This window comes from Pseudoclavibacter sp. AY1H1 (genome assembly GCF_002931055.1).
Classification (GTDB): domain Bacteria; phylum Actinomycetota; class Actinomycetes; order Actinomycetales; family Microbacteriaceae; genus Pseudoclavibacter.
Genome location: NZ_PSXX01000006.1, coordinates 113692 through 167562, shown reverse-complemented (window position 1 = coordinate 167562; position 53871 = coordinate 113692). Strand labels below are relative to the sequence as shown.

Below are 53871 nucleotides of genomic sequence, written 5' to 3'. Positions count from 1 at the left end.
CTCGTCGCAGGACCTCAGCCCCGCGGGACCGCCCGATGCGTCTTCTCGATGGCCGCGACAGAACCCTCGTAGTCGACCTGCGCGACCCCGGTGAAGACGCAGTCGACGACCATGAGCTGCGCGATACGACTGCCGAGCGCCGCGGAACGCAACGGGGTCTCCCGGGCAGCGGTGCGCAGGACGATGTCGGCGAGACCGGCAAGCGATGACCGCTCATGGTTCGTGATCGCGATCGTCGTCGCTCCCGCTGACTTCGCGATGCGGAGGAACTCGACCACCCCAGCGGTCTCGCCGGAATGCGAGATGGCGATCGCGACAGACCGATCGTCGAGCACAGCCGCGGCCGTCCATGCCGCATGGGCCTCCGGCCACTCGAGGGCGATTCGCCCGATTCGAGAGAGCTTGCGCTGCAGGTCGACACCGACCACGGAACTCGCCCCGATCCCGTGGATGTCGACACGGGCGGCGCCCGCGATGGCCGCGACGGCAGCCGCCAGGGAGTCGATATCGAGGACCTCGGCGGTGTCCGCGATCGAGAGCGTCTCGTTCATCGCGATCTTGGCGACGACGTCGGCGAGCGAATCGCTCGGTGAGATGTCTGCCGCCGGTGCGACCCCTCCGCTCGAGGCGAGGCGCTCTCGCAGGTTCTGCTCGGTGAGGTCGTGACGCAGATCGCGGAAGCGCGCGTATCCGGCACGTCGCGTGAACCGCACGACCGTGGTCGTCGAGGTGTCGGCGAGCTCCGCGATCTCCGCCATCGACTTCGACGCGAAACCCTCGGGGTCGGCGAGGAGCGCCTCGGCGATGCGACGCTCCGACGGCCGAAGCGAGGGCAGCAGCGCCCGAAGCTCGACCAGTACAGTGCGAGAGTTCGACTCAGTGCCTTGAGTGCTCACGATCCACCTGCTTTCCGAGGACAGCGTAGCGAGGCAGCACCACGCCGCGCCGCGGAAGTTTATTTACTTACCCAACGCATCTCGTGTACTTTCATAACTCAGGATCGCACGGTGGCGAGCCGAGGATCGGAGACGAGCATGCCAGACACAGAGATCTCGACACTCGCGGCGCTCTCGACCGAGGGGCGCAATCCGCGCAGCATGGAGCTCGACACACTCGAAACCGAGCAGATCCTGCGCCTCATGAACGACGAGGATGCGACCGTCGCCGGCGCCGTCCGCGCCGCGCTCCCCGTCATCGCGCGAGCCGCCGATCGCATCGCGGAGGCGCGGCGTGCCGGCGGGCGACTCATCTACCTCGGCGCTGGCACCAGCGGCCGCATCGGCCTCCTCGACGCGGTCGAGTGCCCTCCGACCTTCGGCACCTCCCCCGAGGATGTCCTCGGCGTCATGGCCGGTGGGTCGCAAGCGTTCGTGCGCGCCGTCGAGGGCGCCGAGGACGACCCCGAACTGGCTGAGCGGGAACTGGACGCGGTCGCCCTGCGGGCAGAGGATGTCGTCGTGGGACTCGCGGCGAGCGGACGCACGCCGTACGTCATCGGCGGACTCAAGGCCGCCAGGCGCCGCGGCGCCGCGACCATCTCCATCGCCTGCAACGCGGGCGCGCCCATCAGCGCGGAAGCCGATATCGCGATCGAGGTCGTGACCGGGCCGGAGGTCCTCACGGGGTCGACCAGGCTCAAGGCCGGCACCGCTCAGAAGCTCGTGTGCAACATGCTCTCGACGGCCAGCATGGTCCACGGTGGCAAGGCCTACGGCAACCTCATGGTCGACGTCCGCCCATCCAACGCCAAGCTGGTCGACCGGGCTCAGCGCATCGTCGCCGAGGCGACGGGGGCGTCACGCGCCGACTCCGACGCCGCACTCGCATCGGCGAGCGATCATGCGAAGACCGCCGTGGTCATGCTGCTCGCCGACTGCGACGCGCAGCGGGCCGCCGCCCTGCTCACCGAGGCCGAGGGAAGCGTGCGCAAGGCGGTCGAGCTCGCCGCAGGCTGAGCCCGGCGACCGAGAGCTGAGCTGAGCTGAGCTGAGACACACCGCCCACAGGTCGACGGCCCTGCTCGTCACCCGGCGTCGAGCCCCACCAGCTCCGCGCTGCGCTTCCACAGGCCCTCGATGAGGTCCTCGTCGAAGATCTGCGGATTCACGTTGGTCGCGTGGTGCCGTTCGTCGTAGTACTCCCCCGCCTGCCAGGTCACACCGGGCTGCCCGGCGATGAACCACTCGAGCGTCTCGCCGCCCTTGGCCGCGCTGATCGTGAAGAGCTTCGCGAGCGGCGTGCGGTAGAGCAGGCGCATGAGGCTCGTCGAGTCGGAGGAGAAGTTCGTGCCGACGACCCCGGGGTGGAAGGCGACGCTCGCGACGGGCCGTCCCGCCAGGCCTCGGTGCAGCCCCTTGGTGAAGAGGATGTTCGCGAGCTTCGCGTCGCCGTAGGCCTTGTTCGCGCTGAAGCGGGCGTCATTGTTGAGGTCGTCGAGATCGATGCGACCCATGAGCCGCGCCGCGATGCTCGCCGTGTTCACGACGGCCCCCACGCTGACCTGGTCGAGCAGGAGGTTCGTGAGCAGGAACGGTGCGAGGTGGTTGACCTGCAGGGTCAGCTCGTGACCGTCGACGGTGCGCGATCGGTCGCCGAAGATGCCGCCGGCGTTGTTCGCGAGCACGTCGATCGGGCCGACCTGCTCGACGAGTCCTGCCGCGAGCTCCCGCACTTCGTCGAGGCGGGAGAAGTCGGCGACGAAGCGCTCCGCCCCGATCTCCTCGGCGACGGCAGCCGTCTTCTCCGCGTTGCGCCCGACGACGACCACGCGCCACCCCTTGGCCGCGAGCGCCCGCGCCGCCGCGGCTCCGATCCCGTCCGAGCCACCCGTGATGACGACGGTGCGCGCCTCAGCCACGAGCGTTCGCCTCCAAGACGCTCTCGAGTCGCGTGATGATCGCCTCGAGTCCGAAGTCGAAGGCCAGCTCGAGGCGACGCGACGGCTCGAGCGACGTCGTCACGCCGTGGAGGACGGGGTGCGCGACAGGGTCGGCCGGCCACGGAATGGGCGGGGATGCCGCATCCACGACTCGCCCGAAGGTGAGCCCTTCGAGCACGGCGATCGCGACGAGCGCCTGCTCGTCGGTGAACCCCACCGCGCGGAACGTGATCGCGATGGCCTCGTAGACGTTGAGCGTCTCCTCGTCGCTCACGGGTTCCTGCACCATGATCGGCAGGGCGAGCGGATGCTTCGCGAGGGCCGAGGTGTAGTCCTTCGACCATCGTCGGACCTGGTCCTGCCAGCTCAGGGCGGCGAGCGCCGCGAGGTCCTCGTCGGTGGCATCCTCGAGCCCGATCGCGAGCGAGAGCTCGGTGCTGATGAGACTGCGGATGCCGTTGACGATGCCCGCCCGCCCCTGCACGTGGTGGTACATCGACGAAGCGCTCACGCCGAGCTCCTTCGCGAGGACCGGAATGGAGAAGTCACCCTTTCGGTCGATCTGGTCGAGCGCAGCCAGACAGATCTTCTCGGGCGACAGGATCGGTACCCGCGGACGAGCCATGGTCACACTCCCAGTTCTCGATCCACGGCAGAGCGTGGAGATGGATCGGTCTAGAAGACTATGACGCTTCTCGCGCGCTCGCCTCTCCGCATGGCATCGAACGCGTCGTTGACGTCGCTCAGCTGGATGCGTTCGCTGATGAGCTTGTCGACGGGCAGGCGCCCGGCGAGGTAGAGCGCGGCGAGCTTCGGGAAGTCGCGGCCGGGCACCGTGGAGCCGTAGTTCGTGCCGATGAGGCGCTTGCCGGTCTCGGCGAGCATCAGGGCGTCGATCGAGACCGGGGCGTCGACCGGCGGGAGTCCGACGATGACGGCGGTGCCGCCCGGCGCGATGAGGCTGGGCAGGGACTCGATGGTCTGCACGCGTCCGATGGCCTCGAACGCGTATTCGGCGCCGCCACCCGTGATCTCAGCCACCTGGGCGGCGAGATCGGGCCCAGGCACGATCGTGTGGGTCGCCCCGAGCTCGCGGGCCGCGGCGAGCTTGTCCTCGTTGAGGTCGATGGCGATGATGGGGTTCGCTCCCACGAGGTGCAGGCCCATGATGATGCTCTGCCCGACGCCACCGGCGCCGATGACGACCGCTGACTCGCCCGCGTCGACGGAGGCGTCGTTGACGACCGTGCCGATGCCGGTGGCGATCGAGCAGCCGATGAGGCTCGCGACGTCGAACGGCACCTCACGGGGAACCTTGATGGCGGCCGACTCCGGCACCACCGCGTACTCGCTCATCGTGCCGGCCGTGAGGTACGGGTACACGGGTTCGCCGTCGAGCGACAGGGGCGTCGTGCCGTCGGGGAGGAGGCACTCCTCGCTGCGGCTGCCCGTGCACACGTAGGCGCGACCGCTGAGGCAGGCGGTGCACCGGCGGCAGGGGTAGAACCAGCTGAGGATGACGTGGTCGCCCGGTTCGACGTCGACGACGCCTTCGCCGATGGCGATGACCTCGCCGGCACCCTCGTGGCCCATGACGGTGGGTGATGGCAGCTGCCAGTCGCCGTCGAGCACGTGCCGGTCGGAGCCACAGACGCCGGACGCGCCGAGCTTCACGAGCACGGTGCCCGGCCCCGGCTCAGCGACCTCGATCTCGCGGATCTCGAGCTGGTTGCTTCCCTCGAAGTGAACTGCCGCTTGTGCGCGCATGGTCAGACCCCTTTCCGGGTGGTCGTCTGGTGAGTGGTCGTGGCTTCCGTGTCCGAGAACGCGCCGACGCCGCGGCGCCGGTAGAGGAGCTGGGCGAGCAGCAGGTACACGCCGCCCGAGAGCACGGTGGCTGGGGCCGAGGCGGTGAGGATCAGGAAGAGCGGATGCGTCTCGAGGGTCACCGGGTTGTAGATCCACAGGTAGAACGCCGCACCGACGACGACCGAGATGATGCCGGCCCAGTTGACGCCGCCCGTGAAGTGGTAAGCGCTCTCGCCTCGGAGCCGGTAGAGGTCGGGGAGGCGAACCCACTGGCGTCGGAGCACGAAGTAGTCGGCGAGGATCGCCCCGCACATGGCGGCCAGGAAGGCGCCGGAGATCGTGACGAACACCATGAACTGCTGGTACATGAAGTCCGGGAAGAACGTGAGGATCGCTGGGAGCACGAAGAACGAGCCGCAGAGCAGCGGCCAGGGCACGCGCCCGAGGAGGTTGCCGCTCGCCTGCCTGATCGCGAGCACCGTCGAGTAGACGATGGAGGACATGCTCGTGATGTTGGCGAACGAGATGAACAGCAGCATGAACGCGCCGAGGATCGGACCGCCGAGCGGGAGCATCCACACCGTCGGGTCGGAGTCGCCGAGGGTGAGCGCCGCGGCCATGCCGACGACCTGGGCGACGAGCGTGCCGACGATGAGGCCGGTGAACGCGGGCCAGAGAGCCGCCTTGGGCGAGCGGGTCATGCGCGCCATGGAGCCCATCACGGGGTACCAGGAGAAGCCGACGGCGACGTTGAACTCGACCGCGAGCATGAAGTTCAGCTGCGATTCCTCGAACGGAGCGAGGGGCTCGGCCGCGAAGAGCGCCTCCCAGGACGTATTCGAGACGAGGAAGAACAGCATGAAGACCGTGACGAGCACGAGGCCCGGGGCGACGAAGCGGTTGAGCTTGCCGATCGTGACGGGGCCACGCGACAGGATGAGCCACGCGATGAGGATCGCGACGAGGCCGACAACCGTGACGAGGAGGCTGCCAGAGCCGAAGTCGGTGCCTGCGGCACCGTTGGCGACCTGCGTGACGGCGCGGCCGACCATGATGGCGAGGAGCGACGACCAGCCCATCTCGGTGACGAGGATGACCGTGAAGACGAGCACGCCCACGCCGATGAGCCCGAAGACGGGGCGGAGGATCGTGTACTGCTCGACGCCGAAGCGCGCGCTCGCCGCCGTGGCGGCCGGCACCATGATGCCGAGGCCGATCGCGTTGCCGATGACCATCGCGGCGATGCCGTCCTGGAAGCCGACGAGCAGCGCGGTCGAACCGCCGACGAGGAACGCCCAGGTCGCGATCGCGAGGCTCAGGTTCACCCAGCTGTAGTCCCAGCCGGACCAGATGCGCTCCTTCTTGAGGAGCGGCAGCGAGCCGAACGTCGCCGCCTGGTCGAGTTCGGCGGATGCACCCTCGACCTTTCGCCCGGCGCCGCCGCTCACAGGATCACCACGAGGGCGCCAGCGGCCACGAGGGCCACGCAGGTGAGTGCGAAGAGGCCGATGTCGCGGCCGCTCAGGGGTTCGTGCGCGATGTCGCCGGCTTCGGCGGTCGCGATAGAGTCGAGTCGTCTCGCGAGATCTGCCGTGATCTCCGGGTCGCGCATGTCCATGGGTCCAGCCTTCGTCGTCGAATCCAGAAGAACCGAATTACTTTCGGTTTCGGCTATCCTGAGGCTGCTCCCCCGGCCATGTCAAGAACTACTTTTCGAGAGACACGGCAGGCTCGAGATCCGAGCGACCACGACGACGATGTGAGGCTGGCAATGGCGCTGATTTCCGTACTGCAGGCACAGGGCGCCGTCGGCGCCGTCGGCGCCGTCGAGGAGAACCTCGACCTCCTCCGCTCCTTCGCCGGGCGAGCGGCCGAGGCTGGCACCGACATCCTCGTCACGCCAGAGCTCTTCGCCACCGGCTACGCGCCAGAGCGAGTCGCCGGCGAGGACGGCTCGGCCATCCGCGAGCAGATCGCACGCATCGCCGCCGACTCCGGCATCGCGATCGTCGCATCCACGGTCGAGCACACCATCGAACGCTCAGCCGGGTTCGCCGCCAACGCCACGACCGAGCGCCGCTTCATCTCGGCTTCGCTCTTCGCGAGCGACGGCAACGAGCTCACCCGCTACCGCAAGTCGAACCTCTTCGGCGCTGAGGAGCAGCGGGTCTTCGACCTCGGGGATGCCGCCGCCGAGGTCGTCGAGGTCGCGGGCCTCAGGGTCGCGCTCGCCATCTGCTACGACATCGAGTTCCCCGAGATCGCTCGACGTGCCGCGGTCGCGGGCGCGGAGGCACTGCTCATCCCGACGGCCGTTCCGTCGACGGGCGACGTCGCGGGCGACCAGCCAGGGCACTCGTACAACGCCGAGGTCATCTCGACGCACATGGTGCCCGTGCGGGCCCTCGAGAACGGGCTGTACATCGCCTACGCGAATCACTCGGGTCCGGGATTCACGGGGCTCAGCTGCATCGCGAGCCCCTACGGCAACACTCTCGCCATCGCCGGTCGCGACGACACCGAGCTGCTGAGCGCCGAGTTCACGCCCTCGGAGGTGGCGAAGTCCCGCGAGGTCAACACGTACCTGAAGGACCTCCGCGACTTCCGCTAGCCCCGCACATCTCGGCCAGCTGCACGCCTACCGGTCGCTCGTCGGCCCGATCGGCTCGGACGCCGAGCCGTCCTGGGTGTCGGGCCGCGCCGCATCCATCGACCGTCGGCGGGCCGCCGTCTCGCGGCCCAGCTGCCGCCCGCCGAAGACGACGAGCACGAGGCCGACGACCAGCGACGCGATGCGCACCCAGACGGGAAGATCCGCGATGAGCGCCGGGCCGGCGAAGATGAAGGTGGCGGCAACGAAGTACCAGACGGCGACCTGCTGGGGAGCGGCTTCCTGCTCGGGCTTCATGCCCACAACCCTACGAGCGGCAACTGGACGCGACGTCGACGAGTCGGCCGCGGGTGTCGTCCGCGGGGGTCAACCGCGGCCACGGGCCACACGGGCCTAGGTCAGGTGCGGCGCGTTAGCATCGGGGATGCTTCAGCGAACCCTCGGCCGTACCGGCCGCCCCGTGTCCATCGTCGGCCTCGGCACCTGGCAGCTCGGCGCCGACTGGGGTGACGTCGACGAGCACGCAGCGCTCGACGTCCTCAGCGCCGCCGTCGAGAGCGGCGTCACCTTCTTCGACACCGCCGACGTCTATGGTGACGGTCGGAGCGAGACGCTGATCGGAACGTTCCGACGCGAGAACCCGAACGCCGACGTCTTCGTCGCCACGAAGATGGGACGCAGGGGCCCACAGGATCCCGACGAGTTCACGCTCGCCAACTTCCGGGCCTGGACGGACCGCTCGCGCAAGAACCTGGGCGTCGACACCCTCGATCTGGTGCAGCTGCACTGCCCGCCGACCCCGGTGTTCTCGAACGATGCCGTCTACGACGCCCTCGACACGCTCGTCGCCGAGGGTGCGATCGCCGCCTACGGCGTCAGCGTCGAGACCGCGGATGAGGCCCTCGCCGCGATCGCCAGGCCGGGAACCGCGTCCGTGCAGATCGTCTTCAACGCGTTCCGCCTGAAGCCGATCGACCTCGTGCTGCCGGCAGCGCGCGAGGCTGGCGTCGGCATCATCGCCCGAGTGCCCCTCGCCTCCGGTCTCCTGAGCGGCAGGTACACGAAGGACACGACCTTCTCGGCTGACGACCACCGCACCTACAACCGCGACGGCAGCGCCTTCGACGTCGGGGAGACCTTCTCAGGCGTCGACTTCGGCACCGGCGTCGAGGCGGCCCAGGCGTTCGCCGCGGCGCTTCCCGAGGGCATCTCCCCCACCGCGGCGGCCATCGCCTGGGTCGCAGCGCAAGACGGGGTGACGAGTGTCATCCCCGGCGCACGCAACCGAGCGCAGGCGGAGTCGAACGCATCCGCCGCCTCGCTCGAGCTGCCCGCGGATCTCGACGCGAACGTGCACGAGATCTACGACCGGTTCTTCCGCCAGACGGTCCACGCCCGGTGGTGAGCGGCTTCGCGGGCGGCTCCACTGCGGGGTCGCCCCGCGCGGTTTAGGCGGAAGCCGCAGCTGCAGCCGTGCACTTCGGGCACAGGCCGAAGATGTCGACGACGTGCCTCGCCTGCGTGTAGCCGTGCTTCGCGGCGACGCTCGACGCCCACTGCTCGACGGGGTCAGCCGTGATCTCGACGGCCGCTCCGCAGTTGCGGCAGATGAGGTGGTGGTGGTGCTCGCCCATGACGCAGGCGCGGTAGACGACCTCCCCCTCGGCGTTCTGCAGCGAGTCGGCCTCCTCGCTCTCGCTCAGCGTGCCAAGCGTGCGGTACACGGTGGCCAGCCCGATGCGCTCGCCAGCCGCCGACAGCCGCTGGTGCAGCACCTGGGCGCTCACGAACTCCGACGACTCCGCCAGAGCGCGGCGCACGGCCTCACGCTGACGGGTGTTCCTCTTGACGGGGGCCGCAGCGGCACCGGCGGTCGCGCCGCCCTCACCGTTCGTCTCGTCGCTCATATCAGCTGACCATACCGGGGGCGGATGCGCGTTGCGAGACGCCCTGCGCGAACCGGTCGACGACGCCCTTCGCGAGGAGCGCGATGACGAAGATCGCGACCGCCGTGAGCGCCATCGACCCGCCGGCCGCGAACGACAGCGACCGGGACACCTGCAAGCCGACCACGGCGGCGGTGACGCCGAACGCGCAGGACAGGGCGAGCATCCACCCGATGCGCTTCGTGAGGAGCCTGGCCGCCGCCGCGGGAGCCGCGATCATGGCGATCGCCAGGATGGAACCGATCGCCGGCATCGCGACGACCACCGTGAGCGTGATGAGCGCCAGCGCCACGAGATCCCAGACTCCCTCGCGGAAGCCGGCCGCGCGGAAGCCGCGGGCGTCGAAGCTCGAGAACAGCAGTTGCTTGCCGAAGAGCGCGTACACGCCGAGGACAATCACGAGCGCCGCACCGAGCAGCCACACGTTGGTGGGGTTCATGGCGAGTATCGACCCCGTCAGGTACGAGTCGACGCGCACCGACTGGCCGCGGTTGAGCGACGCGAAGAGCATGCCGAGCGCGTAGCCGAAGCTCAGGATGATGCCGGCCGCCACCTGCTTGCCCTGCCGCGGCACTCGCGAGAGCGCGGCCATGAGCGCCACGAGCAGCAGGCTGAAGATGGATGCGCCCACGACGATGTTGATGCCCACGACGGCCGCGAAGACACCGCCGGGGAACGTCGCGTGCGTGAGGGCGACGGTGTAGAAGGCACGCTGGCGCAGCAGCACCAGCACGCCGACGAGACCGCTGAGGAGGCCGACCAGCGTGCCCGTGAGCAGCGCGAGAGCGAAGTAATCCATGGCTACGAGACCACCCCGGCAGCGGATGCGGGGGCACGGCCAGCAGCGGCGGCGGCGCCTCGGCGGCGGGCGGCGGCGGCGAACGCGGTGAGCCTCGTCACGATGACCACCACGAGGTACAGCGCGACGAGCACGAGCACGAGCACGGCGCTCGGGGAAGCCTGGATGCCAGCATCCAGCGACAGCCAGAGGCCAGCCCAGAGGCCGACGAGCCCGCAGCCGACCGACACGAGGAGCGAAACCACGGCGATCGCCCAGACTCGACGCGTGACGAGGCGAGCGACGGCGACCGGCACGATGAGGAGGGCGAGCACAAGCAGGTTGCCGACCGCACGTGCGGCTGCGACGACCACGAGCGCGATCGCGATGTTCAGCGCCAGCTCGTAGGCGAGCACCCGCATGCCGGACGCCTGCGCCTGCTTGCGGTCGAAGGAGACGAGCAGCTGCTCCTTCCAGGTGCCGAGGACCAGCAGCACGGCGGCGCCGCCGAGCACGCAGATCGCGACGATGTCAGCGCTCGAGACCGTGAGGAGCTGCCCGAAGAGGAGATGCTCGAGTCCTGACGCGTAGTCGACGCTGCGCGAGACGATGACGATGCCGAGGGAGAACGCACCGGCGAGGACCACGGCGATGGTCGCGTCTGAGCCGATGCCACGCGCCGAGGCGATGGTCAGTGCAACCGTCGCGATCAGGGCCGCGATGCCGGCGCCGACGTAGACGCCGTCGGTGCCCGCCGCAATGAAGCCGATCACGACGCCGGGGAACACCGAATGCACCAGGCCGTCGCTGAGGAACTCGAGGCCGCGCAACGCGAGGGCCGTGCCGACGATGGCACTCGCGACCGCGAGCACGATGATGGCGACGGCCGCGCTCTGCACGAACGGCAGCTGCAGCAGGACGGAGAGATCGGTCACACCCGGGCCCGCTCGTGATCGTCGCTGTCGTCGCCGCCCGGCGCGCAGACCGTGCCGTGGGCGCCGCCGTGCGCCTCGGTGTCGGCGGACGTGCCGGAGAACGCCGCCGCGAGCGCCGCATCCGTCAACGCCTCCGAGATGGGCCCGCCGGCAATCTGCCTGCCGTTGAGCAACAGCACGTGGGAGCACACCTCATGCGCGAGCTCGAGGTCGTGCGTGGAGACGACGATGCCGACCCCCGTCTCTCGGAGGCGGCGCAGGGTCGCGATGAGCGCATCCCGGTTGGCGCGGTCGAGGCCGTTGAACGGCTCGTCGAGGAGGATGAGCCTCGGCTCGGTGGCGAGCGCCCGAGCGAGCAGGCCGCGCTGCCGCTGGCCACCCGACAGCTCCCCGAAGGTCGTGTTGGCGAGCTCGGTGAGCCCGACCGTCTCAATGGCGCGACGCACGATCTCGCGGTCAGCGGCTCGCGGCCACCGGAGCAGCCCGATGCGCCGGTAGCGGCCCATCATCACGACCTGGCGGAGCGAGACGGGGAAGTCGGGGTCGATGTGCGTCGACTGCGGCAGGTAGCCGACCTCCGACGCGCGAGACCCCGGAGCCGAGCCGAGCACCTCCGCGGTGCCGCTGGTCGACAGGAGACCGAGCAGCGACTGCAACAGCGTCGACTTGCCCGCGCCGTTCGGGCCGAGCAGCGCGACCGCGTCGCCCTCACCCAGCTCGAACGACACACCGGTCAACGCAGGCGCCTCCCTGCCATAGGCAATGGAGGCGTCGCGGTACGAGACGAGCGGGGTTGGATGCGTCACTGCTGCGCGAGCACCTCAGGCACGTCGGTCGCGGTGGCGCCCCAGGAATCGATGATCATCTGAGTATTGTGCACCGTCGCACCGACATACGTGCCCGTCGGGGTTCCCGGCTCGCCGAGCGCATCCGTCGCCAGCGCCTCCTCACCCGAGAACACCTTCGCTCCGGTCTGCGCCGCGATGGTCTCCGCGTTCTGCGGGGAGAGCTGCGTCTCGGTGAAGATGGCCTTCACGTTGTGCTCCTTGATCTCGGCGATGAGGGAGTCGATCTCGGCGGCACTCGGCTCGGCGCTGTCGTCGAAGCTCGGCATGATCGAGCCGACGAACGTGATGCCGTACTGGTCGAGGTAGTAGTGGAGCGCGTCGTGGTTGGTGACGATGACCCGCTCGGCCTCGGGGACGGCGTCCACGTTCGAAGCGATCCACATGTCGAGCTCCGTCAGCTCGGCGTCATAGGTGTCGACGTTCGCCTGCACCGCGGCGGCGTCGATGCCGGGGAGCTCCTCGAGGTGCGTGGCGATCTCGGCCGCCATGAGCTTCGCGTTCGCGGGTGAGGTCCATGTGTGGGGGTTGCCCTCGGCGTGCGCCTCCTCAGTGTGCGCCTCACCCTCTGCGTGCGCCTCCTCCTCGTGGCTGTGCTCTTCGCCCTCGGCGTGCGTGTGCTCGTCCTCGGCGTGCTCTTCCTCACCGTGCTCGTGCTCGTGGCTGCCCGACAGCGTGACGTTGGCCGAGGCATCCACGACCTCACCCGCGTAGCCGCTCGACGAGACGGCCGCGTCGAGCCACTCCTCGAGGCCAGCGCCGCTCGAGACGACGAGATCGGCCGAGCCGAGCGCGACGAGGTCGGCGGGGGTCGGCTCGAAGCTGTGCGCGCTCATGCCGGGCTGCAGCAGCTGCGTGACCTCGACGTTCAGGCCCTCGGTGAGCTCGCGGGTGAAGTCGGCGACCTGCGTGGTGGTCGCGACGACGGTGAACGACTCGCCCTCCGCGGTGGGTGCCGCGGCACTGTCGGTTGCCGCGGTCGGACCGGAGCAGGCCGCGAGCGCGAGGGTGGACAGGCCGGCAAGGGCGATGAGGGCAGGAGAGCGAAGGTTCACACGTGGAGTGTAATTCGTACTGAGAATCAATGTCAATTGCGCGGGCTGGGAATCGCGGTCGGTAGCTCGGTGGCTGGGCACAGAGTTGTGGATAGACGCTGCTACGACCCGCGCCAACGACACCCCGCCACAACTCTGCGCAATGCGGCGAGCGTGCATCCCCGTCCGCCCTCACCTCACGGTCCGGGAACCGAGCCCGCGCCCGGGCGCCCCGGCGGCTGGGTGGCTCGGTGACTGAGCACAGAGTTGTGGATAGACGCTGCTAAGACCCGCGCCAACGACACCCCTCCACAACTCTGCGCAACGCGGTGGGCACGCTTCCCCGGAGCCGGCGCAACCAGTGACCAGAGTTGTGGCGAAGTGCGCCTCGGCGAACGCGGAACCGCGTTTAGCCACAACTCTGGCCGCCGTTGCAGCGGGGACGGCCGGGCGGGCGCGGGCGCGGGCGGGCGAGCGCGGGCGGGCGCGCGGACGCGTCCGACCGCGGCCAGCGGGGCTCAGTCGAGCAGCAGCGCAGGCTCCTCGACGATCGTCGCGACGTCGGCGAGGAAGCGGCTCGCGACGTCCCCGTCGACCAGGCGGTGGTCGAAGGAAGCGCCGAGCGTCGTCACCATGCGGGGGCGAACTTCATCCTCGAACACCCACGGCTTCAGCTTGATGGTGCCGAGCGCGAGGATGCCCACCTCGCCGGGGTTGATGACGGGCGTGCCCGTGTCCATCCCGAACACCCCGATGTTGGTGATCGTGAAGGTGCCGTCGCGCATCTCTGTCGGCGGCGTCTTCCCGTCGCGGGCGCGATACGTGAGCTGCTCGATGGCCTGCGCCAGCTGGTGCAGGGTCATGGCGTGCGCATCCTTGATGTTCGGCACGATGAGCCCACGCGGGGTCGCGGCGGCGAGGCCGAGGTTCACGTAGTGCTTGACCGTGTACTCCTCGTCGGTCCACGCGGCGTTGACCATCGGGTTGCGGCGGATCGCCCACATCACGGCTCGCGCCACGATGAGCAGCGGCGACACCTTCACGCCGGCGAAGTCGGGCGACGCCTTGAGGCGCTTCACGAACTCCATCGTGCGCGTCGCGTCGACGTCGGTGAAGAGCGTCACGTGCGGTGCCGTGAACATCGACGAGACCATGGCGTTCGCCGTTGCCTTGCGCACGCCCTTGACGGGGTGCTTCTCCTCGCGTACCTCGCCCCAGATGGGGGTCTCGAGGTTCTTGAAGACACTCGCCTGCTGCGCGTGGCGGATGACGTCGTCGCGGGTCGTCTCACCGGCGAGCCCGGTCGGCTCGACCTGCGACAGGTCGACGGCGAGGTCCTTCGCGAGCTTGCGGATCGGGGGCTTCGCGATGATCGGCGACGCGGATGCGGCGGGCACCGACCCAGGGCGGGCCTGCGTCCGCGCCACCCCAGGTGCTGGAGCGGGAGCCTGCGCGGCCGGGCGATGCGACGGCTGGGCCGGGGCGGGGATCTGCGCGGGGCGCGTCGGCTGGGCTGGTACGGCCGACTTCTTGCGTCGGCGCGTCGTGGGCGCGTCACCGAGTCCGTAGCCGACGAGCACCGAGTTGGCGCCGGACTCGGCGCCCTCGCTGGAGACGGTGGAAGCCGCATCCGCCTGTGCCGCATCGAATTCGAGGTCGGCAGCCGGTGCCTCGGGCGCGGCGGGCGCCTCGGAGCTGCTCGCGGAGCCTGCGGTCTCGATGGAGAGGATGTGCTTGCCCACGTCGACGGTCTGGCCCTCGCTCGCGAAGAGCTCGACGACGCGCCCCTCGAAGGGGCTGGGCAGCTCGACGATCGACTTGGCCGTCTCGATCTCGCACAGCGTCTGGTTCAGCTCGACGCTGTCGCCGGCCTTCACGTGCCAGGAGACGATCTCGGCCTCGGTGAGTCCCTCGCCGACGTCGGGGAGTTCGAAGTTCTCGGTGCTCATTGGTGTGCTTGCCTCTATCTGTGCGGGCTTGGTTCAGTACTCGAGCGAGCGGTCGACGGCTTCGAGGATGCGGTCTGCGTCCGGCAGGTAGCTCGCCTCGAGCTTCGCTGGCGGGAAGGGAACGTTGAAGCCCGACACGCGAAGCACGGGCGCCTCGAGCGAGAAGAACACTCGCTCCTGCACGGTCGCGGCGATCTCGGAGCCGATGCTGGCGTTCGAGGGGGCTTCCTGCGCGATAACGAGGCGACCCGTCTTGCGGACGGACTCCACGATCGGCGCGTAGTCGATGGGGCTCAGCGAGCGGAGGTCGATGACCTCGAGACTGATGCCCTCGGCCTCGGCGACCGCCGCCGCCTGCAGCGCTACCGCGGTCATGGCGCCGTGCGCGACGAGCGTCACGTCGGTGCCGACGCGGGCGACTCGGCTCGCGTGCATCCCGGCAGCGGGGGCGGCGAGGCTGACCTCGCCCTTCTGCCAGTACTTGCTCTTGGGCTCGAAGAACATGACGGGGTCGTTGCTCTTGATGGCCTGCTGGATCATCCAGTACGCGTCGTTCGGCGTCGACGGGGAGATGAGACGGAGTCCGGCGGTGTGCGCGAAGTATGCCTCTGGGCTCTCCTGGTGGTGCTCGACGGCGCCGATGTGCCCGCCGTAGGGCACGCGGATGACAACCGGCATCTGCAGGCGGCCCTCGTTGCGGTTCGTGAGCTTCGCGAGCTGCGTCGTGATCTGGTCGAAGCCGGGGAAGATGAAGCCGTCGAACTGGATCTCGCACACGGGCCGGTAGCCGCGCATGGCGAGGCCGATGGCGGTGCCGATGATGCCGGACTCCGCGAGCGGGGTGTCGAGCACGCGGTTCTCGCCGAAGTCGCGCTTCAGGTGCTCGGTGACGCGGAAGACGCCGCCGAGCGTGCCGATGTCCTCGCCGAGCTGCACGACCTTGTCGTCGTCTTCCATGGCGCGGCGCAGGCCGGCGTTGATGGCCTTCGCGAGCGGCATGGTGACCGTCTCCGGCGCATCCGCCTCCGACTCGGGCGTTGTGGTGCTCGTGGCGACGTCGGTCATCGGGTTGCCTCCTGGCTCGCGTTGTCATCGAAGGACGCCTCGTACCGGCGCAGCCACTGCTTCTCTTCCTCGAGCTGCGGATGCGCGTCGCTGTACACGTTCTCGAACATGGAGTCGTTGTCGGGCTCTTCGATCTCGAAGACGCCGCGGCGCACGTCGGCCGCGTAGTCCTTCGCTGCCTCGTCGACGCCGGTGAAGAAGTCCTCGCCCACGTCCTGCGCGCGCAGGTACGCGCCGAGGCGGGCGATGGGGTCGCGGCGGCGCCACGACTCCTCCTCGTCCTTCGTGCGGTACTTGGTGGGGTCGTCCGTCGTCGTGTGGGCGCCCATCCGGTAGGTCTCGGCCTCGATGAAGCCGGGGCCACCGCCGGCGCGTGCCCGCTCGAGGTGCGCGCGGGTGACGGCGAAGCTCGCCATGACGTCGTTGCCGTCGATGTGCGTCGAGGGCATGCCGAAGCCGCCCGCGCGCTTGTAGAGCGGGTTGTTGGCCTGCACGGAGACGGGCACGGAGATGGCCCACTGGTTGTTCTGCAGGAAGAAGACGAGCGGCACCTGGTAGCTCGTCGCGAAGATGTAGGCCTCGTTGGTGTCGCCCTGGCTGGTCGCGCCGTCGCCGAAGTACACGACGGTCGCCTCGTCCTTGTCGAGGTCGCCGGTGCCGGTGGCGCCGTCGAACTTCTGGCCGAGCGCGTAGCCGGTCGCGTGGAGGGTCTGCGAGCCGATGACCAGCGTGTAGGGGCGCACGCCGTGGCCTTCCGGCGACCATCCGCTGTGGGTCACGCCGCGCAGCAGGCGCAGCACGTCGACGAGGTCGACGCCGCGCACGAAGGCGACGCCGTGCTCGCGGTAGGAGGGGAAGACCGCATCTTGCGGGCGCATGGCGTAGGCGGAGCCGATCTGGGCGGCCTCCTGTCCCTCGGCGGGGACGTACAGGGACAGCTGTCCCTGGCGCTGCAGCATGGTCGACTCACGGTCGAACGCCCGCACGTAGCTCATGTCGCGATAGGCGCGAAGGTAGTCCTCCGTGGTGAGCAGCTCAAGCTGCTCCAGGAAGGGCTCGGCGGCCTTCGTCGGCTTCACCTCTCCCTCTGGAGTGAGGATCTGCACGGTCTCGTCGCCTGGAGTCACGTCGTGTGGCGCCTTCCTGCTGTTCCGATCTCGCATGCGGTTGCCCGAGATTTCGCCAGTCTAGTTCTCCACCCCATGGCCGTTCAGGAGAAATCCTCCAACAGTTCGGGCCGACCCTGCACGGCATCGACGACACGAGGCGGGCGAGCGCCCCAGCCGCTTCACCGCAGGATCGGGGAGAATGGGGGCATGCGAGCCATCTTGAGCATCCTCATCAACGCCGTGGCCCTCTGGGTCGTGACCCTCATCCTGCAAGCGCATGTCCAGGTCATCCCGTTCGAGGAGTCGACTTGGGGCGTCATCGGCACGCTCGCACTGTTCGGGCTGATCTGGGGCGTCGTGAACGCCGTGGTGGGCGGGGTCGTGCGTGTCGTCGCGTTCCCCCTCTACATCCTCACGCTCGGCCTCATCTCGTTCATCGTCAACGGATTCCTGTTCTGGCTCGTCGGGGTCATCAGCGACAGCATCGGTTTCGGCATCGAGGTCTCCGGCTTCTGGTGGGCGGTGCTCGCAGCGCTCATCATGTCGGTGGTCACCGCGGTGCTCGGCGGCTGGGTGCGCGGTGCCGACTCGAAGCTCAAGAGCGATGAGCGTCGCCGTCGGGAAGCCTGATCGAGGCGTTCAGATCTTGATGTCGTCTGGCTTGAGGTTGCTCGTGATGGGCGCGAACTTCTCCTCGATGAGACGATTCACCTCGTCGATGGCCTCACCGGGTTCCGGAAGCGGGTCGAGCCGGTCAACCGTGTAGAGCCTCGACTCGTCGAGCTCGAAGCCGTCGTAGACGTCGAGGAGGTCCGTGCGGGCCGCATCCAGGGAAGGCACCCCGCTCGCGTCGGCCATGCCGGCGGTCTCGAGGTAGCGCGTCTGCGCGTGGGCGGCGAGCGGGTCGTCGTCGAACGGCGTCACCGCATCGGCCTCGGCGAGCACGACCGTTGAATCCTCGCCATCCGGGGCGAGCCCCTGCAGGCCGACGATCGGGTCTTCCCGGTGCTGGATCTCGATGATCGGGGCTCGGCTCCCGGGCGACGCATCATCGCCCCGACCATCAGCCTGCTGGTGCTGCAGCTGCGCCCTCAGCCGTTCGGCGTCGATGGGACCCCCGATCGAGACGAGGCCCTTCGTGTCGAACCTCCCCAGCCCGGCGATCGACGCAGCGACGAGCGCACCCTGCGAGTAGCCGGCGAACACGACGGCATCGCCCGGCTCGATACCCGCCTCTGCCATCGCAGCGAGGACGGCGGACACCGACTGCGAGTCGATCCCCGCATACGCCGCGAGGTTGCCGGCCAGGTCGAAGGGGTTGCCCGTCGTGCCGTACGACTGGTTCGAGGTGCCCGTGATCGCGACCTCGTAGAGCTGGGCTCCGGCCGCGTCGACGTAGCTCGTGACGCGCACCTGCGGTCCTCCGTCGACCGAGGGAGGGATGGCGGCGACCAGCGACTGGAGTCCCGTGGGAGCGGCATCCCGGCCATCGAGCGGAGCGCTGGCGCTCCCCACCCTGAAGCGGTCGCTCGGGGTCAGCCCCGCCACACCTGCCCCGGCGAGCGCCCACGACACGAGAGTGCTGCCGTCGGCGCCGGGGACCGGCGGGAGGCCGAGCATCCCGAGCGCGAAGTCGTCGGCGTTCTCCACGGTGACGCGGATGAGCTCCTGCACCCGCGGGTCGCTCAGCGTCGGAGCCTCCCCAGCAAGAGCCGCGAGCGCCGCGATTCCAGCCGCCGGGCCGAGGAGCGCGACCGTCAGCGGCAACGAGCGTCCGAGGAAGTTGGCGGCGCTTGCGCCCGCTGCTTGGACGACGGCCGCGGAGACCGCCTCGGCCCGCTCGTACAGCTCGGCGGCAAGCTGGATGCGCTCGCCCAGCGAGGACAGCTGGGTTTCCAGCGGCGCCCCTCCGAAGAAGGCGACCTCGGCCTGCGCCGCCGCTGCAGCGAATGTGAGGCCCGAGCCGCTCAGCCATACGGACGGCGGCAGCCACTCCTGACCGGCGAGGATCGTGCGGAGCGCTTCGAAGTCGTCGGCGAAGAGCCCGGCGCGCACGGCGACGGCGCGGACGTCGCTGGGCCCGACGACGACAAGCTCGCCGCTCATCGGGCCCCCAGCGCCTCGAGCTCGAGACCTAATGCCCCATGCGCTCGGCGGTACTCGGCCTCGGCGAGCCCTGCGGCGGTCGCGACGAGTCCGATCGCGTCGGCGAGGAGCTCGGCCTCGATGGCAAGGCAGCGCTGCGCTGGCGAGCTCCACGCGTCGGAGACCGCGAGCAGCCTGAGGCCCGTGCAGATATCGGTGGTGCCCGAGCCGAAGGCGTACAGGGCGCGAGCGTTGTCGAGGGCGATGAGCTGCAGGGCGTGGATGATCTGCTCCCTCGCGGCATCGACGAACGGCAGTGTCTGGCCGATCGTCGACGGTGCGATGGGAACGAAAGACGTGGTCTCTGGCATTCGCGGTGGTCCTCTCGTGCGTCGGAGACTCCGATCCTCCGGCGGCAGGAGAAGCGGCGACGCATGCACGCCCACGGGTGTGGAGGGACGCGCATCCACAGGCCGGATGCCTGCAGAGTGCGGCTTCGCTCCGACGGGCAGCGAAAGAGCGGGTGAACACGCACGCGAACCGGTGCTGAATGCGTGACAATGGGCGTCATGGCGAAAAACAGCAAGGACGCGGTCTTTCGCATCATCTTCGTCTGCACCGGCAACATCTGCCGCTCCCCGATGGCGGAGGTCATCTTCCGCGACATGGTCGAGCAGATCGGCCTCGGCAGCGCCGTGAGCATCAGCTCGGCGGGAACCGGCGAATGGCACGTGGGCGAGAAGGCGGACCCCCGCACGCAGTCCGCGCTCGAGCGGGCCGGGTTCACGGCCGAGAACCATCGCGCGAAGCAGTTCGAGGTCGACTGGTTCGACACGTTCGACCTCATCATCACCTTCGACCGAGGCCAGCGGCGCATCCTCAAGGCGTGGGCCTCCGACGACGAGCAACGCTCGCTCGTGCAGCCCCTCCTCACCTTCCACCCGGCGCCCCCGGGCGGGATCACGGAAGTCCCAGACCCGTACTATGGCAACGATCAGCTCTTCGACCACGTGCGCGACTTGATCACGAGCGCGTGCGAGGAGCTTCTTCGTCAGATCGAGCCGGTCGTCCGGGCAGCGCTGACGGCGCGCGCCGGATCGTCCTCGTCCCAAGGAGCACAATGAGCCCCCTCCCTCCCCAGATGCTGAGCCCCCTCGACTCGCGCTACCGCAAGAGCGTCGAAGGTCTCGGCGAGCACCTCTCCGAGGCCGCGCTGAACCGTGCCCGCGTGCACGTGGAGGTCGAGTGGCTGCTGTTCCTCACCGACCGTGAGATGTTCGGCTCGCACAAGATCGATGCAGACAAGGCCGCAGCACTGCGTGCCCTCGTCACCGACTTCGGCCAGAAGGACATCGACGAGCTGGCCGAGGTCGAGGCTCGCACCCGTCACGACGTGAAGGCCGTCGAGTACTACGTGCGCGCCCGCCTGGAGGAGCTCGGGCTGAGCGAGCTCGCCGAGCTCACCCACTTCGCCTGCACGAGCGAGGACATCAACAACCTCTCGTACGCGGTCACCATCCGCGACGCCGTCACCGACGTCTGGCTCCCCTCGGCTTCCGGTCTCGCGGACCGCATCGCGGAGCTCGCCGTCGAGCTGCGGGATGTGCCCCTGCTGTCGCTCACGCACGGCCAGCCGGCGACGCCGACCACGCTGGGCAAGGAGCTCGCCGTGTTCACGCACCGACTGCGCCGCCAGCTGAAGCGCGTCGAGGAAACCTCGTATCTCGGGAAGTTCGCCGGTGCCACGGGCAACTTCGCCGCGCACCAGGCGGCAAGTGTCGACACCGACTGGGAGACGCTTGCCGACGAGTTCGTGAGCGGCCTCGGCCTCACCTGGAACCCGCTGACCACGCAGATCGAGTCGCACGACTGGCAGGCCGAGCTGTACTCGGACGTCTCGCGCTTCAACCGCATCCTGCACAACTTCTGCACCGACGTGTGGACCTACATCTCGCGCGGTGTCTTCCGTCAGATCCCGCAGGCCGGCTCGACGGGCTCGTCCACGATGCCGCACAAGATCAACCCGATCCGCTTCGAGAACGCGGAGGCGAACCTCGAGATCTCGAGCGCTCTCCTCGACTCGCTGGCCTCGACGCTCGTCACCTCGCGCCTGCAGCGCGACCTCACCGACTCGAGCGCGCAGCGCAACATCGGTGTCGCGTTCGGCCACTCGCTGCTCGCGCTCGACAACGTGACGCGTGGACTGCGCGAGATCGCCGTCGACGAGGAGCTGCTGGCGAACGAGCTCGACGGCAACTGGGAGGTGCTCGGCGAAGCGATCCAGACCGTCATCCGAGCCGAGATCGTCGCTGGTCGTTCATCCATCGCCGACCCCTACGCTGTGCTGAAGGACCTGACGCGCGGCCGCCGCATCGGCAAGGCCGATCTCGTGGAGTTCGTGACGGGCCTCGACATCGGCCAGGAGGCGAAGGACTCGCTCCTCGCCCTCACTCCCGGCAGCTACACGGGCGCCTCGTCGCGCCTCGTCGACCACCTGGGCTGAGCGCGCGGGCGGAACGCCCGCTGGTTCTCCAGCTACTTGCTGGTTGGGGCCTCGTTCGACGTCGTCTCGTCGAGCGGGGCCTCTTCTGCATCTGCCGGGAGCGTGGCTGCGGGCTCCTCGGTCGCCGCGGCCTGCTCCGGTTCGCCGATGCGCTCCGAGGGCTCCGCTTCGGCTGCAGCCTCGTCGACGACGGGTGCCTTCTCGTCTGCGGCCGCCGCCTGCGTGGCCGCGCGGCTCTGCTCGCCTTCGTCGCTGCGGGAGACGCCCTGCTCTGCGTTCTCGAAGCGGTCGAGGTAGATCTCGTTCTCGGGATTCGGCGAGTAGGAGAGCACGAGCATCGCCAGCACGAGGATCGAGACGATGAAGGCGACACCGGCGAAGATGATGCCGAGCAGGAAGTCCTGTGTCGTGAGCAGCAGGATGAGGAGCACGAAGCCCGCCATCACGGCGGAGATGCCGAGCAGCTCGAAGGGCTTCATGAGCGCGCGGCGCTTGGGTTGTGTCACTGGGGAATCAGGCTTTCTTGGTGAGTTCTGGCTCGGCGGCCGGTGCATCCGCGAGGATGCCGCGGAGGGTGATCCCCTCGATGACCAGCAGCACGCCGAGCACTGCGAGGTAGGCGCCGACGTAGCCGACGGTCTGCACGGATGCGGTGAGGGTGCCCTCGACCTGCTCGATTCCGCCGTAGTCGACGCGGAGGTCTGGCGGGATGATCGCGACGAGGAGTCCGAGGAGCACGGTGACGGCGCCGGTGATGAGCACCTCGCGCGAGAAGAACTTGGTGGCGCGGCCCACGCGGGCGCTGATGAGTTCGAGCGCTCCCGTGACGAGGGCCCAGGTGGCGACGGTCGCGATGAACGCGGCGGCGGTCGCGTGCTCGGTCTCTGCGGTGCCCATGAAGAGCGCGAAGCCTCCGGCGAGCGCCGAGACGACGGCTCGCGCGAACGTGAGCGCGCGCGCCGGGTGGTCCTTGAAGCCGACGGCTTCGAAGCCGATGAGCACGCCGGATGCGAGCGCGAACGCACCGAACGTGATGAACCCGAACGCCGCAGAGTGGTCTTGGGAGAAGGTGATGACGGCGGCGATGATGAGCGCGGGCACGGCGCGGGCGATCATCGACATCCACAGGCGTTCCGGGACTGCTGTAGGCCCCACTTGCATCGTCATCGTTCGCTCCTCACGATCTGCCGCCAGTCTACCCAGTCGGTACCGCACGGCTCCCCGGCGCGGGACGACGTCACCGTGTTGCAACCTGGCAGTCGCCAGGGCGCGTCATCCGCGCTCCGCTGCGACTGGGCTCAGCGGACATCGAGAAGGCCCGCGCGGATGCCCCAGAGCACGACCTGCAGGCGGTCCCTCGACGCGGTCTTCTGGAGGAGCCCCGCGAGGTGGTACTTCACCGTGGTGGGTTCGACGAACAGCTCACCGGCGATCTCCGCGTTGGACAGGCCGCGCGCGAGGAGCCCAAGGACGTCGAGCTCCCGCTCCGTCAGCTCGACCCCCGCCGTCGGGGCTGGCTGCGACACGGGCCGTCGCCGTTCGGCGAATTCGTGGAGGATGCGCCTGGTGAGGCGCTGGTCGAGCGTCCCGTGCCCTGCGGCGACCGACCGGACCGCGGCGAGCAGCGTCGCCTCATCCGCGCCCTTGAGGAGGAACCCGGCCGCCCCGGCCTCGAGCGCCGCGAACACGTCCGCATCGACGTCGAAGGTGGTGAGGATGAGCACCGCAGCGTCGAGCGACGGTTCTGCAGCGATCATCCGCGTCGCAGCGATGCCGTCGGTTCCTGGCATCCGGATGTCCATGCAGACCACATCGGGGCTCAGCTCGCGAGCAAGCCGGACCGCCTCTGCACCGTCGGCGGCTTCGCCGACGACGTCGAAGTCGGGCTCCGCGCCGAGGATCACCGACAGCCCGGCGCGCACGACCGCCTGGTCGTCGGCGATGAGGATCCGGATCATGAGATCTCCCTGTCACGGTTCGGGCTTTGGCCCGTGCCACGGATCGTGAGCGCATTCCGCCAGCCGCCGTCGCTCGTCGGTCCTGTGCTCAGGGTCGCACCCACGAGCTCGGCTCGTTCGGCCATGCCGGAGAGCCCGTACCCCGGCTGCGCGGGCGCGGGTGGCACGACCGCATCCGCTCCGGGCCTGGTTGGCGCGTTCGCGACGACGATCTCCACGCCGTCGTCGCCGAACCGCACGCTGACGTCGCTGCGTGCACCCCGGGCGTGACGTGCCGCGTTCGCCAATGACTCCTGCACCATGCGGTACGCGGTGGCCTCCGTCAGCGGGCCGAGCGGTCGAGGCGCACCGGCGACACGGAAGTCGACGGCCTGGCCCCGCTCCCGCGCGGCATCGACGAGCGTCGCGATCCCCTCCAGGTTCGGGGTGGGGCTCGGGCGCTCAGGGCCGCCCGTGCGTTCGTCGTCGTCGCTGCGCAGCAGTCCGACGGTGCGCCGGAGGTCGACGAGCGTCGTGCGTGCGTCGTCCTGGATGCCCTGCATCATGGCCCTCGCCCGGTCGGGGTCGGAGCGGGTCAGGGTGGTTGCCGCCTGCGCGCTGACGATGATGCCCGACAGGTGGTGGCCGGCGATGTCGTGGAGTTCGCGCGCGAGGGCAGTGCGCTCCGCCCTGAGTTCGCCGCGGGCCCGTTCCGCCTGACGCTGCTCGGCCATGCGCGCCTGCTCTCGGAGCGCATCCGTCAAGCGTTCCCGACCGAGCACGTAGTCCGCGATGCCCGCGGGAAGGACGTAGAGGAGCAGGATGCGCAGGAGAAGCGTGGCGGTCAGGACGAGCGGCGCCTCGCGTGACCCGAGCAGCATTGCAACGCCACCGACCGCGGTCGTCGCGGCCGCCCCGACGCCGAGTGCGATGAGCGCCGCCCTGTGGGGCAGCTGCCGCACGACCCGGTACGACGCGACGCCCACGGCGAGCGCGCCGATGCCGAGCTCCCCGGCCGTCGTGGCGAGGATCGCGAGATCGATGCCGACGATCGCCGCGAACACGGGCAGCGGGCGGAAGCGGCTCGGCCACAGCAGCAGCGCCTGGACGGCGATGAGGCTCGCCAGCACCAGCGGTGACCCGGTTCCGGGGACAGACGCGAAGAGAGCGCGATCCCAGGTGCCGATCGCAAGGAATCCGACGGCACCCGCCAGCACGAGGAGACTGGGCGTCGCCGACCAGAGGGCGACCATCACGGCCGAGTTCCGCGGCGATGGGCGCATGACTCGATTCAACCACGCCGGGTGGTGGCCCCTGACGAGGCCATCACCCGGCGCGAACTCGTCATCCGCTACTGCCCGCACAGCGTCTCGTCGAGGGCATCGATGACCATGCGGTACTGCGCGAGAAGCCGCTCGTTGTCGTCGGGCGAGACGACCGCCCAGGGAAGCGCGGTGACGGCGATCGTCACGGCGGTGCCGTCCGGGCCGACGGCGTTGCGGGTCTGCGTTCCGGGGATGTCTCCCCCGTGCCCCCAGGCGACTCCGCCGCAGGACAGCGGGTAGCTCTGCAGGCCGAGGCCGTACGCGGCACCAGGAGTCAGCTCATCCCCGGCGGGGACGGTCGTCTGCATCTCCGCGAGCGCCGCCTCGCTCAGGAGTCGGCCGTCGAGGAGGGCGCGCATGAAGGTGTTGAGCTCGGACGGCGTGGACACGAGCGCGCCGGCGGCCCAGCCGAACGCGGGGTCCAGCTCGGAGATGTCCCGGAGGTCGCCGGCCGTCTCAGCGTGGTACCCGCGGGGGTGCTCGCCGCGCAGCTGCCGTTCGCCTGGCGCGGGCAGGTAGGTGTGCCCGAGGCCGAGCGGCGCGACGATGCGCTCGTCGATCTGGGTGGCGAGTGCCCGTTTCGTGACGGCCTCGATCATGAGTCCGAGCACCAGGTAGTTGGTGTTGCTGTATCCCCACCGCTCCCCTGGAACGAACGCCGCGGGCCGCTCGAACGCGACATCGAGCATGGCCCGGGGAGAGATGTACGTCTCCTGCGCGCCGAACGCGTCCGCCGCGATCTTGTCCGCGTACTCGGGCAGGCCAGCGGTGTGCTGGAGGAGCTGGCGCACGGAGATCTTCGTGCCGTCGACCCCGTCCCCCGTGATGAGACCGGGCAGGTACGTGTCGATCGGCTCGTCGAGGGCAACCTGCCCCTCATCGGCGAGCTGGAGGACGATCGTCGAGACGAACATCTTCGTGTTGCTGCCGATGCGCACCTCCCCGTCCAGGGGCGGCGCCTCCCCAGTGGCGATGTCCCCTTGTCCGAGAGCGAGGTTCGAGGTCCTGCCCTCGCTGTCGGTGACGGATGCGAGCACGCCGGGGTATCCCGCGTCGACGAGCGCCTGCATGGTCGCCTCGTGCGGATCCGGACTGGCGTCGGCGTTGGCTGCGTTCGACCATGCCCCGACGCCGATCGCGCCGGCGGCGAGCACGCCGGCAGCGGCGATGACTGCGGTCGCCTTCCTGGGCTTGCCGCTTCGAACGTTCGTTGCTGGATCGGTGGGGTGTGCGTCTGCGGTTCGTTGCGTTTCCATGCATCCAGCGTGACGAAACGCGCCGCTTGGCACCCCATCCTTGCGAACAGTCGCGCCTGCCCACGCGGCCAGTCAGCGGCCTTCGGGGCTCCGGTTCCGCGCGATCGTCAGGTCGAGGACAGATCAGGTGCCGGGACCGGAGCTGCATGACCGCTTGCGGCCAGAATCTCGTCGACGAAGCCCTGGGCGGTGGTCGCCACGATCTGGAAGTGGTCGCGCTCCGCGGTGGTGCTCTCCGGGCGCTCGACCTTGTCGAGGGCGGCGTCGGCGTACTCCTGGAGTGCGTTGATGAGGACGGAGTGGCGATCTTCGTCGGTCAGGTCGAGAGTCACGAGATGCGGGGTCTGCTCAGTCATCACGGCAGTGTCTCATTCTCTCCCGACACCAATATGTGCCCGTCGACACCCCGCGACGCTCGGTCGCGGGGAACGTCCGCGGCTCAGCGAGTGGAGAAGGCCTCGAGGGGGCGAGCCCATCGCTGCCCGACGACGTCCCGTTCGAATCGCGGGTCGAGCTCCTGGGAGAGCAGGGAGAAGCCGGCGCTCTGGAGGAAACCAGCGGCGGCAGTGAATTCCCGGGCACTCCAGACCTCGACACTTGGCGCGTTTCGTCGCCGGGCGAAGTCGATGCCAGTCTCGACGAGTGCCCGGCCGATGCCGAGGCGCCGCGCGTCGGGTGTGACGATCAGCAGCCGCAAGAGGGCGGCCTCGCCGTCCTCCCCGGGCATGCAGAAGACGCACCCCACGCGTCTTCCGTCGAGCTCGGCGATCCATGCCCCTTCACGCTCGCGTTCCTCGACGGCGGCATAGCCGTCGATGGCGTGCGCGACAAGACGTTCGTAGGTGCGGCCATCCTCGAAGGAGTCCGAGAAGACCTTGTGGGTGAGCAGCACCCAGGCGAGGTCCCCGGGGTGGTCGAGCTGGCGGATCGAGGGCCGAGAAGTGGACGGTGCTTCAGGAGAGGTCATGACAGCTTCCTTTGAGAGCGAAGAAGTGGGCTGACTCCGGTCAGTGCGTACATTTCCACGTTGACGGCGACGATGCCAGGAACGCAGTCTGGGATTGGCGCTCCCGCGACCGCCTGAGGCTGGTGAGATTCCATGTGGACCTCCTCGTCCGTCGACGCGCAGCGTCTCGAAGGCCTCTGAAAACCGGAAGGACTTGAGCTGGCCGAGCACGCATGGCAGGCGCAGCACCGTGTCGACCTGGTCCCGCCCACACCGTCGCATTCAGGCCGACTCAGAAGGCGGGTGTCCCTCCGGCAACCGTGATCGTCGCTCCGCTCGTGTAGCTCGACTCGGGACTCACGAGGTGCACGTACGCAGCCGCGAGTTCCGCTGGCTGCCCAGGCCGGCCGTACGGTGATTCCTCGCCGAAGTGCGCGACCCGCTGCCCGTCCTGAGAGGCGGGCTGCAGCGGCGTCCACACGGGGCCAGGTGCGACAGAGTTGACGCGGATGCCCTTCGGGGCGAGCTGCTGCGCGAGTCCTGCCGTGAAGACGCCGATGGCACCCTTCGTGAGCGCGTAGTCCAGCTTGTCTGGAGACGGTTCCGCGCCCTGGATGGAACCCGTCGTCACGATCGAGGATCCAGGTTCGAGGTGCGGCAGCGCGGCCTGCGTGAGCCAGAACAGGGAGTAGACGTTCGTCTTCAGCGTCTGGTCGATGCTCTCGGTCGTCATCGTGACGATGTCGCCGTGGCTCTCCTGATGGCCTGCGACCATCACCAGTGTGTCCAGGCCGCCGAGTTCTTCGACCGCCTGATCGATGAGCCTCCGGCAGAACTGCTCGTCGCTAATGTCCCCGGGAATGAGCACGACCTTGCGCCCCTCACCCTCGAGGAGATCGCGCACTTCTTCCGCGTCAGCTTGCTCGCTCGGCAGGTAGGTGATGACGAGATCGGCACCCTCTCGGCTCAAGCCGATGGCCGCGGCCCTGCCGATACCGGAGTCTCCACCGGTCACGACACCACGAAAGCCCTTGAGGCGCCCGAGCCCCACGTAGCTCTGCTCACCGTGGTCCGGTTTCGGAGTCATCTTCTGCGCGAGCCCCGGGAGCGACTGCTCTTGTTCTGGAAACGGCGGAATCGGGTAGAGGTCGACAGGGTTCTTCTTGTCGTATTGGCTCATGATCTGGACCATACGCACGCACCCTCCGATCCGACGCGGTGCTTGACGAAGCCCGACACCGGGAGTATGAGGCGAAGGCCGCGGCCGCCGCGCGTATCTGAGTGGGCCTTGCGGCGAAAGGTCAAGACTCCAGGCGATTCTGCCGCTGAGCGCAAGAATTGATCGAAGAAAGAAGCAGCAGCACTGGCTACGGCCATGCTGGCCTCAGCGAACGCTCCAAGCGGACGGGCTCTCGACCTGTCTGGTTCCTGAGGGTGGTGGAAAGGGTTGGTCTTGGGTTTTCTCTACTACGGCAGCAGCGACCACTCCGTGGAAATCAACGATCGCGCGCTCGCACATCTGAAGATCGCGATGACGGGTCTGCTCCGTGCAGGGCAGAGCTTCGCGTTCTCCCACCCGCGCCCTGTGTCACGGGGTGGGGGTCGCGAAACGCTGTGGATATCGCCGTCGATCGAGCTGCGGTTCCGGTTCCTCGGCAGTCGGCTTCCGAATGTCAATGCCGATTGGCTGCGGGCGATCATCGATACGGCTGACTCGCACGCCGGGATGCGCCTCACTCCGGAACCGCAGACCGAGCGTGCTGCGGCACACCTCAGCCAACGCAGACCCCCTGCGAAGGCGGGGAGGCCTCAGTCACAGAGCCAACTGAGCCACTCGGGCGGATCCCACGGGTCCGATTCGTAGGAGGCGGCGTCGGCGCTCGCATTCTCGTGGTGCGCGGCGCGGATACGGTTCATTCAGTGCGGAGCAGGACCTCGAGCTGTTGGAGCGCGGCGTAAACCGTCTGGCTCAGAATGTCGTCGGGGTCCCCATCGAACTCGAAGCGTTCGCTGCCCACAGCTCCTTCGACACTCCAGCCGAGGTAGACCGTCCCTGCCGGCTCCCCCTCCTCGGGCCCTGGTCCACCCGCACCGGTCGTGGTGATCGCCAGGTCGGCCGCGAACACCCTCGCCGCGCCGACGGCGAGTTCCTCGGCACAGCGGGCCGTGATGACCGGTCCCGGTGTGACCCCGAGCACCTGCTGCTTCACTTCGGATTGATAGGCCACGATCCCACCGCGAAGCCACGTCTTCGCGTCCGGCCCACGGCCCAGCGATGAGACCAGCCATCCGCAGGTCAGCGACTCAGCAGCGGCCAACGAGAACCCTCTCGCCTGCAGCCGGTCAGCAATGAGCTCGACAAGTTCCCGATCGTCGTGTTTCGTCATCCGGACACGCTAGAGCTGTACTCTCCAGGGGACCTAGGGCTTGACACCGATCCGCGGGCTGCTGCCTTGTGTCGGAAGTTCTATGCTCGGGGCATGGTGCAGACGGTGAGGTCGCTGTTGCGGACCTGGACTCTTCTGGCGTTGAGCGTTGTCCTTCTCGCCGGATGTTCCATCAGTGTGCCGAGCGACCCCGACGGCACACTCGATCGGGTGCGTGCCGGCGAGTTGCGCGTGGGCATCTCCCACAACCCACCCCTCACCGCTCTCGAGGCGGATGCCGAGCCGACCGGGATCGAGGCGGACCTGGTGCGCGGATTCGCGAATCAGCTCGAGTCGACCGTCGTCTGGACCTCGGGATCGGAAGCTGCGCTTGTCCAGGGACTCGAGGACGGAAACCTCGACCTCGCCGTCGCAGGGTTTCGTGACGACTCCCCCTACACGGACGAGGTGGGGGCCACAGACACGTACCTGGAGACGCTGGCACCCGACGGTTCACCCGTGCGCCACGTCATGCTCGTCCCGGCCGGCGAGAACGCCTTCCTGACGGAACTCGAGATCTATCTGGCCGAGGCCACGCGATGACGCACCTCCCAGATGAACACCTCGAGGCAAGACGCAAGGCCATCCGGCTCGAGTGGATAACGATCGCCTTCCTCGCGGTGACCGTGACCCTGGTCTACCTCGTGCTCGGGAACTCGCAGGCGATGAAAGCCGCCTGGCTCGAGGACCTGCTCTCGTTCATCCCGCCCATCGCCTTCCTCATCGCCGTTCGCGTCAGTCGACGAGCCGCGACGATCAGTCACCCCTACGGCTTCCACCGTGCCGTCGCCATCGGCCATCTCGTATCCGGGGTCGCACTGACCTCGATGGCGGTGTTCCTCATCGTCGATTCCGGGAGCGGGCTGCTTCGTGCCGAACACCCGACGATCGGCACGATCGAGATCTTCGAGCAGCGGGTGTGGCTGGGGTGGCTCATGATCGCCGTCATGCTCCTCATCGCCTGGCCCCCGGTGATCATCGGACGCAAGAAGATCAAGCTCGCGGCCAAGCTGCACGACAAGGTGCTCTACGCCGACGCGGACATGAACAAGGCCGACTGGCAGACCGCGGTCGGCTCCGCAGTCGGCGTGGCCGGCATCGGAATCGGTCTGTGGTGGCTCGACTCGGTGGCCGCTCTGTTCATCTCCGGGAGCATCATGTGGGACGGTGTGCGCAATCTGCGCATCGCCGTGCTCGACCTCATGGACGAGCAGGCGCGCACCTACGACGGGAAACGTCCCCACCCACTCGCCGCGGAACTCAACACCCTTGTCGCGGCCCACGACTGGGTCGAGCACACCGGGTGCCGGCTGCGGGATCAGGGTCATGAGCTGCATGCGGAAGTCTTCGTCGTCCCCCGCGCCCCGGCCGGTGTGGGCCTGATCGAATGCGCGCAGCTCACCGAAGCGTGCCGGGGTCTCGACTGGAAGCTGCAGGATGTCGTGGTGGTCTTGGTCACGGAGCTGCCGCCCTACGCACACCGCCTGCTCTCCCCGCATGACGACGCGGAGGAAGACTGACGCTCCACGGTGCTATCGCCACCGGACGTGAATCAATGGCGCCGTGTCTGCCCCTCGGAAGACGTCGCTCGCGGTGACGTCGGCCAACGCCGTTGTCATCTCCCGTTCCCACGCGTCGGCGGTCGAGTCCTCGTCGTAGAGATCGAACTCGGCACCGGACAGGTCGAACCCGCTGTCGGTGGCGATGAGCAGGTCGAGGAGCTGGAGCTTCTCCTCGCGCTCGGGGTCACTTGACCTCTGCCAACTTCGAGACCGATCGAACCGTCGCGGCCAGGATCGTCTGCCGCGCACGCCCCTGCGGAAGACGAGGCGCGCACTGCCAGATCGTCAACCAGGCGTGGGTGGTGGCTTCCTGTGCTCGATCTTCCCGATTGAGGAGTCTGAGCGCCAGCGCGAACATCGTCGGGCTCAGGGCGTCGTAGAGACGAGACAGCGCTGCACGGTCTCCGGATCCCACGAGCACGAGATCTGCATCCAGCCTCTCGTCTCCTGACTCCGATCCCCCGTCGGCACGTGGCCGCTCTGCCACGACCGCGCTCATCGCGCGCCGCCTCGCACCGGGCCACAGCTCGACGTGCACCGACCTGAGTTCGACATGGCGACCCTCTCTCTGTGAGGGGGTCGGAGCTGGCCGCTCTCCCTCGAGCCCTGCAGATATTTATCTAGTTAACCTAGCTAAATGAGAAGCGGGGTGCCCGCGAGTTTGCTGAGACCGCTTCGACCCGCCGGTCGCGATCAGCCGCAGTTCAACCCCTGGTTGGCATTCGCCACCACCCCCTCGTCCGTAGCGTCGTGAGCACGAGACAACCGCTATGACGAGGAGCGCGACGAGATGACGATCGAAGTTGAGGCCCTGACCAAGACCTACAAGGGAACGCACGCAGTGCGGGATGTGAGCTTCACGGTCCAGCCGGGCAAGGTCACCGGGTTCCTTGGCCCGAATGGGGCAGGCAAGTCCACGACGATGCGCTCGATCGTCGGCCTCGACCACCCCACCTCCGGGCGTGCACTCATCAACGGCACCGAGTACCGGGCCTTCGCGGCGCCTCTGCGCGAAGTCGGTGCTCTGCTCGACGCGAAGGCGGCGCACAAGTCCCGCACGGCGCTGAACTACCTCACCTCGATCGCAGCGACGCACCGGATTCCGCGCTCGCGCGTCGACGAGGTCCTCGAGGCAACCGGCCTCAGCGCAGTCGCCCGGAAGAAGGTCGGCGGGTTCTCCCTCGGCATGGGTCAGCGTCTCGGCATCGCCGCGGCGCTGCTGGGCGACCCGGGCACGCTCATCCTCGACGAGCCGGTCAACGGCCTGGACCCCGAGGGCGTGACCTGGGTCCGCGAGCTCCTGGCTCGGCTGGCGGCCGAGGGGAGAACGGTGTTCCTCTCATCGCACCTGCTGAGCGAGCTGGCGCTCATCGCGGACCATGTCATCATCATCGGCCGCGGCGAGATCATCGCGGACTCACCGCTCAGCGCACTCACCGAGCAGAACGGCCTCCGCGTCCGCGTGCGCACCCCGGATGCGCTCACGCTCACTCGCCGAATGACGAGCACGGGGGTGAGGATCGTCTCGAGCGAGCCCGAGCTGTTGGAGGTGGAAGGCCTCACCGCCGAGCAGATCGCCCGCGCCGCCCGCGAGACAGGGGTGCTCATCACCGAGCTGACGCCCCTGCGGCAAACCCTCGAAGAGGCCTACAACCACCTCACGCGCGACTCCGTCGAGTACGCCTCAGCCTGATCTCGCTTGCTTCACGAAAGGACCATCCTCATGGGCACCATCACAACCGCCACGCCTCCCCGCATCGTGCGCCAGTTCCCCGTGCGGAACGTCAGCCTGGGCGGCGCAGTCCGCTCCGAATGGATCAAGTTCTGTGGGCTGGCCTCGAACAACGTCCTCGCAGGGTTCACGTTCCTCCTCCTGGTCGCCAACGGCATCGCGATGCCATGGGCGTATGTCTTCCGCGACCGCGGTTCACCCCAGGCGAACTACGACGCGTACCCCGAGATGGTCGTCGACAAGACCGGCTACGTCGGCATCGTCCTCGCCGTGCTCGCGGTGCTGATGGTCACGAACGAGTATCGCTCCGGGCAGATCAGCACCACGCTGCTCTCGGTTCCGCGCCGGACGCCGGCACTGATCGCGAAGGCGGCGATCATCGCGAGCGTCGCCTTCGTCATCGGCGTCGTCAGCTCGGCGATCGGGTTCGCGGTCGCACCGCCTATCCTCGCCGGTGGTGGGTACAGCTACTTCCTCGAGACACCCGACCTGCTCCGGCTGGTCGTCGGCTCGGGCTTCTACCTCGCTGCCATCAGCGTCATCGGCATCGCGCTCGGCGCGATCATCCGCAACGTCATCGCCGCGGTACTGGCGACGATCGTCTTCCTCATCATCGTGCCCGTGATCCCGCAGATGTTCTCCGAGTACGGCACTGAGATCATGCGCTTCTTCCCGATCCAAGCCGGCTCGCTGCTCCTGGCGCCCGCCGGCACTGACCCGATGGGACCGTGGGGCGGTTCTGCCGTCCTGCTGCTCTGGGCGCTGGCGCTGTTCGTGAGCGCAGCGGTCGTGCTCAAGCGCCGCGACGCCTGAGCACGCTCATGAGCGGGCTGGCAGCGAGAATGGGAGCACAGCTCGGGATGGAGGTCGGGGTATGAGTGCTCGCTCATCACCGCCAGGGGTGGATGCCGCGGAGGTCGACCGCGTCCTCAGCACGCGGCTCCTGCTCTTGTTCGGCGCTCACCCCAGGACGGTCGACGGGGTCATCGCCCTGCTGTGCCTGGGAGCCCAGATGCTCGTCCTCGTACTCCCAGGTGCCCAGGAGCCTTGGCCGAGCCTGCTCTTCGTGCCACTCTCCTGCGGCCTCCTCCTATGGCGGCGACGTTTTCCCCGCACCATCCTCGTGGCAGTCGCGACGGTGAGCGCGGCGGGCTTGCTCCTCCCCACCCCCGTCGCGCTCCTCGGACTGCCCGCCGCCGTCGCGCTGTACACCCTGGCCTCGTTGACTCCCATCAGGACCGCACTCCTGGGGTACGCCGTTGCCGTGGGGCTGCCCGCGGCAGGCATGCTCCTCACATTCCTGACGACGGGAGTCCCCCGTGCACCGTCGCTCCTCGACCCCCTGGCGCTGATCGCTCTCGCTCTCGGTATCGCCGTCCGCAGCGCAGCGCGGCGCCGAGAAGCGCTCGCGGAGTTGGTGAACCAACGGCTCAGCACGGCTCGGGTCGTGGAGCGGCAGCGCATCTCGGCAGAGATGCACGACATCGTCGCTCACTCGCTCTCGACGATGATCGCTCTCGCCGACGGTGCATCGAAGGGCTGGGAAACGCACCCGGAGCGGTCGGCTCTCGCGCTCGGCAGGCTCGGCGACGTCGGGCGAAGCGCACTTGCCGACATGAACAGGGTCCTGCGGGTGCTTCGGGGGGAGGACGCGGTCTTGGACGAGAGTCTCCATCGCTCGGGCCACAACGTGCCGGAGTTGGAGGAGGTGGTCGAGATCTTTCGCGGCACCGGCGTGCCCGTCACACTCGCCCGCTCCGGCGAGACGATGCCCGACAGCCCCACACTGGCGACGACGGTGTACCGGATCGTCCAGGAGTCGCTCACCAACGTGCTGCGGTACGCGACAGGAGCCACACGAGTCGAGGTCAGCATCGACGTCGCAGGTGGCACGGTCACGGTGCAGGTCACCGACGACGGCTGCGCCGGACCGCACTCGGACAGGGCCCGGAGCCAGGGGACCGGCCGTGGCCTGCTCGGCGTCGCTGAGCGTGCCGCGACGTACGGCGGGACGAGCGCAGCTGGCCCGCGCCCGGGCGGCGGCTGGATGACGCGAGCCACCCTGCAGATCGACGAGGCAACCAGAACATGACCGGCCCCAGTTCGCCGAAGATCAGGGCCCTACTGGTCGACGACCAGGAGCTCGTTCGGATGGGTACGGCTCTCACCCTCGACGCCGCCGACGATATTGAGGTCGTCGGCGAGGCAGACACGGGTGAGTCGGCGATCCGCCGCACGCGGGAACTGAAGCCCGACGTCGTGTTGATGGATGTGCGGATGCCCGGCATGGGGGGCATCGAGGCGACCAGGATCATCACGACCGTGCACCCCAGCACGAGGGTGCTCGTGCTCACCACATTCGACGTCGACGAGTATGCCTTCGGCGGCCTGGACGCGGGGGCAAGCGCCTTCCTCCTCAAGAGCACCCCGCCAGATCGGCTCCGTGAGGCGGTGAGGACCGTCCATTCGGGCGAGGCCGTGGTCGAGCCCAGAATCACGAGACAGCTGATCGATCACTACGCCTCCGGCGGTTCACCGCATGCGCGTTCTCGGAGTGCCGAGAACGTCGACCCGCTCAGCCAGCTCAGCCCGCGCGAGCGAGAGGTGTTCGGGTGCATGGTCGCCGGGCTCTCCAACAGCGAGATCTGCGAGACGCTCCACCTCTCCCCCGCGACGGTGAAGACCCACGTGAACCGCATCTTCGCCAAGCTGCACCTGCGCGACAGGGTCCACGCGGTGATCCTCGGGCACGAGCTGCGAGGGCAGTGGCGGGCGCGGTAGCGATCGAGGCAGTCCGGTACCGGGGTGGAGTGCTGTCGGGCGCCTCACGCGCCGAGCGTTCTGCGACTCACCGCCGAACGCTCCCGCTCAGCCCGGTCTCGTGAAGGTGACGACGGGGGTCTGCCGGCGGGCGTCGACGGAGACTTCGGCGGTCACGCCGTAGACGTCTTCGATGAGCTCAGGAGTGAGCACCTCGGTGGGCGTGCCTGCGGCGACCACGGCTCCATCCCGGAGCACGACCAGGACGTCGCAGTACATGGCCGCGAGGTTGAGGTCGTGGATGGCGATGATGGTCGTGACCGGCAGTGCGCGTATGAGCTCCAGCAGCTCCAGCTGGTGTCGGATGTCGAGGTGGTTGGTCGGCTCGTCGAGGAGCAGTTCGTGGGGCTCCTGGGCGAGGGCACGCGCGATCTGGGCGCGCTGGCGCTCGCCGCCCGAGAGGGTGTGCCAGAAGCGGTTGGCCTGCTCGAGCAGACCGACGTGGTCGAGGGCGCGGTCGACCGCGCGATCGTCGGCGGCGGTGTCTCCTCCGAGTCCTGAGCGGTGCGGGATCCGTCCGAGGCGCGCGATGTCGCGCACGGTGATGTCCACGTCGGTGTCCGCATGCTGGGTCACCGACGCGACGGACCGGGCGATGTGACGACGCCCGACGGTGCTGATGTCGACGCCGTCGAGGGTCACGAGGCCAGCGCTCGGTTTCACGAACCCGTGCAGCACTCGGAGCAACGACGATTTGCCGGACCCGTTCGGTCCGAGCAGTCCGACGGTCTGGCCCGGCTGGGGGTGCAGGCTGACGCCGTCCACAACGAGCGCTCCGCCTCGACTCCACGAGACGCCCTCCGCGTTGATCGTCACGTGCGCTTCCTCTTTCGGGCGAGGAGCGCGATGAAGACGGGCACCCCGACGAGGGCCGTGCCGACACCGACGGGGAGCGGGGTGGGCGAGAACGCGACTCGCGATCCGGCGTCGACCCAGACCATGAAGATCGCTCCGATGACTGCGGTCGCCGGGATGAGGCGCGAGTGTCGCGGGCCGACGAGCAGCCGGGCGGCGTGCGGCAGGACGAGGCCGACGAATCCGATGGCTCCCGCGACGCTGACCAGCGTGGCGGTGATCAGGGCGGTCGCGACGAGGAGGATGGCTCGAGTACGCGCGACATGGATACCGAGGGACGCCGCGACGTCTGCCCCGAACGCGAAGGCGTCGAGGGCGTGGGCGTACCTCGCGCAGAGCACGGTCCCGGCGCCCACGACGACGACGCAGAGCACGACGTCATCCCACCTCACCCCTTCCAGGGAGCCCAGCATCCAGAACATGACGCCCCTCGTCTCGTCGGAATCCGCGAAGGCGAAGATGATCAGCGACGTCAAGGCGGAGAACAGCTGCGTGCTCGCGACCCCCGCGAGGACAACTCGGTCGGTCCCGCCGCCGGAGAGCTGAGAGAGCAGGAGGACGAGCCCGAACGCGACGAGTGCGCCGATGAACGCGCCACCGGAGAGCCCGATCGCGGCGCCACCGAGCCCGAGGACACCGATTGCGACGGCACCCGTCGATGCGCCGGATGAGATGCCGAGAATGAAGGGGTCGGCGAGCGGATTGCGCAGGAGCGACTGCATGACCACGCCGCAGAGCCCGAGGCCGATTCCGCACGCGGCGGCCACGAAGGCGCGAGGAAGCCGCTCCTCCCAGACGATCGCGTCCTTCGACACCTTCACCGGGATGTCAGTCAGGCCGAGGTGGTTCGTGACGATGTCACGGACGTTGACGGGCAGGATATCCGCCGGTCCGAGCGTGATCGCAGTCCCGACCGAGGCGACGAGCAGAAGCAGACCGGCAAGCACCAGGGCGCACGCGATCAGCACGCGTCGCGGCCGGGGCGCGCGCGAAGATTCGGTGCTCACGCGTTCGACGGAACGCTGGCCCGTGGCGGAGGTCAGAGTTCCTCCCCGTGCTCGTCCCACCACGCCTTGATCTTCTCGAGGCCATCCACGAAGCGTATGGAGGGGTTGAGCTCCGCCCCGTGCAAGTCGATGTAGCGCTTGTTCTGCACGGCGTCCATCGTCTTGGTCAGCGGGTCGGATTCCAGGAACGCGACCTTCTCGTCCAGACGGTCGCCAGGGAATCGGTCTCGCTGCAGGTCGCCCAGGATGAGCACCTGCGGGTTCCGATCGACGATGTCCTCCCACGTCGTCGCGGGCCAGTCGTCGTCGAGGTCCGCGAAGACATTCGTGAGTCCCGTGGATGATCCGAGCATGGCGGCAGAACCCAGGCCACCCGCGACGTAGGGCGTCTTGGTGTCGGCGAACCAGTACGCAGCGCTCGCGCCGTCGAAGTCGACGCCCTCGGTCGCCGCTGCCGCGCGCGTCTGCAGATCGCTCACGAGCTCGGCCGCGCGATCTGCGACGTCGAAGACCTCACCGAGCTCCGTGATCTCCGCGTACAGCGCATCGACCTCGAGCGGTGTCGTCCGCGTCCCTCCGCCGTTGATGCTGGTCCCGTTGTCGCAGTCCGTCGGCGAGAGGTAGCTGTTGACGCCAGTCTCAGCGAATCGTTCGCGCGAGGTGACCCCGCCTTCAGCGAAGTGCCGGCCGAAGGAGGCGGTCACGAAGTCGGGGTCCGCGCCGAGAACAACCTCGTAGGTGGGGGCGTTGTCGGCCAACCTCGGGACGGCGGCGTTGGCGTCGGCCAGCGATTCGAGGACCGGGTCGGTCCAGGATGCCGTGCCGACCATGCGGTCCTGGAGCCCGAGCGACAGGAGGATCTCCGTCGAGTTCTGGTCGAGCGAGACGACCCTCTCCGGGGCCGCGTCGATCGTCACCTGCGTTCCGCAGTTGTCGAGTGTCAGCGGGTACTGCGTCGCCCCGTCCCCCGCGCTCGCAGCCGAGTTGGATTCGACCGCCTCCGACGCTCCGCATCCGGAGAGCCCGAGGACGACTGCGGTGGTGAGAACGAGGCTGAAGGTGGCGCGCTGACGCACATGGGCTCCCTGGATCGAGTCGAGTCTGCCGACTGGCTCGCTAAGGATAGCCTTACCTGCGCGCTCGGGCGTGCGCCGGGCGTGCCGAGGAAGAGCGTGGAGGTCGAACAGAACGCGACGATGCGCTCGAGCCGCCCGGCGACCACTGACAGCAACAGGGAGCACGCGCGCTCATCACTCAGGAATGATCGGAGCTCCGAGACGCTCTTCGACCTGCTGCCAGACGCTTCGACCGAGTTCGGGGTTGAGGCTTGTCGGCACCGGGGTCGTGAGGATCGGCGCACCGGTGGCTCCCGTCCGGGGGCCGAAGTAGGCGGCGGCTGGGAGCATGGGTGTCGTCATCGCGGCGATCGCCGGCTGCGCAGCCGCATCCTTGCCCTGCACCACTCTCGAGAACACAGGAGCGACGGCTGTCGCGAGGGTGCGGACGAGCGCGGAGCGCTGCTGCAGTGGGGGCCGGTCCGGCGTCAACGCGTCGATCGCGGAACCGGGGTGGCTGACGACCGATCTCACGCGAGAACCACTCGCGACGAGACGTCGGTCGAGCTCGAATCCGACGATCTCCGCGGCATGCTTCGACATCGCGTAAGCGGCGCGAGGACGATACGCGGAGGGAGCGAGCCAGCCGTCTGCATCGAACGGAATCTTCTTCGTGAGGAAACTGCCTGTGCTGATCACCCGCGCCTCAGGCGCGTGCGCGAGCGCGGGGAAGCTCAACCTCAGGAACTCGAGGTGCGCGAGGACGTTGACTCCGACCGTGGACTCGACCCCGAACGGACCTTCGCTGTAGGTGGGGTGAGCGGCGATGACGCCGGCGTTCATCACGAGACCGTGAACCGGCGGACCGGCGCCGATGCGCGACCCGGCTGCGCGAACGGATTCGAGGTCCGCGAGGTCGAGTTCGAGGTGGCGGTGGCGGCCGGGTTCCGGGAGGAGTGCGATGGCGCTCTGCGCTTTCTCCGCGGAGCGGGCTGCCACGGTGATCTGCGCACCGAGGCGAGCGAGCCCTTCCGCGACGAAGAAGCCGATGCCGCTGGTTGCGCCAGTGACGATGATCGACCGTCCATCGAGTCGTGGCGTGTCCATTGATCAGACTTTCCGTTCAGGCGCGGGGCGCGCGGCTGTTGCGTTCGCGGGGAAGCCAAGCGGCAGTTGCACATCAACCGCCCACTTCCTTCAAGTTCTGAAGTGACTGTAGCAGAAGCTTCAAGTCTTGTAGCAAGTGCTAGGGTGAGCGCATGGGAGACGAACGCGCACAGAAGCTGTCGGAGGCCCTCTTCGCCGCGTACGACGTCGTCGCGCGCACGAACGATGCGCTCGAGCCGGCACTTGCAGAGTTCGGACTCACCGCAGTCACCGCTCACCTGCTCTGGGTGATCGACCCCGACGGGCCCGCACCGTCGATGCGCACGGCCGCCGAACGGACGCACTGCACCCCGCAGAACGTGACCTTCATGTGCCACCAGCTCGAGGCCAAGGGGCTCGTCACTCGAAAACCGTCCCCGACCGACCTCCGACAGCGCGTCATCGAGCTCACCCCCGAGGGCCGTGCAGCTCGCGACGCGATCGTCGAGCTCGCCTCGACCAGCTCACCTCTCGCCAACATCGGCGAGTCCGACCTCGCGCGAATCACCGAGCTCCTCGGAAGCGCACCGTCGCGCCTGGCCTGAATAGCCTCGGGCACGCGGATACCCCCTCTCCTACTGGCTCCCGATGAGTCGAGCTGAGCCCCGCCTGGCGTGCCCACGGCATACGACTCAGCCCCCGACTTGGCAGTCAGGGGCTGAGTTCAGTGCGCGTGGAGTTGGGTGATCGACTACCCGTCGAGCTCCGCCACCGCGAGGCCGTAGGTGACGTTCGCGGCGTTGTTGACGCCCGCGTAGATGAAGCCGAACGGGTTCTCTCCGCCGGTGATGGCGTTGTACACGCCGTCTACGCTGAACGCGCCCGTGGTCGGGTTGATCGGCACGATCAGCCCGGCGTCGCGGCGCAGATCCACGCGCCCTTCGCTGACGTCGGAGAAGCTGAGGATGACCTCGGCCGGGAGCGCACCGCGATTGACGGTGACGACGCCGGTGAGCGTCGGGAAGATCGTGACCCCGTCGACCTCGCTGCCCCGGTACTGGTTGGGGGAGAAGTTGATGGTGCCGGTCGTCTCTCCGGGCGCGGTGCGCGGGGCGACGACGTCCACCGTCACCGATACCGACGCGCCGTCAGTGATCGAGGCCGAGACGGTGCCCGTGAACTCCTGGCCCGAGCTCGCCCCCGCATAGAAGCCGCTCACGTTGACCGTGACTTCGAACTCGCCCGTCTCGGAATCGACGGCGGCGCTCGATGGGCCCGTGATCGGCGAAGAGTATGCGAGCTGCACGGTCTGCGGACGGGTCCCCGCCTCGGTCGTGGCCGCGAACCCGCGCAGCGAGACCGTGGATTCACCGTCGGAGACGACCGCCCCATCAGGACCCAGCGTCAGGGGTTCTGGAGCCGGCGCGGTCGAGGCGACCGCGAGGGGCGCGGCGAGCGCGGCACTGACGGTCGGCAACGCCCAGGCGGCGGTGGTGACGACGGCCCGACGACTCGGTCCTGGGGAGGGCTGGGAACTCATGAACATCCTTCGAATGGGGGAACCGCGGAAAGGTCGGCGACACACAAGGAGGCCCAACCGCTCTAAGCAGACTACCTGCGGGGCGTGAACGACCGCCGAAAACCGGTGACGGCTTGACCCGGGTGGCCGCCTCGGAGTATTGATCCAAGCTGAACTTCCCGTACAACTGGGATCCCAGTTGTACACTCGGCCCATGAGGACGCCACCGCCACCCACCGCGACCGAGGTGGCCTACCAGCAGATGCTCGCGTGGCTGCGCGACGGCACATTCGCGCAAGGCAGCATGCTGAGCGAGAACGACCTGTCGAAGCGCCTGGCGGTCAGCCGGACTCCGGTGCGAGGCGCCCTCCGTCGCCTGGAAGCAGATGGGCTGGTGACGATCTTCCCGCAGCGCGGGGCGCTGGTCCGCACCCTCACGGCCGAGGAAGCGCGAGCCGTCGCGGACGCGAGGCAGGTACTCGAGTCTGCCGCCCTGGACTCCCTGTCCGTCGAGGCACGGCAGCGGTTGTGCATCCGGCTCGAGAAGTCCATCCAGGATCAGCTGACCGAGCTCGAGCAGGGCAGCTACGAACGCGTCGTGCAGCTCACGATCGACTTCCACCGCATCTTCGTCGAAGCAGGAGGGAACCCGATCCTGTTGGAGTTCTACGACAAGCTCCGACAGCGTCAGGCGGCGATGACGCTCCGAACCTACGACGACGTCGCTGGCCGGTGGTCGGAGTTCATCGCGGAGCACCGACGCCTCGTCGAGCACGTCCGCACCGGGGATCGAGGCGCGTTCCTCGCCGAGCTCCGCGCGCACATCCATCACACGCACGGGTCCCTCATGGGGCCACTGTGACCCACATCACCGAACCAATGCACACCCGCGGAAAGGCATGACCATGACGCTCCCCTCCCCACTGGACACGCTCAGGTCCGTTGCCGTCGCACCCATGGCCGGCGGCCCGAGCAGCCCTGGCCTCGTCATCGCCGCGGCCCGCGCAGGACACTTCGCGCAGCTCGCCGGCGGGTACAAAACCGCGGCGGCGCTGAACGCGCAGATCGCCGAGGTGACCGAGGCCGGGGTGTCGGCGTTCGGCGTCAATCTGTTCGTCCCCAACCCCCACCCCATCGACGAGGCGGGTTACGCCGCGTACTGGGAGAGCATCCGCGAGCACGCGTCGACGCACGATGATGCCGCGACCATGGCCGCCAGACTGGAAGACGACGACGAATGGTCGGAGAAGCTGGATGCGGTCATCCTCAGCCGGACGCCGGTGGTGAGCTTCACGTTCGGGCTGCCCTCGGCGGTTACGTTTCGGAGGCTGCAGGCGGCAGGGGTTCTCACGATCCAGACGGTGACCTCCGTCGATGAGGCGCGACAGGCCGCGGCAGCCGGCGCCGACGCCCTCACCGTTCAGGGGCACGACGCCGGCGGACACAGCGGCGTGTGGAATCCGGACACCTTCCCTGAGAACATCGCGCTCGCGACGCTCATCGAGCGCGTCCGGACCGTCACGGACCTGCCCCTGATCGCGTCGGGTGGGATCACGCGTCGCGAGCAGGTGCTCGAGCTCCTCGGCGCAGGCGCTGACATGGTCGCGGTCGGCACCGCGGTGCTTCGGTCAGAGGAGAGCGGAGCGTCTGCAGTGCACAAGGCCGCGCTCGCAGATGAGCAATACACCGAGACGGCCTTCACGCGGGCCTTCACGGGTCGCCCCGCACGTGCGCTCGTCAACGCCTTCGTCGCGAGCCACGTGGATGCCCCGGTCGGGTACCCAGCGCTGCATCACCTGACCCGGACCATGCGAGCGAAAGCCACGGCCGCGGGCGACAGCACGCTCGTCAACCTCTGGGCAGGACAGGGCTGGCGAGAGGCGAAAGAGGGGCCTATCGCCACGATCCTCGATGCTCTCGAACCGTGAGACGGCGCCGCTGATCCTGGCGGGCTCGGGGGCGTTGGCGACCGCGTCCCTTTGGCCCTCAGATCGATGAATCGTCTCCGGATGCACGCGAGTCGACCCCGCGATCGACGGCGTGCAGCGCCAACTCGGGCACCTGCTGCGCCACCAGCTCAGGCTCGGACGCAGTGACCACGTGGCCCGACTGCTCCGCCCGCACGTGCACGGCCCCCGGATGCGCGGCGACCGTCTCGAGGTGCGCCGCGATCAGCGGGGCGCGCGTGCGGTCGGCCGGCGTCTCCTTCATGCCAGAGATCACCCGCATGGGGAGGTCGCCAAGCCGCGGCGGACGCGAACGCAACCCGGCGAGCTCGCTGCGCACCATTCGCTGCTCCGCGGCGGCGGCCCGCGCAGCGCCCGGGTTCGTCGACGCATCCAGCGCCTGCGCCGCCGCGATCGGGTCCATGCCATCGACGAGGCTCCGCAGCTGCGCACGCAGCAGGCCGAGTCGGGCAGCGGGCTCCAGCACCGCGGCCGAGAACGCGAACAGCCGCCGCGTCGAAGGCCGGAAATACAGTGCCGCGTGCTCGTCGCTCTGGTCGACCAGCACAACACCATCCATCGGCGCACCCGCCGCCAGGCGACGTGCTGCCAAGCGCCGCACGATGGGCCCACCCCAACTGTGGCCGACAAGCACCAGCCGAGAGGGCTCCTGTGCGTTCACCACCGTGTCGAGGTCATCCGCGAGCCGCTCCAACGTGCGCGGTGCGGGATCCGGCGTGCTCTCTCCGTATCCGGCACGCTCGTAGGCGACGACCCGCACGCGCTCCGCGAGCATCCGGTGCACGAGCCCCCAGTACAGTCCGCTCGCACCGAGACCCGCCTCGAGCACGACCACCGTGCCTGCATCGAGCGGCCCGCTCGCGAACGTGCGCAGTCGACGACCGTCGGGGGTGGTCACGAAGGCGGCGGAGTCGATCATCCCGGCATGCTCTCACGCCCCGACAACCACTCGCCAGGCGCCGGTGGCAGCCTCCGGTGCGAGGATGGCCCCAATGGATATCGAATTCTCGGCCATCGAGGGCGGCACCGTCGAGCTGCACGACGCCCGACGGAAGCTGCGCAGGCGCGTCGAGCTGGAGCCGTTCGAGATCGGCGTCTACGCCGTCACCCAGTCGCAGCTCGGCGAGCTCCTCGGCGAAGCCACCGACGATGGGACCAGCCACCCCGAACGGCCAGCGACCGACGTCAGCTGGCTGCGCGCCATCCGCTTCTGCAACGCCGCCTCCGAATGGGAAGGGCTCGACCCCGCCTACTCGTACGACGGCGAGCAGGTCACGTGGCACGTCGACTCCGACGGCATCCGCCTCCCCACCGAATCGGAGTGGGAGTTCGCGTGCCGCGCCGGGTCGACCACCGCCCAGTACGGGCCGCTCGCCGACGTCGCCTGGACGAGCCTCGACGGCGTCACCAGTCCGCAGCCCGTCGGCGGCAAGCACCCCAACCTCAACGGCCTCTTCGACACCCTCGGGAACACGTGGGAATGGTGCTGGGATCACCTCGACCCTGCCCGCTACGACGACTACCGCGTGTTCAGGGGCGGCGGCTACGCCGACGACACGTGGAGCGTCCGCGCCTCCGTTCGCCGCGGCGGTGCGCCCCGCATGCACCACGAGGACGTCGGGTTCCGCGTCGCGCGCGGCGGGTTCGACGCCGTGGATGCGGCCCAGGGCTGGTCAGCGGCAGCCGACCGCGAGCGCGCGACACTCGAGGGACCCACCCCGTTCGGGTGGACCCCTCAGAGCTGACCCGCGCCAGCCGCCATCCTCAGCCTGACGTGGCGTCGGCTCGAACAGCGAGCCGTCAGACCGCGAACTGGATGACGCCCGTGATGATGAGCGTCAGCAGGGTGGTCCACAGGATGATCGCGGCCGCCTGCCACACCAGCACACGCCCCTTCGAGATGCCGCTTCCCGCGAGCGCGGCGGCCGTGAAGTGCGTCGGGAGCAGCAGCGGGCCGAGGAGGCTCACACCGGCGACCCCGTAGCGGTTGAACGCGCGCTGGAACTTCTCGCGGCTCGCGGTCTTCGGCTTCGCGTCCGCCGGCGACTTCGCGAAGCGTGCCCGGATGGCAGCGCCCAGGTACACGACCAGGGCTACCGCGATGAAGTTGCCGACGGCGCCCGCCACCGCGGCGATGACCGGGTTGATGCCGCCGATGATGCCGATCGTCGCCGCCCCCTCCCCCTCGATGAAGGGAACCGCGCCGGCGAGCGCCACGATGAGCGGCTGGAGCCACTCGGGCAGCTGCGCCATCAGGTTCTGGAAGCCGAGGATGAGCTCTGCGATGGGATTCATGGTGTGGCCTTTCGAAGCTGCGATCTGGGCTGCCGCGTCGGAGTACCGCGGTGATGACTCCATTCCAGTCGGGATGCGCGTGCAGCGGCAGTGTCACCGCGTCACCACTCCTCGTGAGGATGTGCGTGCCGGTTCGTGACATATGTCACGGGTCGGGCACCCGCCGCTGGCCTACCGTGGAGGAATGAGCACTCCACGCATCGGCGAGATCGCGCTGGCCCGCGGCGTGACCGCCACCTGGTGGTACACGGCGGTGGGGGTCGTCTCCTTCGTCGCGTTCACGGGCATGTTCTGGGTCTTGTGGGCCTGGGCGTCGCCGGCGCTCGACGCGCCCTGGCGGCTCCCCGTCGCGATCGTCGGCGGGGCCGCCTGGATCGCGTCCAGCGTCTTCCTGCTCCTCGACTACCGACCGAGCGTGCACGCCGCCCGTGACGGCGAACGGCACCCGCGGTCGCCGCTCAACATGACCGGGTTCGCGTTCGCCGCTCTGGGCGCGCTGTTGCTCGGAGTCGGCACGTCGTCGGTACTGGCCGCGGTCGGGGTTCTCGGGTTCGTCCTGGCCGTCCGGCCGTGGACACCCGGCGTGCGGTGGCGGGTCGTCGTCGGGGCGACGGTGCTCGTGACCGCGCTCGTCTTCGTGGAGGCGTCCAGCTTCACGAGGCAGGGCATCCCCTCCAGCGCGTTCTCGGCACCCGCGTTCTTCATCGTGATGCTGCCCACCATGACCGCCTTCTCGCTCTGGTGGTGGGAGATCGTCCTCGAACTCGACCGGGCCCGCGCCGCCGAGAGCCAGCTCGCCGCGACCCGTGAGCGCCTTCGCCTCGCCAACGACGTCCACGACCTGCAGGGCCACCACCTGCAGGTGATCGCGCTGCAGCTCGAGCTCGCCGAGCGGCTCCTCACGAAGGACCCGGCGGCGGCTGCAGAGCAGATCCGCGCCGCCCAGGGCGCCGTCGACGAGGCGCGCGCCGGCACCCGGGCGCTCGCGACGAGCTTCCGAGGCGTGCCCCTGCCCGACGAGCTCGAGAACGCGGCCGACCTGCTGCGCGCCGCCGGCCACGACGTGCGGATGCACGTGGGATCGGGCACCGCATCCGCCCCAGCCGCTGTGCTCGGACCGATCGTGCGCGAGAGCGTCACCAACGTGCTCAAGCACGGCGACGGCGCCCGCGCCCGGATCGAGCTCAGCCGTGACGGCGACACGTGGCTCTACCGGATGGTGAACGATGCCGCCGACCGCAGTGACATCAGCGGGGTCGGCGCCGGGGCCGGTACTCATTCCGGGACTCGCGCCGGTGCCGACGTCGCCTGGGGCAGCGGCCTCACGGGCATGGGCGAGCGCCTCGAGTCGAGCGGCGGTGAAGTCGAAGCCTGGAACGACGGCACGAGCTTCACGGTGCAGGTGCGACTGCCCGTCGCCGCCCAGCAGGCTGCGGCGAGCGCAGAGGGACACGCATGATCCGGGTCCTGCTCGCCGACGACGAGGACATGATCCGCACGGCGCTCGCCTCGCTGCTGCGCCTCGAGGACGACCTTGAGGTGATCGCCGAGTGCAGCACGGGTACGGCCGCCGTCGAGACGGCCCTGCGCCTCAAGCCCGACATCTGCCTGCTCGACCTCGAGATGCCCGGCCTCGACGGTGTCGAAGTCGCCGAGCGTCTGCACGGGCTGCCCGAGGTGCGGTGCATCGTCGTCACGAGGCACGCGAGGCCCGGGGTGCTACGTCGGGCGCTCTCCGCGGGGGTGGAGGGGTTCATCCCGAAGTCCCGCCGCGCCGAGGAGGTGGCCGACATCATCCGCCGCGTCGCCGCTGGCCGACGCTACGTCGACCCGGAGATCGCCGCGGATGCGCTCGCCGACGAACGCAGCCCCCTCACCGACCGAGAGCTCGACGTTCTGCGGGCCGGGCAGCGCGGCGAGACGATCGCGGAGATCGCCCGCACCCTGCACCTCTCCCCCGGCACCGTCCGCAACCACGTGTCGTCGGCGCTCGGCAAGCTCGCCGTTTCGACCCGGCAGCAGGCGACCGTCGTGGCCCGCGAGCGCGGCTGGATCTAGGGCGGCGGCTCCAGCGCGGCGGCTCGGCCACCCACCACCCCGTTTCGGGATGGGTTCCACGCCTCGGGATGGTTTGCAACCCACCCCGAGGCGTGGAACCCATCCCGAAACAGCAGCCACACCCATGCGCGAGGGAGATTCGCGGAACCGCGTCCGGTCCGCCGCGCCAATCCGGTCGGCCGTCGGCGACCGCGGACTCAGGTCAGGAGGACACCGACGCTTCGGGATGGCTCCGACGCACGCAGATGGCTTGCAACCCATCCCGAAGCGTGGAACCCATCCCGAGAGCCAGGGGCCAGGGGCCCGGGGCCCGGATGTGGAGCGAACACCGGGCGGACCGCGGACGGAAGGCCAGCAGGAGGGGGCGCAACCAGGTCAGCCGGGGGTGAGCCGGTCGAGCACGTGGCGCAGCAGCGGCCACTCCGCGGTGCCGCGGAGGTAAGCGGCGGATGCGCGCAGCATGGGCGGGTCCTGCATCCGCACGATCCGCACGTTGTCGCGCTGCTGCCTCGTGAGGGGCAGCATCCCGACCCCGAACTCGGCGGCGATGAGGTCTTCGACGAGGGCCAGGTCGTCGGACTGGTGGGTGACGTTCGGCTCGTAGTCGGCGAGCGATGCGAGCACGCCGATCGCGATCTCATCGGCGTTGTTCCTGGAGTTGCCGATCCACTCCTGGTCGCGCAGCGCGAGCATGAGCTCGCGGTTCGGCAGCGGCACCCGCCCGCGGCCCTGGAGCGCGTCGGCGTGGCGGTCCGCCATGCCGATGCCCCACTCCCCCTGCCAGAGCCGCACGCTCTCGTAGCGGGTGGGGATGCGCAGCGGCGCGAGCGTGTAGTCGTAGACGAGTGCCAGGTCGATTCGGCCAGCATCCACGAGCGCGAGCGCTTCGTCGGGTTCCTGCTCCTCGAGCACGAGCCGCACCCCGGGGTGCGAGGCGGCGAGTTCGCGCATGATCGGGAACAGGGCGCGGGCCGCCGTGGCGAAGCCGGCAACGCGCAGCGTGCCTTGCGGCTCACCGTCGGGGTCGAAGTCGCGCTTCGCATCGTCGAGGCTCGCCAGTATCCCGGATGCGCGCGTCGCGAGCCGAGCACCCGCGGCGGTCAGCCGCACCCCGCGTCCGATTCGCTCGAGGAGTCGCGCACCCAGCTCCTGCTGCAGGAGTGCGAGCTGCTGTGACACGACGGACGTCGTGGTTCGGTGGAGCTCGGCGACCGCGCGCATGGAGCCGAGCCGGTCGAGGTCGACGAGGTACTCGAGGCGTCGTGTCTCCATGGGCCCTCCAGCCGGTGATCCTGGTCGCGGGCGTCACCGTCCACTCCATCATTGTGCGTCTTTCGCGAACGATGTGTTCGCTCATCTCGCGTGGACACGGACACCGCCGAGCGACATCCTGATTCCATGACCACGTCCAAGCTCGCGCCAGCTCCGCGGGGAACTGCGCGTTCCGGCACGCTCATGACCATCTCGGCGATGCTCTTCGTGCAACTCGGGCTCGCGCTCAGCACTGGCCTGTTCGAGCAGCTCGGCCCGCTCGGCACCGGTTGGATCCGCCTCGTGTTCGCGGCAGCGCTCGTGCTGGTCATCGTGCGCCCACGCCGTTCATGGTTCACGCGCAGCAGCTTCCTGGCGTGCGTTGTGCTCGGCGCGGCGACCTCGGGAATGACCCTGCTCTTCACGCTCGCGATCGACCGCATCCCCCTCGGCACTGCCGCGGCCCTCGAGTTCCTCGGCCCGCTTGCCGTCGCCGTGCTGCGCAGCCGCGGCCGGGCTCTGCTCTGGCCGCTGATCGCGGCCGTCGGGGTCGGGCTGCTCACTGAGCCGTGGACGGGGAACATCGACCCGCTCGGCGTCCTGTATGCGCTCGCCGCCGCCGCCTGCTGGGCCGTCTATATCCTCTGCACGCAGCGGGTGGGTGACGAGCTGAGCGGGGTACGCGGCCTCGCCGTGTCGATTCCGGTCGCCGCCGTCATCGCGAGCCTCATCGCGGCGCCGAGCACGATCCCGCTGCTCACCTGGGAGGCCGCGCTCGCCGGCCTGGGCCTGGCCGTTCTCCTGCCGACCGTGCCGTTCATGCTCGAGATCCAGGCGCTGCGCCGCATCACCGCGGCCGCGTACGGAACCCTCACGAGCCTTGAGCCCGCCGTCGCACTGGTCATCGGGCTGCTGCTCCTGCACCAGGTGCCGGGCATCCTGCCGGTTGTGGGTCTCGCGCTGGTCATCGCGGCGGGGATCGGCGTCGAACGCTCGGCGGGACGCGCCGCGCCGCCGAGCGCCCCGACTCCCGGTGATCCCGGTTCAAGCGCCCGTGAGACGACCCTTGAGCGCGGCGAGCTCCGCACCGGTGAGCCCGCCTGACTGCAGGTAGGCTGCCGAGCCGCCGTGGGCATCCACCCATTCGAGGGCACGCTCGATGGCCGAGGCCGGGGTCGCGGCGACGAGGTCCTTGATCTCGTCGGTGAGCGGCAGGCCGTACTGCGCGACCATGCCGTACATGCGCTCAGCCCACTCGCCCGCGAGGCGCTCACCGGACGACGTGTAGTCGGCGACGATCGCCGATCGCTCGACGCCGACCGCGTCGAGCAGCAACGCCGAGCCCACTCCGGTGCGGTCCTTGCCTGCGGTGCAATGCACGAGCACCGCTGTCGGCGGGGCGGTCGTCGCGTTGGCGACCAGGCGTGCGAGCTCAGCGAACGACGCGGCCCCGTGCTCGAGCATGCCGACGTAGAGCTCGCCGAGCGAGGGGATCTGCGCCAGCACCGCCTCGAGAGCCTTCGCCTGCTCAGACGGGTCTCCACCGCCCGCCGCCGACTGCAGGCCCTGCTGGACGAGACCGGACACGGCACCCTCGAGCAGGGGCAGCTCCGCGACGCGGAACGGGCGACTCACGGGGAGGCGGTCCGGCGCCATCTGCCGCTCGGAGAGGGTGCGGAAGTCGACGATGACACCGATATCGCTCGCGGCGAGCTCCTCGAGGCCGGTCTGGGTGAGGGAGCTCAGCGCATCTGACCTGTAGAAGACGCCGGGCGTCGTCGTACCGCCGGCCGCCAGCGGCATGCCGCCGGTGTCTCGGAAGTTGAAGGTGCCCTGAAGTGATGTCGCCGTCGTCATGCGACCAGCCTAGGACGGGGCTCCGACATTCCGTCGGTCGCGTGTGGGGCCCGCCGCACGGAAGAGGCGAGCACCCAGGCGACGAGGCCGGCGGCCGCGAACGCGGCTCCGAGCATCGCGGACCCGTGCCAACCCGCCCAGGCGTAGACGGCGGTGGTGGACGCCGCACCGGTGGCCGAGCCAAGGGAGTAGAAGACCATATATGCGCCGATGGTGGTGCTGACCCGGCCCGGGTCGGCGCTGGTGAGGATGTGCTGGTTGCTGACGTGCACGGCCTGGACGGCGAAGTCCAGGACGACGACTCCCAGCAGCAGGAGGATGAGCGACCAGGTGAGCTGGGCGATGAGGAGCCAGGACGCGAGGAGCACGACGAGCGCGATTCCCGCCACGCGATTCGCGTGTCCCGCGTCCGCCCACCGTCCGGCTCGTGCTGCGCCGAGGGCACCTGTGAGTCCCGCGATGCCCACGACACCGATGAGCGTCTCGCTGAGATGCCAGGGAGCACCCGCCAGAGGCACGGTCATCCCGCTCCACAGTGCGCCGAATGAGGCGAAGAGGAAGAAGGCGATCGCACCGCGTCCGAGCAGGGACGGCTGCGCGAGCAGGTGGAAGAACGAGCGCAGCACCCCCAGGTACGACGGCACCAGTCCGGTGCGGGAGTCCGCCCGGAGCCTGAACAGGGCGACCGCCGCGAGGCCTACGGCGAGCACCGCGAGGGCGACGAACATGCTGCGCCAGCCCCAGAGGTCGGCAAGGGCGCCAGACAGGATGCGGGAACCGAGGATCCCGATGACCACGCCGGAGGTGACGACACCCAGGGTGCGGCCGCGCTCCGCAGGGTCCGAGAGCGCGGCGGCGTAGGCGACGACCGTCTGCACGACGACGGCGAGCATCCCGGTGCTCGCGAGGCCCGCGAAGGCGACCCAGGCGACGGGCGCAGCCGCGACGAGGGCAAGTGCACCGGCCAGCAGGACGAGGTGCACCACGATGAGCCGTCTGCGGTTGAGCAGGTCCCCCAATGGCACGAGCAGGATCAGGCCGACGAGGTAGCCGAGCTGGGCGGCGGCGACAAGCCACCCGACGGCCTCGACGGGCACCGACAACTCGCGACCCATCTGTCCGAGCACTGGCTGGCTCGCGTAGATGCTCGCCACGGCGACTCCGCAGATGACCGCGAGCAGCGCTCTCGTACCTCGATTCACAGACCCCTCGCAATCAGTTGCACATTGCAACTGTTTGAACGTAGGGCAAAATGGTTGCAGTACGCAACTCAAGGGAGATCACATGTCGAGCTCCACGGCGAGCCAAGACTGGACAGACCCGAGCTGTCCAGTTGCCCGCACCGTTGACCTGGTCGGCGACCGCTGGAGCCTGCTTGTCGTCCGCGACGCCATGGACGGCGCCCGTTCCTTCACCGACTTCCAGCAGCGGACCGGCATCGCGCGCAACATCCTCACCGATCGACTCCGGAAACTCATCTCGGCCGGGCTCCTGGCCCAGGTGGATGCGCCGACCGGGAAACGCAGAGTGTACGAGCTCACTGAAGCGGGTCGTGACCTCTTTCCCGTCATCGTCGCGCTGCGGCAGTGGGGCGAACACCACGCCTTCTCCAGCGGGGAGGCGCACTCGTCACTGGTCGGCGAGGACGGCATCCGGGTGCCGGAGCTCACCCCGAAGGCCGCCGATGGGAGCTTGCTGACGAGCGAGAACACGCGCGTCGAGCACGTGGCTGCGCAGGACTCGCACCCCTGAACCCCGATCTATCCCTGAGGCAGACTGCCGAGCGGAGGGCTCGACGGAAAGACGAGACTCCGTGCGGGCGAGACGAGCAAGCGAGCGTCAGCTCACTCCGCCGCGGGAAGGATCGCCTTCTGCGGCGACACCGCGGCGTCCGGGGCCGCGGCCAGGGCACTCCGCATGCGCCGCGCCGTGCCGAAACCCGCGCCCCTGGCGGCCGCATCCTGATTCGCTCCCTCGAGCAGCAGGCGCTGTGCGAGGCGCACGCGCGCCCTCCTGAGGTAGGCCGACGCGGTGTCACCCGTCGCGGCGAATGCCCGATACAGGTGCGCCCGGGATGCGCCGAGGGCGGCGGCCATCGAGTTCACCGTGGTCGCCTCGTCTGACGCGAACCGGGAGACGTACTTGACGGCCTCGCTGTAGACGTGAGCGAGGTCGGTGCTCGCCGTGCTGAGCGTGCGGAGCTCGGTCTGAGTCGCCAGCGCCCAGACCAGCGCCTCGACGCCCAGCCCGACGCGGGTGAAGGCGGGGTCCTCAGCACGGAGTCCGCCGCTGAGGATGGATGCGGAGGCGTCGACGAGCACCTGCAGGTAGGCATCCGACGCCGAGGTCGTTCCGACGTAGTTCTCCGTGAAGGACTGGGGGCGGGGGAAGATGACCAGGAGGCTGCTGACCGGGCCATTCGACGTCTTGCTGACGAGATCCTCCGGGTTGGCGAACAGCACGCTGCCGGGGGTGAGCGTCTCCAGCGTTCCGGCGATGTCGACCACGACCTCGCCTTCCAGGCAGGCGAGGAGCAGCCTGGCGGCGCCCCCGGCGAAGGCGCTCGGGACTTCGTATCGGAAGGTCGCTGCCGTGTGGCGGTAGCGGCTGAGGGCGAAGGTGTCGTTCTTGAGCACATCGCCGACGACCCTGAAGTCCTGACCGTCCGACTGGAGATGCCATCCCCAGCCCCGCACGGTCTCGACGGCCTCCGGCCCCACCTCGTCGACAGTGAGCGAGACCACCCGAGGGAGTTCCGTCCGCGTCGGCCACTGGCCGTCGCTCGACTCCCTCACGGCAACCTCGGTGTCTGCCTGACTCGTGTGCTCCTGCACCTCACCCACTCCAATCGCTCGATGTCATTCGGAGAACGCGCAGACCGCACGTTCCCTGGTGAGACGACACGAGCGCGGCGTTCGTCACACATTCCATTCTGTCGGATGGGTTGGAGAACCAGGTCGGGCATCTCACCGGATGAAAACACCCGGGGAAGTGAGCTGGAACGCAGCAAACTGCGAGTCACTCGGCGACTTCTTCCCCGCCAGAATCATTTCCGTCGGCGAGCTGAATCAAAGTCGTCCGCGAGCCGATCCAGTATTCGCATTCACAGGAAAACCCAGATCAGGAGACGTATCAGACCCGAATTGGGCCACAAAGCGGGGAGGAACTCTCGGCTACCGCCGCGTACGCCGTGCATATGCTCACCGGGCAGATACGAGTTCACTTCGCTAGGTGCACGCAATGTGAAATACCACTCGCGCATTACAGCGGACCGCAGCTGCGACCTCCACCCCAACCAAGACCTCTTCTCACCCCTTCGCCCGCACCATCACGACGCGCGATCGGGCCCCAGATTTTTTTTCTCAAGTAT

General features: G+C 68.9%; 59 protein-coding genes. 21 read left to right on the top strand and 38 right to left on the bottom strand.

What is annotated here, in order from left to right; genetic code table 11:
- Positions 1 to 14 precede the first annotated feature (14 nt).
- Positions 15 to 896, bottom strand: a complete 882-nt coding sequence (locus tag C5E05_RS11565; protein WP_104342001.1) for a MurR/RpiR family transcriptional regulator — start codon at positions 894 to 896, stop codon at positions 15 to 17.
- A 138-nt stretch (positions 897 to 1034) separates the two neighbouring features.
- Here C5E05_RS11565 and murQ point away from each other — a divergent pair, with 138 nt between their 5' ends.
- Positions 1035 to 1955, top strand: a complete 921-nt coding sequence (gene murQ / locus C5E05_RS11560) for an N-acetylmuramic acid 6-phosphate etherase (RefSeq protein WP_104342025.1) — start codon at positions 1035 to 1037, stop codon at positions 1953 to 1955.
- 68 nt (positions 1956 to 2023) lie between these two features.
- Here the strand turns inward: murQ and C5E05_RS11555 are convergent, their stop codons facing one another.
- Genes C5E05_RS11555 through C5E05_RS20175 form a run of 5 tightly spaced genes read right to left on the bottom strand, consistent with a single transcriptional unit; the run spans position 2024 to position 6305 of the window.
- Complete coding sequence (locus tag C5E05_RS11555; RefSeq protein ID WP_104342000.1) at positions 2024 to 2857, bottom strand: SDR family NAD(P)-dependent oxidoreductase; 834 nt, start codon at positions 2855 to 2857, stop codon at positions 2024 to 2026.
- Positions 2850 to 3503 carry a TetR/AcrR family transcriptional regulator C-terminal domain-containing protein gene (locus C5E05_RS11550; protein ID WP_104300212.1) on the bottom strand — a complete coding sequence of 218 codons (654 nt, stop codon included), beginning with the start codon at positions 3501 to 3503 and terminating at the stop codon, positions 2850 to 2852. Before C5E05_RS11550 ends, C5E05_RS11555 begins: the two co-directional genes overlap by 8 nt.
- 50 nt (positions 3504 to 3553) lie before the next feature.
- Entirely contained in the window at positions 3554 to 4645 is a 1092-nt protein-coding gene (locus tag C5E05_RS11545) for an alcohol dehydrogenase catalytic domain-containing protein (protein ID WP_104300214.1), read from the bottom strand.
- A 2-nt stretch (positions 4646 to 4647) separates the two neighbouring features.
- On the bottom strand, positions 4648 to 6135 hold the full coding sequence (locus C5E05_RS11540) for a cytosine permease (protein ID WP_181062583.1): 1488 nt from the start codon (positions 6133 to 6135) through the stop codon (positions 4648 to 4650).
- The gene (locus C5E05_RS20175) at positions 6132 to 6305 is read right to left on the bottom strand and encodes a hypothetical protein (RefSeq protein ID WP_181058060.1); all 174 of its coding nucleotides are present in this window, start codon (positions 6303 to 6305) and stop codon (positions 6132 to 6134) included. Before C5E05_RS20175 ends, C5E05_RS11540 begins: the two co-directional genes overlap by 4 nt.
- A gap of 153 nt (positions 6306 to 6458) precedes the next feature.
- Here C5E05_RS20175 and C5E05_RS11535 point away from each other — a divergent pair, with 153 nt between their 5' ends.
- Positions 6459 to 7298: a nitrilase-related carbon-nitrogen hydrolase gene (locus C5E05_RS11535; RefSeq protein ID WP_104341999.1), complete on the top strand. Its 840-nt coding sequence runs from the start codon at positions 6459 to 6461 to the stop codon at positions 7296 to 7298.
- A gap of 27 nt (positions 7299 to 7325) precedes the next feature.
- Here C5E05_RS11535 and C5E05_RS11530 read toward each other — a convergent pair whose 3' ends face one another.
- Entirely contained in the window at positions 7326 to 7595 is a 270-nt protein-coding gene (locus tag C5E05_RS11530) for a hypothetical protein (protein WP_104341998.1), read from the bottom strand.
- A 127-nt stretch (positions 7596 to 7722) separates the two neighbouring features.
- Between C5E05_RS11530 and C5E05_RS11525 the strand changes: the two genes are divergently transcribed.
- Positions 7723 to 8703 carry an aldo/keto reductase gene (locus tag C5E05_RS11525; protein ID WP_104341997.1) on the top strand — a complete coding sequence of 327 codons (981 nt, stop codon included), beginning with the start codon at positions 7723 to 7725 and terminating at the stop codon, positions 8701 to 8703.
- Positions 8704 to 8746: 43 nt separating this feature from the next.
- Here the strand turns inward: C5E05_RS11525 and C5E05_RS11520 are convergent, their stop codons facing one another.
- The 8 genes from C5E05_RS11520 to C5E05_RS11485 all read right to left on the bottom strand — a co-directional run bounded on the left by C5E05_RS11520 (position 8747) and on the right by C5E05_RS11485 (position 16977).
- The gene (locus C5E05_RS11520; protein ID WP_104307530.1) at positions 8747 to 9205 is read right to left on the bottom strand and encodes a Fur family transcriptional regulator; all 459 of its coding nucleotides are present in this window, start codon (positions 9203 to 9205) and stop codon (positions 8747 to 8749) included.
- A gap of 1 nt (position 9206) precedes the next feature.
- The gene (locus C5E05_RS11515; RefSeq protein WP_104341996.1) at positions 9207 to 10043 is read right to left on the bottom strand and encodes a metal ABC transporter permease; all 837 of its coding nucleotides are present in this window, start codon (positions 10041 to 10043) and stop codon (positions 9207 to 9209) included.
- A 2-nt stretch (positions 10044 to 10045) separates the two neighbouring features.
- Positions 10046 to 10957, bottom strand: coding sequence for a metal ABC transporter permease (locus C5E05_RS11510; protein ID WP_181059543.1), 912 nt, complete (start codon positions 10955 to 10957; stop codon positions 10046 to 10048).
- The gene (locus tag C5E05_RS11505) at positions 10954 to 11763 is read right to left on the bottom strand and encodes a metal ABC transporter ATP-binding protein (RefSeq protein ID WP_104243885.1); all 810 of its coding nucleotides are present in this window, start codon (positions 11761 to 11763) and stop codon (positions 10954 to 10956) included. The genes C5E05_RS11510 and C5E05_RS11505 overlap by 4 nt, the downstream gene beginning before the upstream one ends.
- A complete protein-coding gene (locus C5E05_RS11500; RefSeq protein ID WP_258064851.1) occupies positions 11760 to 12857 on the bottom strand; it encodes a metal ABC transporter substrate-binding protein in 1098 nt (365 codons plus the stop codon). Before C5E05_RS11500 ends, C5E05_RS11505 begins: the two co-directional genes overlap by 4 nt.
- A 497-nt stretch (positions 12858 to 13354) precedes the next feature.
- The gene (locus C5E05_RS11495) at positions 13355 to 14785 is read right to left on the bottom strand and encodes a dihydrolipoamide acetyltransferase family protein (RefSeq protein ID WP_104341993.1); all 1431 of its coding nucleotides are present in this window, start codon (positions 14783 to 14785) and stop codon (positions 13355 to 13357) included.
- A 33-nt stretch (positions 14786 to 14818) separates the two neighbouring features.
- The gene (locus C5E05_RS11490) at positions 14819 to 15784 is read right to left on the bottom strand and encodes an alpha-ketoacid dehydrogenase subunit beta (protein ID WP_104244172.1); all 966 of its coding nucleotides are present in this window, start codon (positions 15782 to 15784) and stop codon (positions 14819 to 14821) included.
- Between the two features lie 62 nt (positions 15785 to 15846).
- Positions 15847 to 16977, bottom strand: coding sequence for a thiamine pyrophosphate-dependent dehydrogenase E1 component subunit alpha (locus tag C5E05_RS11485; RefSeq protein WP_258064849.1), 1131 nt, complete (start codon positions 16975 to 16977; stop codon positions 15847 to 15849).
- Positions 16978 to 17166: 189 nt separating this feature from the next.
- Here C5E05_RS11485 and C5E05_RS11480 point away from each other — a divergent pair, with 189 nt between their 5' ends.
- Positions 17167 to 17589 (top strand): phage holin family protein, encoded by a 423-nt coding sequence (locus C5E05_RS11480; RefSeq protein ID WP_104243893.1) that lies wholly within the window; start codon positions 17167 to 17169, stop codon positions 17587 to 17589.
- 9 nt (positions 17590 to 17598) lie between these two features.
- On the opposite strand, the gene C5E05_RS11475 is transcribed toward C5E05_RS11480, so the two are convergent.
- Positions 17599 to 19065: a hypothetical protein gene (locus C5E05_RS11475; protein ID WP_104341992.1), complete on the bottom strand. Its 1467-nt coding sequence runs from the start codon at positions 19063 to 19065 to the stop codon at positions 17599 to 17601.
- Positions 19062 to 19415 carry a hypothetical protein gene (locus C5E05_RS11470; RefSeq protein ID WP_104243897.1) on the bottom strand — a complete coding sequence of 118 codons (354 nt, stop codon included), beginning with the start codon at positions 19413 to 19415 and terminating at the stop codon, positions 19062 to 19064. The genes C5E05_RS11475 and C5E05_RS11470 overlap by 4 nt, the downstream gene beginning before the upstream one ends.
- A gap of 198 nt (positions 19416 to 19613) precedes the next feature.
- Here C5E05_RS11470 and C5E05_RS11465 point away from each other — a divergent pair, with 198 nt between their 5' ends.
- Both C5E05_RS11465 and purB read left to right on the top strand, forming a co-directional pair.
- Positions 19614 to 20168 carry a low molecular weight protein-tyrosine-phosphatase gene (locus C5E05_RS11465; RefSeq protein WP_308471438.1) on the top strand — a complete coding sequence of 185 codons (555 nt, stop codon included), beginning with the start codon at positions 19614 to 19616 and terminating at the stop codon, positions 20166 to 20168.
- Positions 20165 to 21547 (top strand): adenylosuccinate lyase, encoded by a 1383-nt coding sequence (gene purB, locus C5E05_RS11460; protein WP_104243901.1) that lies wholly within the window; start codon positions 20165 to 20167, stop codon positions 21545 to 21547. The genes C5E05_RS11465 and purB overlap by 4 nt, the downstream gene beginning before the upstream one ends.
- 32 nt (positions 21548 to 21579) lie before the next feature.
- Here purB and C5E05_RS20170 read toward each other — a convergent pair whose 3' ends face one another.
- The 8 genes from C5E05_RS20170 to C5E05_RS11420 all read right to left on the bottom strand — a co-directional run bounded on the left by C5E05_RS20170 (position 21580) and on the right by C5E05_RS11420 (position 28191).
- Positions 21580 to 22053, bottom strand: a complete 474-nt coding sequence (locus tag C5E05_RS20170) for a hypothetical protein (protein ID WP_181059541.1) — start codon at positions 22051 to 22053, stop codon at positions 21580 to 21582.
- A gap of 7 nt (positions 22054 to 22060) precedes the next feature.
- Complete coding sequence (locus C5E05_RS11450; RefSeq protein WP_146080612.1) at positions 22061 to 22714, bottom strand: hypothetical protein; 654 nt, start codon at positions 22712 to 22714, stop codon at positions 22061 to 22063.
- Between the two features lie 131 nt (positions 22715 to 22845).
- Entirely contained in the window at positions 22846 to 23505 is a 660-nt protein-coding gene (locus C5E05_RS11445; protein ID WP_104341991.1) for a response regulator transcription factor, read from the bottom strand.
- A complete protein-coding gene (locus tag C5E05_RS11440) occupies positions 23502 to 24767 on the bottom strand; it encodes a histidine kinase (protein ID WP_104341990.1) in 1266 nt (421 codons plus the stop codon). Before C5E05_RS11440 ends, C5E05_RS11445 begins: the two co-directional genes overlap by 4 nt.
- Before the next feature lie 68 nt (positions 24768 to 24835).
- The gene (locus C5E05_RS11435; RefSeq protein ID WP_104341989.1) at positions 24836 to 26065 is read right to left on the bottom strand and encodes a serine hydrolase; all 1230 of its coding nucleotides are present in this window, start codon (positions 26063 to 26065) and stop codon (positions 24836 to 24838) included.
- A gap of 107 nt (positions 26066 to 26172) precedes the next feature.
- Positions 26173 to 26421 carry a hypothetical protein gene (locus C5E05_RS11430; protein ID WP_104243911.1) on the bottom strand — a complete coding sequence of 83 codons (249 nt, stop codon included), beginning with the start codon at positions 26419 to 26421 and terminating at the stop codon, positions 26173 to 26175.
- Between the two features lie 83 nt (positions 26422 to 26504).
- On the bottom strand, positions 26505 to 27032 hold the full coding sequence (locus C5E05_RS11425) for a GNAT family N-acetyltransferase (RefSeq protein WP_181059539.1): 528 nt from the start codon (positions 27030 to 27032) through the stop codon (positions 26505 to 26507).
- 271 nt (positions 27033 to 27303) lie between these two features.
- Positions 27304 to 28191, bottom strand: a complete 888-nt coding sequence (locus tag C5E05_RS11420; protein WP_104342024.1) for an SDR family oxidoreductase — start codon at positions 28189 to 28191, stop codon at positions 27304 to 27306.
- A 273-nt stretch (positions 28192 to 28464) separates the two neighbouring features.
- Here C5E05_RS11420 and C5E05_RS11415 point away from each other — a divergent pair, with 273 nt between their 5' ends.
- Positions 28465 to 28875 carry an ATP-dependent DNA ligase gene (locus C5E05_RS11415; protein WP_146080613.1) on the top strand — a complete coding sequence of 137 codons (411 nt, stop codon included), beginning with the start codon at positions 28465 to 28467 and terminating at the stop codon, positions 28873 to 28875.
- A gap of 49 nt (positions 28876 to 28924) precedes the next feature.
- On the opposite strand, the gene C5E05_RS11410 is transcribed toward C5E05_RS11415, so the two are convergent.
- Entirely contained in the window at positions 28925 to 29398 is a 474-nt protein-coding gene (locus tag C5E05_RS11410) for a CinA family protein (protein WP_104341987.1), read from the bottom strand.
- Between the two features lie 141 nt (positions 29399 to 29539).
- Here C5E05_RS11410 and C5E05_RS11405 point away from each other — a divergent pair, with 141 nt between their 5' ends.
- Complete coding sequence (locus C5E05_RS11405; protein ID WP_258064847.1) at positions 29540 to 29980, top strand: transporter substrate-binding domain-containing protein; 441 nt, start codon at positions 29540 to 29542, stop codon at positions 29978 to 29980.
- Entirely contained in the window at positions 29977 to 30957 is a 981-nt protein-coding gene (locus tag C5E05_RS11400; RefSeq protein ID WP_104341985.1) for a cation diffusion facilitator family transporter, read from the top strand. Before C5E05_RS11405 ends, C5E05_RS11400 begins: the two co-directional genes overlap by 4 nt.
- A 12-nt stretch (positions 30958 to 30969) precedes the next feature.
- Here the strand turns inward: C5E05_RS11400 and C5E05_RS11395 are convergent, their stop codons facing one another.
- Entirely contained in the window at positions 30970 to 31248 is a 279-nt protein-coding gene (locus tag C5E05_RS11395; RefSeq protein ID WP_104341984.1) for a hypothetical protein, read from the bottom strand.
- A 541-nt stretch (positions 31249 to 31789) separates the two neighbouring features.
- On the opposite strand from C5E05_RS11395, the gene C5E05_RS11390 reads away from it, so the two are divergent.
- The 4 genes from C5E05_RS11390 (at position 31790) to C5E05_RS11375 (ending at position 35512) form a co-directional block, all read left to right on the top strand.
- Positions 31790 to 32692, top strand: coding sequence for an ABC transporter ATP-binding protein (locus C5E05_RS11390; protein WP_104341983.1), 903 nt, complete (start codon positions 31790 to 31792; stop codon positions 32690 to 32692).
- Positions 32693 to 32722: 30 nt separating this feature from the next.
- Positions 32723 to 33544 carry an ABC transporter permease gene (locus C5E05_RS11385; RefSeq protein WP_104243927.1) on the top strand — a complete coding sequence of 274 codons (822 nt, stop codon included), beginning with the start codon at positions 32723 to 32725 and terminating at the stop codon, positions 33542 to 33544.
- 61 nt (positions 33545 to 33605) lie between these two features.
- Positions 33606 to 34823, top strand: a complete 1218-nt coding sequence (locus C5E05_RS11380) for a histidine kinase (protein WP_104341982.1) — start codon at positions 33606 to 33608, stop codon at positions 34821 to 34823.
- On the top strand, positions 34820 to 35512 hold the full coding sequence (locus C5E05_RS11375; protein WP_104341981.1) for a response regulator transcription factor: 693 nt from the start codon (positions 34820 to 34822) through the stop codon (positions 35510 to 35512). The genes C5E05_RS11380 and C5E05_RS11375 overlap by 4 nt, the downstream gene beginning before the upstream one ends.
- Positions 35513 to 35599: 87 nt before the next feature.
- On the opposite strand, the gene C5E05_RS11370 is transcribed toward C5E05_RS11375, so the two are convergent.
- The 4 genes from C5E05_RS11370 to C5E05_RS11355 form a co-directional block, all read right to left on the bottom strand.
- On the bottom strand, positions 35600 to 36367 hold the full coding sequence (locus tag C5E05_RS11370) for an ABC transporter ATP-binding protein (RefSeq protein WP_104243935.1): 768 nt from the start codon (positions 36365 to 36367) through the stop codon (positions 35600 to 35602).
- Positions 36364 to 37371, bottom strand: a complete 1008-nt coding sequence (locus C5E05_RS11365) for a FecCD family ABC transporter permease (RefSeq protein WP_374953449.1) — start codon at positions 37369 to 37371, stop codon at positions 36364 to 36366. The genes C5E05_RS11370 and C5E05_RS11365 overlap by 4 nt, the downstream gene beginning before the upstream one ends.
- A 74-nt stretch (positions 37372 to 37445) precedes the next feature.
- Positions 37446 to 38489: an ABC transporter substrate-binding protein gene (locus C5E05_RS11360; protein ID WP_104341979.1), complete on the bottom strand. Its 1044-nt coding sequence runs from the start codon at positions 38487 to 38489 to the stop codon at positions 37446 to 37448.
- Between the two features lie 174 nt (positions 38490 to 38663).
- Positions 38664 to 39575, bottom strand: a complete 912-nt coding sequence (locus tag C5E05_RS11355) for an SDR family NAD(P)-dependent oxidoreductase (RefSeq protein ID WP_104341978.1) — start codon at positions 39573 to 39575, stop codon at positions 38664 to 38666.
- Between the two features lie 152 nt (positions 39576 to 39727).
- On the opposite strand from C5E05_RS11355, the gene C5E05_RS11350 reads away from it, so the two are divergent.
- The gene (locus tag C5E05_RS11350; protein WP_104243943.1) at positions 39728 to 40159 is read left to right on the top strand and encodes a MarR family winged helix-turn-helix transcriptional regulator; all 432 of its coding nucleotides are present in this window, start codon (positions 39728 to 39730) and stop codon (positions 40157 to 40159) included.
- A gap of 146 nt (positions 40160 to 40305) precedes the next feature.
- On the opposite strand, the gene C5E05_RS11345 is transcribed toward C5E05_RS11350, so the two are convergent.
- A complete protein-coding gene (locus C5E05_RS11345) occupies positions 40306 to 41094 on the bottom strand; it encodes a hypothetical protein (RefSeq protein WP_146081098.1) in 789 nt (262 codons plus the stop codon).
- Positions 41095 to 41287: 193 nt separating this feature from the next.
- Here C5E05_RS11345 and C5E05_RS11340 point away from each other — a divergent pair, with 193 nt between their 5' ends.
- Positions 41288 to 41935 carry a GntR family transcriptional regulator gene (locus tag C5E05_RS11340; protein WP_104243946.1) on the top strand — a complete coding sequence of 216 codons (648 nt, stop codon included), beginning with the start codon at positions 41288 to 41290 and terminating at the stop codon, positions 41933 to 41935.
- 43 nt (positions 41936 to 41978) lie between these two features.
- Positions 41979 to 43001 (top strand): nitronate monooxygenase family protein, encoded by a 1023-nt coding sequence (locus tag C5E05_RS11335; protein ID WP_104342023.1) that lies wholly within the window; start codon positions 41979 to 41981, stop codon positions 42999 to 43001.
- 58 nt (positions 43002 to 43059) lie between these two features.
- Here C5E05_RS11335 and C5E05_RS11330 read toward each other — a convergent pair whose 3' ends face one another.
- Positions 43060 to 43959, bottom strand: a complete 900-nt coding sequence (locus tag C5E05_RS11330; RefSeq protein WP_104341977.1) for an alpha/beta fold hydrolase — start codon at positions 43957 to 43959, stop codon at positions 43060 to 43062.
- Positions 43960 to 44032: 73 nt separating this feature from the next.
- On the opposite strand from C5E05_RS11330, the gene C5E05_RS11325 reads away from it, so the two are divergent.
- Positions 44033 to 44785 (top strand): SUMF1/EgtB/PvdO family nonheme iron enzyme, encoded by a 753-nt coding sequence (locus C5E05_RS11325; protein ID WP_104243952.1) that lies wholly within the window; start codon positions 44033 to 44035, stop codon positions 44783 to 44785.
- A gap of 55 nt (positions 44786 to 44840) precedes the next feature.
- Here the strand turns inward: C5E05_RS11325 and C5E05_RS11320 are convergent, their stop codons facing one another.
- Positions 44841 to 45335: a small multidrug efflux protein gene (locus C5E05_RS11320; protein WP_104341976.1), complete on the bottom strand. Its 495-nt coding sequence runs from the start codon at positions 45333 to 45335 to the stop codon at positions 44841 to 44843.
- Between the two features lie 184 nt (positions 45336 to 45519).
- On the opposite strand from C5E05_RS11320, the gene C5E05_RS11315 reads away from it, so the two are divergent.
- Together C5E05_RS11315 and C5E05_RS11310 are read left to right on the top strand one after the other, a co-directional pair.
- Entirely contained in the window at positions 45520 to 46794 is a 1275-nt protein-coding gene (locus C5E05_RS11315) for a sensor histidine kinase (protein ID WP_181059537.1), read from the top strand.
- Positions 46791 to 47393, top strand: a complete 603-nt coding sequence (locus C5E05_RS11310; RefSeq protein WP_104307555.1) for a response regulator transcription factor — start codon at positions 46791 to 46793, stop codon at positions 47391 to 47393. Before C5E05_RS11315 ends, C5E05_RS11310 begins: the two co-directional genes overlap by 4 nt.
- A 375-nt stretch (positions 47394 to 47768) precedes the next feature.
- On the opposite strand, the gene C5E05_RS11305 is transcribed toward C5E05_RS11310, so the two are convergent.
- Positions 47769 to 48665 carry a LysR substrate-binding domain-containing protein gene (locus tag C5E05_RS11305; RefSeq protein ID WP_104341974.1) on the bottom strand — a complete coding sequence of 299 codons (897 nt, stop codon included), beginning with the start codon at positions 48663 to 48665 and terminating at the stop codon, positions 47769 to 47771.
- A gap of 126 nt (positions 48666 to 48791) precedes the next feature.
- Here C5E05_RS11305 and C5E05_RS11300 point away from each other — a divergent pair, with 126 nt between their 5' ends.
- Positions 48792 to 49748 carry a DMT family transporter gene (locus tag C5E05_RS11300; protein ID WP_104342022.1) on the top strand — a complete coding sequence of 319 codons (957 nt, stop codon included), beginning with the start codon at positions 48792 to 48794 and terminating at the stop codon, positions 49746 to 49748.
- Here the strand turns inward: C5E05_RS11300 and C5E05_RS11295 are convergent.
- Both C5E05_RS11295 and C5E05_RS11290 read right to left on the bottom strand, forming a co-directional pair.
- Positions 49689 to 50501 carry a tyrosine-protein phosphatase gene (locus tag C5E05_RS11295; RefSeq protein ID WP_104341973.1) on the bottom strand — a complete coding sequence of 271 codons (813 nt, stop codon included), beginning with the start codon at positions 50499 to 50501 and terminating at the stop codon, positions 49689 to 49691. The genes C5E05_RS11300 and C5E05_RS11295 overlap by 60 nt on opposite strands.
- Positions 50498 to 51703, bottom strand: coding sequence for an MFS transporter (locus C5E05_RS11290; RefSeq protein WP_104341972.1), 1206 nt, complete (start codon positions 51701 to 51703; stop codon positions 50498 to 50500). The genes C5E05_RS11295 and C5E05_RS11290 overlap by 4 nt, the downstream gene beginning before the upstream one ends.
- An 82-nt stretch (positions 51704 to 51785) precedes the next feature.
- Between C5E05_RS11290 and C5E05_RS11285 the strand changes: the two genes are divergently transcribed.
- The gene (locus C5E05_RS11285) at positions 51786 to 52253 is read left to right on the top strand and encodes a helix-turn-helix domain-containing protein (protein WP_104243966.1); all 468 of its coding nucleotides are present in this window, start codon (positions 51786 to 51788) and stop codon (positions 52251 to 52253) included.
- A gap of 92 nt (positions 52254 to 52345) precedes the next feature.
- Here the strand turns inward: C5E05_RS11285 and C5E05_RS11280 are convergent, their stop codons facing one another.
- On the bottom strand, positions 52346 to 53335 hold the full coding sequence (locus C5E05_RS11280; protein ID WP_146081097.1) for a helix-turn-helix domain-containing protein: 990 nt from the start codon (positions 53333 to 53335) through the stop codon (positions 52346 to 52348).
- Positions 53336 to 53871: the final 536 nt, after the last annotated feature.

What these genes read in the sequence shown, in the direction of transcription:
- C5E05_RS11375 (WP_104341981.1), top strand. Translation starts at nt 34,820, where the DNA reads ATGACCGGCCCCAGTTCGCCGAAGATCAGGGCCCTACTGGTCGACGAC.
- C5E05_RS11420 (WP_104342024.1), bottom strand. Translation starts at nt 28,191, where the DNA reads ATGAGCCAATACGACAAGAAGAACCCTGTCGACCTCTACCCGATTCCG.
- C5E05_RS11300 (WP_104342022.1), top strand. Translation starts at nt 48,792, where the DNA reads ATGACCACGTCCAAGCTCGCGCCAGCTCCGCGGGGAACTGCGCGTTCC.
- C5E05_RS11515 (WP_104341996.1), bottom strand. Translation starts at nt 10,043, where the DNA reads ATGGATTACTTCGCTCTCGCGCTGCTCACGGGCACGCTGGTCGGCCTC.
- C5E05_RS11355 (WP_104341978.1), bottom strand. Translation starts at nt 39,575, where the DNA reads ATGGACACGCCACGACTCGATGGACGGTCGATCATCGTCACTGGCGCA.
- C5E05_RS11470 (WP_104243897.1), bottom strand. Translation starts at nt 19,415, where the DNA reads ATGCCAGAGACCACGTCTTTCGTTCCCATCGCACCGTCGACGATCGGC.
- C5E05_RS11340 (WP_104243946.1), top strand. Translation starts at nt 41,288, where the DNA reads ATGAGGACGCCACCGCCACCCACCGCGACCGAGGTGGCCTACCAGCAG.
- C5E05_RS11315 (WP_181059537.1), top strand. Translation starts at nt 45,520, where the DNA reads ATGAGCACTCCACGCATCGGCGAGATCGCGCTGGCCCGCGGCGTGACC.
- C5E05_RS11410 (WP_104341987.1), bottom strand. Translation starts at nt 29,398, where the DNA reads ATGACGAAACACGACGATCGGGAACTTGTCGAGCTCATTGCTGACCGG.
- C5E05_RS11305 (WP_104341974.1), bottom strand. Translation starts at nt 48,665, where the DNA reads ATGGAGACACGACGCCTCGAGTACCTCGTCGACCTCGACCGGCTCGGC.
- C5E05_RS11310 (WP_104307555.1), top strand. Translation starts at nt 46,791, where the DNA reads ATGATCCGGGTCCTGCTCGCCGACGACGAGGACATGATCCGCACGGCG.
- C5E05_RS11425 (WP_181059539.1), bottom strand. Translation starts at nt 27,032, where the DNA reads ATGACCTCTCCTGAAGCACCGTCCACTTCTCGGCCCTCGATCCGCCAG.
- C5E05_RS11450 (WP_146080612.1), bottom strand. Translation starts at nt 22,714, where the DNA reads ATGACGATGCAAGTGGGGCCTACAGCAGTCCCGGAACGCCTGTGGATG.
- purB (WP_104243901.1), top strand. Translation starts at nt 20,165, where the DNA reads ATGAGCCCCCTCCCTCCCCAGATGCTGAGCCCCCTCGACTCGCGCTAC.
- C5E05_RS20175 (WP_181058060.1), bottom strand. Translation starts at nt 6,305, where the DNA reads ATGGACATGCGCGACCCGGAGATCACGGCAGATCTCGCGAGACGACTC.
- C5E05_RS11525 (WP_104341997.1), top strand. Translation starts at nt 7,723, where the DNA reads ATGCTTCAGCGAACCCTCGGCCGTACCGGCCGCCCCGTGTCCATCGTC.
- C5E05_RS11295 (WP_104341973.1), bottom strand. Translation starts at nt 50,501, where the DNA reads ATGACGACGGCGACATCACTTCAGGGCACCTTCAACTTCCGAGACACC.
- C5E05_RS11495 (WP_104341993.1), bottom strand. Translation starts at nt 14,785, where the DNA reads ATGAGCACCGAGAACTTCGAACTCCCCGACGTCGGCGAGGGACTCACC.
- C5E05_RS11430 (WP_104243911.1), bottom strand. Translation starts at nt 26,421, where the DNA reads ATGACTGAGCAGACCCCGCATCTCGTGACTCTCGACCTGACCGACGAA.
- C5E05_RS11400 (WP_104341985.1), top strand. Translation starts at nt 29,977, where the DNA reads ATGACGCACCTCCCAGATGAACACCTCGAGGCAAGACGCAAGGCCATC.
- C5E05_RS11520 (WP_104307530.1), bottom strand. Translation starts at nt 9,205, where the DNA reads ATGAGCGACGAGACGAACGGTGAGGGCGGCGCGACCGCCGGTGCCGCT.
- C5E05_RS11545 (WP_104300214.1), bottom strand. Translation starts at nt 4,645, where the DNA reads ATGCGCGCACAAGCGGCAGTTCACTTCGAGGGAAGCAACCAGCTCGAG.
- C5E05_RS11285 (WP_104243966.1), top strand. Translation starts at nt 51,786, where the DNA reads ATGTCGAGCTCCACGGCGAGCCAAGACTGGACAGACCCGAGCTGTCCA.
- C5E05_RS11325 (WP_104243952.1), top strand. Translation starts at nt 44,033, where the DNA reads ATGGATATCGAATTCTCGGCCATCGAGGGCGGCACCGTCGAGCTGCAC.
- C5E05_RS11330 (WP_104341977.1), bottom strand. Translation starts at nt 43,959, where the DNA reads ATGATCGACTCCGCCGCCTTCGTGACCACCCCCGACGGTCGTCGACTG.
- C5E05_RS11475 (WP_104341992.1), bottom strand. Translation starts at nt 19,065, where the DNA reads ATGAGCGGCGAGCTTGTCGTCGTCGGGCCCAGCGACGTCCGCGCCGTC.
- C5E05_RS11490 (WP_104244172.1), bottom strand. Translation starts at nt 15,784, where the DNA reads ATGCCGCTCGCGAAGGCCATCAACGCCGGCCTGCGCCGCGCCATGGAA.
- C5E05_RS11535 (WP_104341999.1), top strand. Translation starts at nt 6,459, where the DNA reads ATGGCGCTGATTTCCGTACTGCAGGCACAGGGCGCCGTCGGCGCCGTC.
- C5E05_RS11380 (WP_104341982.1), top strand. Translation starts at nt 33,606, where the DNA reads ATGAGTGCTCGCTCATCACCGCCAGGGGTGGATGCCGCGGAGGTCGAC.
- C5E05_RS11335 (WP_104342023.1), top strand. Translation starts at nt 41,979, where the DNA reads ATGACGCTCCCCTCCCCACTGGACACGCTCAGGTCCGTTGCCGTCGCA.
- C5E05_RS11445 (WP_104341991.1), bottom strand. Translation starts at nt 23,505, where the DNA reads ATGATCCGGATCCTCATCGCCGACGACCAGGCGGTCGTGCGCGCCGGG.
- C5E05_RS11465 (WP_308471438.1), top strand. Translation starts at nt 19,614, where the DNA reads ATGGCGAAAAACAGCAAGGACGCGGTCTTTCGCATCATCTTCGTCTGC.
- C5E05_RS11480 (WP_104243893.1), top strand. Translation starts at nt 17,167, where the DNA reads ATGCGAGCCATCTTGAGCATCCTCATCAACGCCGTGGCCCTCTGGGTC.
- C5E05_RS11435 (WP_104341989.1), bottom strand. Translation starts at nt 26,065, where the DNA reads ATGGAAACGCAACGAACCGCAGACGCACACCCCACCGATCCAGCAACG.
- C5E05_RS11345 (WP_146081098.1), bottom strand. Translation starts at nt 41,094, where the DNA reads ATGAGTTCCCAGCCCTCCCCAGGACCGAGTCGTCGGGCCGTCGTCACC.
- C5E05_RS11390 (WP_104341983.1), top strand. Translation starts at nt 31,790, where the DNA reads ATGACGATCGAAGTTGAGGCCCTGACCAAGACCTACAAGGGAACGCAC.
- C5E05_RS11550 (WP_104300212.1), bottom strand. Translation starts at nt 3,503, where the DNA reads ATGGCTCGTCCGCGGGTACCGATCCTGTCGCCCGAGAAGATCTGTCTG.
- murQ (WP_104342025.1), top strand. Translation starts at nt 1,035, where the DNA reads ATGCCAGACACAGAGATCTCGACACTCGCGGCGCTCTCGACCGAGGGG.
- C5E05_RS11530 (WP_104341998.1), bottom strand. Translation starts at nt 7,595, where the DNA reads ATGAAGCCCGAGCAGGAAGCCGCTCCCCAGCAGGTCGCCGTCTGGTAC.
- C5E05_RS11385 (WP_104243927.1), top strand. Translation starts at nt 32,723, where the DNA reads ATGGGCACCATCACAACCGCCACGCCTCCCCGCATCGTGCGCCAGTTC.
- C5E05_RS11320 (WP_104341976.1), bottom strand. Translation starts at nt 45,335, where the DNA reads ATGAATCCCATCGCAGAGCTCATCCTCGGCTTCCAGAACCTGATGGCG.
- C5E05_RS11350 (WP_104243943.1), top strand. Translation starts at nt 39,728, where the DNA reads ATGGGAGACGAACGCGCACAGAAGCTGTCGGAGGCCCTCTTCGCCGCG.
- C5E05_RS11440 (WP_104341990.1), bottom strand. Translation starts at nt 24,767, where the DNA reads ATGCGCCCATCGCCGCGGAACTCGGCCGTGATGGTCGCCCTCTGGTCG.